The sequence below is a fragment of the Candidatus Bathyarchaeia archaeon genome (assembly GCA_038883335.1).
GTDB lineage: Archaea > Thermoproteota > Bathyarchaeia > Hecatellales > Hecatellaceae > JAVZMI01.
This window is the reverse complement of record JAVZMI010000009.1, coordinates 1-53,627: the sequence shown is the minus strand read 5'-3', so window position 1 is coordinate 53,627 and position 53,627 is coordinate 1. Positions and strand designations below refer to the sequence as shown.

The following is a 53,627-nucleotide window of genomic DNA, read 5'->3' as shown; positions in this document are numbered from 1 at the left end:
TTGCATCACATACGATGACATTTTCATTCATCGAAAACGCCTTCCTATCTCGAATATCTACAGTCGTAACGTGAAAATTTGCGAGCAACCCTATAATCCAATGCCTATAGGACCCGATGTCTAAAATGGTATTTGGTTTCAGTCTGGCGATCCAAGAAGATGCAAATTCGCATTCAAAATCGATATAGCTCTGCGGATGAAAACCTGCCTCATAGATAATTTTCTTAAAAACTCGAAAGCCCCTACTGTTTCTTTCTACTTCCTCCATTTGGCGCCTGTAATTCGCCTCGAACTCCTTTGGAATTCTGATGCGCGTCCTTTCCAGCCGCAAGCCAAAGATAGAAAGTAATTTATTTATTGGATGCATAAGACTCGACTATTTTTCTTAAGCTGGTAACTTGTATTTGAAGTGATATGCTCCGCATTTTAAAGGGTGTAGCCTAACTTCGAACATTGGATAATATTAAAAGTACAGAAGGCATGCATAATCCTCGTAAGGCGAATAAGTTGAGCGGGTCTATAAGACTACGTTACTCTGGTTTGGTCGCCTTTGGCTCAAGGATCGTCAGCATGCTTACTGGGCTGATATTCATTATCATAGTGACGCGAAATCTTTCAGTTGCAGATTTTGGCATATGGCAGTATATAAGCATCATATTGGGCTATGCTGTTTTTCCATCATCGTTCCTACCTTTCTGGATTACGAGGTTTTACGCTAGGGGCTATTCCATAGGTAAAACGGGAGTTGTGAGCAACCTTATAATAGCTTCGGTTGCTTTTCTAATATTCATTTTTATCTCTATTCCTGCCTCTAACATTATTAAAACTGACATCTCTTACTTCTACATAACCGGTACTCAAATTTTTGTGATGTATTTGTATGCAAGTTTACGTGCCTTGGCTCAAGGTCGGTATCCCCACCTAATCGGTTATGCTGAGATGCTTTTCGAGATTGCGAAGATAATTTTCGCCTTCCTACTCTTTTATGTTCTCCGGATGGGTTTAGTCGGCGCAATCATTGCCGTCATATTCGCCTATGCTGTTGGTTGTTTATTTTATCTCTCGCGTTTTATAGGCGAAATTGGAGAAGATATTAATTGGAGCTTGAGTAAGAAGTGGTTTTCACGTATATGGGTGGCCGCCCCAGATCCCTTTGCCGGATTTTTATACAGCCTAGACTTGCTGGTTTTAGCTCTTATTATACACCAACCTGAGCCGCTGGCTCTATATCGAGTTGCCGCTTCTGTGGCAGTAACGACTCACTTTGCGGCAAGTTTGGCTATAGCGTTGTATCCTAGACTCTTAAGTGGAGGTGGGATCAGGGATGTTGAAGAAATTTTGAAGCTATGCTTGATGTTTTCCATTCCTATGGCCGTGGGAACCTTTGTATTAGCAGAGCCGCTTTTGCATCTTTTCAAATCCGATTATGAGACGGCTACACCGCTATTGAAATTGATGTCGGTGTGGGCGCCTATGGTCCCTTTGATCGTAGTTATGGAGAACGTTATTTTTGGAAGTGTAAAGGTGGATTTGGATGTTAATGTCTCATTCAAGAAGTTGATGAGTAGTATGCTCATCGTATGGCCTCTCACCAAATATATACGTGCATTTGTTGCTCTCCCACTTATCTATTTATTTGTAAAAATATCTCTAGAATATTTCCCACAACAGCCTTATTTGTACGCAACGATTGGCTGCTTTTTAGCCAATTTCATAGCCGACATACTTCTATTCTTATTAGCCTATCAGATATCTAGGAAGGCATTGCAGTTCAAATTTCCCATCAAGAACCTGACCCGGTATTTGGGGGCCGCTACTGTTATGGGTCTGCTCGTATGGATTATTCACCCTGCTAGAAGTTATGAGACTGTTCTGACCGTGGCGGTTGGCAGTTTTGTCTACTTCGCTGTATTGTCGTTGATTGATTCGGAAAGCCGAAAACTCTTCAAAGACGTTTGGGCATATCTTCAATCTTCCAGGAAAGAAACGACAATACCTTAACAAATATGGTTACGGCATTTGCCGTCATGACGAAATCCTTTATAAAAATAAAAATAGATCAAGACTGCTTTGACCTGATGTAACAGCAGATTCTGTTAATATGGCATTTAGTATCTTTAAAGACTTTTGTTTGATATTTTAATAAAGAAGAGTTACCTAGACTTATCGGCGTATTTTCTACTAGAAAACAATCGGGTTGTATCAACAAAGAGAAAAAAAAGTTGGATTCAAAAGCGTAGCGGTGACCTTGAGCACACATTCCTTTGTGCCCTACGTAATCTTACCGCGACGTGTACCCATCGCTTGCCTATAAAATGGGTAATCCTATCCCGTGCCTTGTAATTTGAAAGTCAAAGATAGTAAAAGCTACCGCCACTCTTTGGAGTGAAGCCCTATTGGGGCTGCACCTTATAAAGTATACTTGTCAATTCATCTGCCATTGAAGCCATTAAATATGTTCAGCTATACCATTAGAAGGATTTAATCATCTGAGGGTATTTGCGTGCGCGAGCGGTAGTGTGTCGTATGAGCAACTCTCTGAACGGGCAAAGCTTTAATTCTAAATTTGAGAAAGCTCTCAAGGTATTAATAGTTGGTTACCCGTCTTTTTATGGAGAGAGCGCCTGTTTAGAGAGAGCCTTCTATGGATTGTGCAATGCTCAACTGGTTAATCCGCATCATGGCTATTACTTATCAGATCTGATTAAACATCCTAGTTTCAAAATGTTTCGAAGGATGCTGGGAAGACGTTTTGATAACGCTATTAAGCTCCCTGGGAATACATTCGATTCTCCTGACATGATACTCGTGGTCGACCCAGTGAGGGTAAATTTTGACTTTAGTTGTCACAGTAACGCGAGGAAAGCATACTACGCCATTGACACAATCATGGGTGGATTTGAGGTGCATAAAGAAAGGGTAAAGATCAGTAAGTATGATTATGTGTTCATAGCCCATTATGACTACATAGATAAGTATCGTGACGCTGGTTGTAGGCATGTCTTCTTTCTGCCATTAGCCTGCGATCCAATTGTTCACAAAAGGTTAGATGTGCCTGAAATTTACGATTTTGCATTTGTGGGAAGGTTAGATGGCAAGTATTACGAGCAACGCCGTGTTTTCATGGAGGAGCTAACGAAATTTTTCCCGAAAAGTTTTATCGGTCAAGGCTATCTTCACCATGACTATGTTAAGTTGTATAATATGGCTAAGATTATTGTAAACTTTCACGTATTTCCTGGATTAAACAGGCGAATATTTGAAGCTATGGCATGTGGCCGTCTATTGTTAACGAATGATTTCTCCGGCAGAAATCTGCTTTTTGAAGACGGTAAACACCTGGTAATCTATAAAGACTTGCCTGATGCTGTTGAAAAAATAAAATACTACCTTAAACACGAAGAGGAGAGAGAAACCATAGCGAGAAACGGTCAAAATGAGGTCTATTCTAAGCATACATGGCTACACCGAGCAAAGTATATTTTATCAGTAATGTTGGGAGAGTAGAATCGACTAGAAGCTCATTAAAAAATGCGGCGAACCCATAAAACTAGGGACCACCTGATAGGCTAGAGCCGAGGACGGTTGTTAGTAACTCTGTTATTCGATGTTTGTATGTGTGCTTATCTATCACGATGTTATAACCTTGAACTGCAATACGCTTCCTCTCCTCCTCATGCGATAGATAATAATCGACCCTCTCCTCAAGCTCCTCCAGTTCCCCGTAGAGCACGATATCTCTTCCATCTACGAATAGATCGTTGAGGCCGTTGTCTATCTTGTCAGCCACCACCAACCTGTTACACGCCATACCCTCAAAGACCCTAGCCCCAAGCGTCCCCCTATTTGAGACTTGGAGCACAATCCTAGACATCGAATAAGCGATCGAAGCGTCATGCATGTAACATGCGCCCTTGCCATGCCCGACAGTTAATAGTTTAAATCTACTTCCCAACCTCTCTAACACTGTTCGCCTATCAGGGGTTAGACTCCCCAGAAAGGCGACATCATACTTGACTCCCACATCTTCTAACTTCCTGAAGATGGAGGGGTCAACAGCGTAGGGAAGCCAATGTACCCTACTACAACCCAGCTCCTCCAGCATTGGAATATAATCTTTCTGGCCGCAGAACACATAATCATACCCCCAGACCCCACACCGCGCATATGCCTCTCTAGCCTTGGGGGAGTGAGGGTCAAGAGCGTAGAATACTTTAACCGAGTCCTTAAAACGGTCAAGCTCCAAGCGGGTCTTCACGTAAGGTTCAACAACTAGCACAACATCAGGCTCCCTAGGCAGAGGTCCAAGATGCCTAAGCCTAGTTTTGAAAAGTTTATAGAGTAGCCTAGGCAACCCGAACCTCTTCAAGAACCACTCATGGACATCAAGGTAAACCGTAACCAGATTAACACATTCGTAAAGCGCGTGCTCGAAATACCTTACGATAGAAAAGGGGTTCGAGTCGCAAATCAATAAAACCAGAGGAAAACCTAGCCTATCTTCTGCGGCGGGTAGGGACTCTTTTGCGGCATTCTCCCCTGAAGGGTTCACGCTGGATTTAGGGGCAATAGAACGACGCAACTCAAAGCTCAAAGCTCCTTCACCCGACCCTCTCCCTCGTAAGCTTACGACATTACCCTTATTGAACTTTCGACAGATGGGAAAAAAGAATTGTATAAAACACGCCAGAAGATGTTATAGAATAGCAAGCTGAATTAGAGATATAAAAATTCAGCAAAGAATAGGTTAAGGATCCTAGGGAGCATGTAGTAGATGCATCATAATCTCCCGCTAACCTTCACTGATGAAAGTGATTCACCATTATTAACGGTGGCTATGCCGTTAAAGAACAGTGCATGGTGTATAAAGGATACACTGGACTCCTTAGAGAGTCAAACCTACCCGAAGAGACGTATCCAGCTAATATTCGTTGATGGTTACTCTACAGATGAAACCTACAGCAAGATTCTAGCCTGGGCTGACGAGCACAGACACGAATATTATGAGATAACAGTCCTGAGGGAGAAGAGTAACATCCCCCAAGCGAGAAACATCTGCCTCCGCAACTCTAAGGGCAACTACATACTCTTCTGGGACAGCGACGTCAAGGCGCCCCACGAGGGGATCAACACCCTCCTCACCCACCTCAAAGACCCCACCACAGGAATGGCTGGGCTACCCTACGACATAGACAAACCAAGCCTCTTCGACCGCGTCTACAGAGCCCGAGAGCCCCCCCACACATCCCCAGTTGAAGGGTTGACCATGGGCTTCACCATGATCAGGCGAGAGACCGTTGAGAAGACAGGACTCTTCAATGAGAAGATGACCGGATACGAAGACAGAGAGTACTGCCTCAGAGTCAAGAAGAACGGATACAAACTGATCTTCGACCCCACAGTTAGATGCATACACTTGAAACCTGAAACCTTCCTATCAGGCAGATACCTAGAGAGAAAAGGAATTTTCGACTACAAACGGTTCCTTTGGTATAATCTCACCAAAGCCCCAACCAACATAATAGAAATAGCCAAGAGGAACCCAAAGACACATGCCGCCAAGACAGCCTACTACCTCTTATACCCACTTGTACTCGTAGCCGCAATCCTTTCACTATTTACCTCAAACCTGATAACCACAGCCCTATGCCTACTATACGTCGGGCTACCTGCAGCCTTCCACCTCCGCAAGACGAGGAGGGTGTCATACGGGTTGGCAGCAGCCGCCATATTTACCACTGGAGGGATCGCCCTAGCTTACGGTATGACCAGCCTAGCATTGAAGCGAACCCTCACACAAATTTACGCCAAACTGAAAAAGGCACAACACAACCCAACAGTCACATAAGCCGAACTTATGCTACGGGCTCAGCCTTAACCGGCTCCTACCCCCAACCATCTTAGGATCTATGTAATCGCTCATCTTAGCCAGCTGCTCAATGGAGAAGGTGGTGTGCGGGGTCTTAGCTTCTAAGAGTCCAGCGTTAATTATCATCCTAGAGCAGAGACGACAAGGTGTAAGATAATTCTCAGATAGTATTAGCCTTGTCTTAGCATCCACACCCGAAATATAAATTGTGCCCCTCAGAACGCTGACTCCAGCCCTAGCAGCGTTGATGATCGCATTCTGCTCCGCATGGACACCCCTACACAGCTCGTAGCGTTCGCCTGGGGGAATTTTGTTGAGTTCACGGATACAGTATCCCAGATCTGCACAGTTAGGCGTACCTCTTGGTGAGCCATTGTAGCCGGTGCTGACTATCTGGTCGTCCCTGACTATTATGGCGCCATAGCTTCGCCTGAGGCAAGTGCTCCTAGCAGCTACCTCCAACGCAATGTTAAGGTAGTACTGATCTTTCGAAGGCCTCACACTCAACCGCTGCCGCTCCTCTAATCAGCTAATAGTGTAGCTAAATGAAATAAAAAATGAGTGGCTGGCGAAAGTAATCGGCGATCCCTGACAATATACTACCTACAGGCTCTTAAAAAAAACCACGTATACATGGGTCACGCTACGGCCAGTGTTACGCGATACTACCCAGCACACCCCACACCGGTTTGAAGCAAACCTATATACCTCAAACTCTGCCACGTTTAGATGAATCCGCTGGACTGTTGGACGGCGATAGAAGGAATCCAGATGGGCGTTGGAAGTTATGAGGAATGCCCTGCCTGTAGGTCTGAGAAGGCTATGATCTCTCAGTCTGAGGAGGAGATACCATACATTGGGCCGGTCGTCCTGCTGGCAGTAAAATGCTCCCGGTGTGGATTCAAATATAATGATATAATTTATCTGGCGACCAAGGAGCCTAGTTTCTATAGCATTAAGGTAACCGGCGTTGAAGACCTCAAGACACGTGTAGTTAGATCTGCTACAGCTCATATCAAAATCCCAGAGTTGAAGGTGGATGTCACTCCTGGGCCTCAGGCTGAGAGTTACATCTCCAATATTGAAGGTATACTCCTACGTGTTGAGGACGCTGTCAAAGCTTTAATAACCTTAACCCAAAATCCTCGGCAGAGGAGGAGACAGCTTGAGTATCTCGATAAGATTAGGATGGCCAGAGAAGGGAAGATCCCTTTCACGTTAATCATAAGAGACCCGCAAGGACTCAGCGCCCTAATCCCTCAGAATGACAAGAAGGTTAAAAAACGGAGGCTCACCATGAGAGAAATCGAGTTACTCACGAGACCAAAAACCCTCCAAACTTCACTCCTATAGCCAAGAGACACTTTCTTGAAAGCGGATTTGGAGGGCTCAGTTTATTATAAGCGAACTTATCTATTGTAGTTTGAAGGTTTCAAACGAGAATCCCTTGATGAGGAGTAATGAGTGATTCCGGGATCAGCCCTTCAGTGTTTCACTTCCTAGAACGTAACATAGGGAAGCGGGCTTTAGTTATAATAGACAGAGAGTTCGGTTATGAAGGGCTAGTAGAAGCTGTGTCTCACATCCCGCCGGGAATATGGTTGACGGACGCTGAAGCGGTAGTTTTGCGGACGACATTGGCAAACCCTCTCCCGCGCATAGTATCAAGAGAGAAAAAGAGCGAGCTATTCTTACACCTTAACTCGGTTCTACGAGTGGAGATTCTCCCCAGCAAGGTTACGGGAAGAGGAAAGGAGCCAACGCCACAATAACTGCCAGCGCCACTGCTGCTACAACCACTACCTCCGGTCGGATCTTAACCCCGAATGATTCCTCCTCATAGAAGCGGAGAAGCCCAGCGGCTGTAGAAGGCATAGGCGCCCCTTCACGCTTCTTTCTAACTCGGCTCATATAACACACCGAATTTTTATCGGCTTCCACGCCGATTTAATTCTGTCCAGTTATTTTTAACTTGGCAGCATATAAGTTTGAGGTTTAGGATGTGATCGAAGAATGGAGGTATACTCGATAGGCCATAGTAGCCGAACTCTTGAGGATTTCCTAAACCTCCTTGAGGAGTTCCAAATTCGGCTTCTTGTCGACATACGCAGGTTTCCTAGGTCTAGGTGGCCTTGGTTCCGTGGGGATGAGCTAAGAGGCGCCTTAGCGAGGCGGTCTATAAGGTACGAATACCTGGGACATTTGCTGGGTGGATTCCGTAAAGGAGGCTATAGGAGCTACATGGCAACTGAGGATTTTAGGAGAGGAGTCGAGAGGCTTCTAGAGCTCGCAAGGGGGCAACGCACCGTGGTGATGTGCACGGAACGAATTGTGTTTCGCTGCCATAGACGCTACCTCAGCAACTATCTGCAGCAACTTGGAGTTCGCGTGATCCACATAATTAGCCACGGCGAGAGCCTAGAATTAAATTATATTCCAGAACCTAGGAGAAAGTAGAAATTTAAAATAAAAATAGTGACGGTTGTCAGAGCGGATAATTCGCACAGCTCTGACGACTCAAGTTTTAAAGCTGTTGATCAAAACCTTGAAAAATGCAGAATGGTGAATACCATTCTATTTCTAGGTGGTGGGGCGAGGACGTTTAGAGTTGAGGTAGGGTGGGACAACGGTGTAGTGGTAATGAGTAGAGACTCGGCCATCTGCTTTGACCCAAGCAGTATAAATACCCAATACAGACACATCTTCATCTCACATGCCCACAGTGATCACACAGCCGGATTTATGGCGGGGCGCTCGGAGAAGTACTCGACTCCCGCCACTGCAGCCATATTTGAAGCTATGACAGGCCGAACCGTTGGTAGGCTCAAGACATTGAATTATGGGGAGAAGGTGAAGGTGGGCGACTTCGAAATAACCGCACATAATGCTGGGCATATACTTGGCTCGGCGCTTTACATGGTGGACACGGGAGAAGAGACGGTTCTTTACACTGGCGATATTAACTGTGTGGATACAGTTGTCACCAGAGCCGCAGAGGAAGTCCACTGCGATGTCCTAGTGTTAGAGTCCACCTACGGCAGCCCAGACTTTCTCTTCCCCCCACGAGAGGAGATCTACAAGGATCTTGTGGAGTGGGTGGTCTCTGAGGCTTGGAGTGACGCCCCCCCAGCTTTCTACGTCTACCCGGTTGGGAAGTCTCAGGAGATAATCAAACTGGTAAATCACTTCACAGAGATTCCAGTTGTAGTCGACCCGCGGATCGCGAGGGTGAACGAAGTTTACTCGAGTTTTGGGGTAAAGCTCAACGCGGCTATAGATGATGGAAGCTCTAACAAGTCTAAACGTGGCTGCTTGGTAGTCAAACCGCGTCGACTCTTTGACCCTTCAAGACCCGAGCCAGGTGTGACCCCGGCCATGGCTACTGGATGGGCTTTGCGGTTTAGGCGCGCAAATAGAAGCTTCCCGCTCAGCAGCCACGCGGACTTCTACCAACTCCTAAGCTATGTGAGACATGTTAAACCCAAAATCGTCTACACAAGCCTAGGCATGAACGGCGAATTAGCCAGCCAAATCCGTAAAAAAATAGGTGTTGAGGCTCAGCCTTTGAAAAATTTAACCAAACAATGCCTTCATAGCAACAGTTTCGGGTGAAGAGGACTTGCATATTCACGAATTTCAGAATATGATGCGTAGGATATATTATAGTAAAGATTCTAAACGGGGCGTTAACGGGACTTACGTTTGGTTGATTGAGGAGGTAGCTGAACTCGGTAAGGCTCTGCAAGGAGAGAGTAAAGTGGCGTTAGAGGACGAATTCGCGGATGTGTTAGCGTGGCTTTCTTCACTTGCAAACTTGGCGGGTTGCGATCTCGAGGCTGCGGCCCTTCGGAAATACGACGGAAAGTGCCCCCGATGCCGCCGTGAACCTTGCCATTGCAATCAAACCTAAAGTATAGGCTGCTGGCCTAGGCCAGTCTGCTCCCAGACGAATCTGCGCTTAGCTACATGCCTTCTTTGGACGAGTTTTCTGCTTTCGAGAAGCTTTAGGTGGTAGAGTAAGGTTGAGGGCGCTAAATTTATTTGCTCACTTAAATCCCTTAGAGAGAGATCTCTTTCTTCTAAGGCTTTGAGGATTAGGCTCCTCGCGCGCAGTCCAGCCTTCCTATTTTTCAAATTAGGTATGAAGGCGTTAGGATGTTGGATCTCCCAAGGCAGCCTTAACACCCTAGTCTACATAACCTTACACTTTTGTGAGGCGAACGGCTGTGCCGTAGACTACAACTTCTCCGATATTATGATGCCCGCCTATCTCGGGTGAGAACATTTTTACACCGATAACGGCATCTGCACCAAGCTTGCTGGCTTCAACCTTTAGCCGCTCCAGTGCTTCGTTTGTAGCATTCCGCATTAGCTCCTCATATCTCCCGACTCTGCCGCCGATGAGGTCTTTGAAGCCTGCGATCAGGTCTGCGCCAAACCATCTAGCCATAGCTACAGGGGCGGATACCACGCCTAAAACCTCGCTCACATCGTATCCGGGAATTTTCTCGGTCGTCGCGATTACAACTTTTGAGGACAATCCACATCCCTCAATCCATAGGAGGCTTCTAAAAGCCACTAATAAAGCTTGAGGGATTACATAAAGTCCGTCAACTCAGTTGCCTTTACCTTCTCCTTAGTTTCTTCCTCCCCTCCCGCAAAAACTGAAGCGATCTCGTCAGAGATCAAGGCTACTCTTTGGTTATAGTAATCCTCTAGACCATAAGTCTTAGCGATCCACTCCGCCACTTTAAGATACTTCTCCACAGTACCTTTGAATACTGTGAGAGATAGCTGGCCTCCGCAACGGAGGCAACGCCCCTTTAAGGGTATACGACGATACCTCGAGTTACATCTCTTACACCTGAAGGATTGAGATGCGAAGACTCTGAGATTCCCTGCGATGTCCCGCATAAAGTGAACCCCAAGAACTCTTCTCGCCACATCCTTTGCATCTACACCTTCGAGGATGTCCATAAGCGCCATCTGGCTTTGAAGCTTATCCATCATCGTCCCCAACCGCTTGTACCTGTTCTCACGGACGCCAATGTTGATGTCGGTGACATCGTGTATAAAGCTGTAACCCTCATACTGCGCCGGTCTCCCAAGCCTGCAACCTACTGTGTCTAAAAACTTTAACGCATATTTGGAGTCCACACACACAAGCGAGTTGTAATAAAACTCTAAGGGGTAAAGATCATTCAACTCAAGAGTCCACACCTGATCGTCTACTTCTTGAGGGGCTATTATCGGAGTTAGGAGCAATGGAGCATCCATCAACCCGCCGATCTGTGCTGGCAGAAATTCCCTAGAGAAGTTCAGAAACACGTCTAGAGCGAGGATTAAGGCGTCTTCATCTCCGTCACAATCACGCCTCTTGGCTGAGATCCAAAGTGGGTGCGAATAACACACATTAAGCTTTGAGAAACCTATGATTCTCCCCAGAACACCTGCGGAGGTATGGGGTGAGAGGCCTACCACCAGATGCCCTAGCAACCCGTATCTATCTTCAGCCTTATAAAATGCATCTAAACCATAAAAGCGTGCCAGTAGCTCATCTATGAAGTTGGCCACCCTAGCTAGATAGTCGCCGCATCGCTCAGGAATTATTAGATCTTGAACCTTTAATTCACAGGTCTGATCTGAACTTTCCAGCGGATTACCATGCCTGTCTATTGTGTAGCCGAGCCGTTTCAGCCTATCGATGGAGACACCTATTTCCGACGGCCTGAAATGTGTGAGGGGAGCATTAGTTAGATCATACCTCACCGTGCCGTCTTTGAAGACGTAGAGATCATACTTAGCTCGAAGGATGCCTTTCTCAAGGGGCTCAGGAATCTTATTGGCGCTCATCAACCCCTTCACACCCTTCAACACCTTGGGCAAATTGACACCCAACCGGCGGCATGCCTCCATCAACCGCTCCCTCATGTCAGGGATCACTTGAACACTATAGAATCGCCCCTCGGCGTTACAGCGGCTACACTTCCGATCTGCCAACGTTCTGGAACAGACAGGGCACACCGCCTGTGGCACTGTCTCATACCCACAAACTTGGCATCTAGCTTCATAGGTGACGACTCCACAAGCCTTACAAAACTTCCGCGCTATTTCCACCTCTACACTCCCATCTACTTCCGAAATGTTCCGTTGCGCCCCCCCGCTCAGACCAATTGGGAAGAGAACATGAACTGGGGGCTTCATCTTCCTCTCGTCCGCCTTCTCCGGCCGCCCCATACGAACCCCGACGAAAGAGGGGTACTTATCTCTCACCTCAAACCCAGCCAGCTCTGACACAACCCGTAAAATTTCCGGAGTCTCTGCTATCTCTAGGCTCTTCTCAGGTATGCCGAGGCACCTCGCCAGAGTTGGCGCATCCTCGTCCACGATGATCTTTCCATCTGAAACTTTGTGAGGGAGGAGGAGCTTTTCCATTATAGTTTTTATTCTCACGTCGAGGTTCAAGGTGATCTTTCTAACCACCTTGTTTTCAACCTCGAGATCAGAGCCTAGGATGCGGCTTCTCAAAGCCTTTAACTCCTCCACGCTTATATTCCGCCAAAAGTAACAGTATCGGGGATGGAGCGGAATTTTTATGGCTGTCGAGATCTTGACGGCCTCATCCGCGCTAGGCTTAACCTTTAGATAATTCGTTAACAGCTCTCTGAGTCGCACCGCCGGGATTCCTACCACCTTACTGATATTTTCAATGGCTTCGTCGCCTTCAGGCTCCATGGCCTTCTTGACCTCGCACGCCCACCACTCCTCCACGAAGCCTGAGGGCATCAGCGGCTTGCCGTTCTCTAGGAACTCAGCCACGGCAATCAAGAGGTCGCCCAAGAATAGAACCTTCTCAACTTTGCCTTTCACTTCGTCTCTCTTTTCGGATGTCTCAACCCTGGCGACGGAGCCGTCCTTCAACTTGACTATTGGAGGTTCTATGGTGTCCACGCTGCTAACGACCCCTGCCTTACCCGGCATCTCGAGGCGTAGTTGCGTTCCAACAGCTATGAAATCATTAAGTATCGACATGGTTATCGGATGAACCCCCACGCAGGCGAGGCCCGTATTCCTAGAGCGCCCGTAACGTAACCTGAACCCACACCCACGTCCGAGAAGGAAGGGAAATGAGAAGACTGGACGGCCGGCTATTATATCTTGGAGGTATGTGGGTTCTGCGTCCTCAGACTTATCCCGCTTAACCTCCCCGATGCTCTTCAGCCAATCCCAACCCGTCAGGTTTATCTCATTTATCACCTTCCAGACTTTGAGAGCTCTCCCTGCTATGCCATCGTTAATAACTCTTAAAGCACCTCCTCGAACACAGTTGGTTTCAACTGAAGGGAGATTCCTGTACGAAGAGACTTCAACCGGATCTGTCTTTATCCCTGTGACCTCTACAGGAAGGTGGCTTAGAATATTCTCGATAACCTCGTCGGTGACGTGAAACTGGAACCGACCCACTTCACGCTCATAAAGCCGGAGTTCTTCGCAGAAGCGGCCTATCTCATCTCTTTGTGCTTTATAAGCGTCGAGACCAAGGAGACGCCTTACATAGTCCCCCAAAACAGTGACCAAGGCGAGCTCAGTCCCACCCGCAGACCTCATAGGCCCAGCAAAGTATAATGAGAGGTAGCGGGAAGGCGTAGACCGCCCCAGCTCATCCCAGCGCTGCTTGATAGCAACCTTCACGATCCCCTGCAGAGGGGCTACTGTTACCCCCTCGTTCAGTATAGCCGCGCCTGTCTTCACCGCTTGTTCCGCCGCGGCCTCCGCCGTATATACCCCGAACCCACCATAGACTATCTCTTCAGCTATCTTGAAGGCGAGCTGAGTTCTGGGGAGGTGGTGTAATTCTTGGATACGTTTTCCGACACCGTGAGGGCCAATCATGTACTCGACGCGGTCGGCAAGATCTCTTGATATACGGATCTCATCCTCGACTCTGCGTTTGACATCTAACCCTCTAGCCTTGGCTTTATTGGCGATCTCAAGTATACGTCCCAGTTCAGCCTCCAAGTTTGCGAAGTACTTCGCGTAATTTTCGCTACATATGATGTTCAATGCCTCATACCCAACGGCTTAGGTGGGTTTTTGGTAGAACATGTCGGTGAATTTGCAGTATATGTCTACCTCTTGGCTGCCGGGGGTTACAGGTATCTGGTTTTTGATCCCGCACAGGCTACAGGTAATATCAGCAGTATAAGTGTCCTTATGCATTGTAACTTTTATCGACTGCCCTCCACACTTGGGGCAGACGAATACGTTAGGGAGCCTCCTCTTAACAGGCTTTACTACCTTCCTCTTCCGCCTTCTACCCACTCTCACAACCCCTGAATAGGAAACTCCCTCATGATTAATATCCTTACCTATTCAGCTTAGCCCTTACCAGCCGCCCATATGAGCTCACAGTAAACACTCAAGACAACCTTCACAACAATTACTAAAAACTAACGATCAACTAGAGATGAACCTAAACCCAGCCTAGCTCTATTCACTATAAATTAGAAAGACTTGTTTCCATACGGCTTTGGAGATGACAAAAAATGATCCACTGGTTAGCTACGCATGTCTCCTTTGGGCTTCCTCGAACCGGCCCATATCTCCGCCTGTCTTTTTGATTAGGAGGGTCAATTTCTTGAGGGCTCTACCACTCTCTATAGACTCGCGGGCAAGATCTATTCCCTCTTGAATATTATCTGCTCTTCCACAGGCGACGATCCCAGCCGCCGAATTCAACACTGCCATGTCAGCTTTTTGATCTTTCGCGCCATTGAGGATCCTGATGCAATGCCCTATATTCTCCTCCAAGTCTCCGCCAAGAAGCTCCTCAATTCTCGATGCTTCTTTGAGTCCGAACATGGACGGCTTGATGTGGTAAGTGGCAATTGCGCCTTGATTTAACTCGGTGACCCTAGTTTCTCCAATTATCGAGATCTCATCAACCCCGATGAGACCGTGGGTTACCAATGCACGCTCAACACCAAGTCTGCTTAATACTTCAGCGAGCTTCTCTGTAAGATCAGCACTATAAACGCCTAACAGTTGAGCCTTAACAGGGGCTGGATTTGTAAGGGGGCCTAAAACATTGAAGACTGTCTTTATTCCCATTTCCTTTCTCACCTTAGCAACATTCTTCATTGCAGGATGGAAGAGCGGAGCAAATATGAAGCCAATCCCTAACTCCTCTATACACTCTTCAACAATCTTAGGTGAAGCCTGAATATTCACTCCAAACCCTTCCATCAAATCAGCGCTACCGCACCTGCCGGTTACAGACCTATTACCATGCTTCGCAACATATCCGCCAGCCCCAGACACTACAAGAGCAACCAGAGTACTGACGTTAAATGTCTTAATCTTATCCCCGCCAGTCCCACAAGTGTCAACAAGTATGCCATTAACTTTAGGGCGGACTGGAACACAAGATTCACGCATTACCTTGGCGAAAGATTCCAGTTCATCTACTGTTTCGCCTTTAAACTTTAAAGCTGTCAAAAAGGCGGCTATCTGGGCTTCTGTAACCCCGCCAGCCATTATTAGCCGCATCACGTCCTCCGCTACTTTAGGACTGAGGTCTTTCCCTTCGGCTAAAGTTGCGATTATTTCTTTAATTTCCAAACCGACCCCTCGAAGCGGCTACCCTTCCAACGCCTAGCGCGCATGCCTGATAGACAGCGTCGTAAATTCCAGCTGCGAAAGATATACCTCGAATAATTATGTACCTGTTATAGGAACTTTAAAATTGCCTTTAGACTGGGCACTATCACCCCAGCGACCATTCGAAGTTTCACATTTGAGCCGATGGCTACACCCAACCCTGCATGCTTCAAAAAGTTTCCATCGAACATGCCATCACCCACCGCTACACACTCGCTCAAAGTTAACCCCCACTCTTTAGCGATATGTTTCAGTACTAAATGTTTATTTATAGGGTCAACTCGGAGGATACCCTCACCAGTGAGATAGCCGTCCGAGTCTGCTGCGAGACCGTTTGCGACGGTCTTACTTATAGATAACCTTTCTGCCACTTGGCTGGCTAGAATGTCTATCCCACCTGATATGATTGCAACCTTATAGCCTCTCCTCTCAAGTTCCCTCACAACCAACTCTGCTCCGGGTGCAAGGGTATAGTTCGTTAGAGCTTTCTGGACTGTGGAGATGTGGAGGGGTTTAGGCCAGGGGGCTATGTCCCGTCGCATGAACTCGGCATAATCAATCTCTCCATGCTCATAGGCTGAGAGGTCCCCCTCAACTGCTGCCTCAGTCCCAAAGTACCGGTGGAGAGTCCCCCAACTGCTGACTTGTTCAACTAATGTACCATCTAGATCGAAGGCTACAAGTTTGTAAGGAGGCCGCACACCACTCCGCCCCCTCGTATACCGATATGGGCTCAGATTTATAAGCATAGACTTCATTAGTTAGGTTGATACGCCACCACCTCGGTGGGCTGTACGTAGGCTTCACTGAGGCTGGTAGCAAAGGAGTGGTGAGTGAATATTGAAGGTCAGCGACCTACAGGTCGGGTCTCGCGGTGTGGAAATGGATCTGAGGGTTTCGAAGAAGTTCGAGGAACGGCAGATAACCTCTAGAGCGGATGGCTCGAACCACAGGGTGGCGGAGGCGCTGGTGGGAGACGACTCAGGGTGCATACTATTAACGTTGTGGGATGACCTTATAGATCAGGTTCAGCCCGACGATAAACTGAAGTTGGAGAACGGCTTTGTGTCACTGTTTCGAGGGTCTATGCGGTTGAATGTTGGAAGATACGGTAAACTTACGAAAATAGATGCAGAACTGCCGGAAGTGAACACGCAGAACAACCTCTCCGAACGTGTATACCAACGCGAGTTTGGCGGTGGTGAACGTGGAGGTTTCAGGAGGGGTAGGTTCGGAGAGAGACGCGAGCGCCGATATTGAAATGTGATGTTAATAGAAGCAGCTTACTAAAAAATTATCATAAAAATCTAACCTTCTACCGGAGACTTTTTTTAATTTTTTCCGTTTTCAAATCTTTGTTTGATGACTTTTACCTTGATATGCAACCTCGGAAACCCAATAGGAGGACCCACTACTTAATATTTCCTTCTTGAAGATCGGGACTTCGCCTTTCAACCTCTCGACGACTTCGGACAACGCTGGGAACACATCCCCCCTCGACCTTCCAGCCACAACGACGTAAAGTATCTCTTCACCGACTTTGAGCGAGTCCACTATGTGGTGAATGTGAACATCCAATATGCCTTCTCTATGGCAGATCTCAGACTGAATTCTATCCATCGCTAGAATAGCCTCCTCCTCGTATGCCTCATATTGTAATTCCTCAACCCGACTCCCATCCGGACTATAGCCCCTAACAATGCCCACGAAACAGGCTATTGCTCCAGCCATCTCAAGTGAAGGATTTCGACGAATCTCCTCAAGAATTGACTCGAGTGAAATCTCACCCTTCTTGTGAATCCCAACTTTGCCAACCAAGGCTCCACAACCACCTCTCCAGTTTTATTTATTCGAAGACTTCCATGATAAGGCTGCCGTAAACTAGGAAAGTGCGACAGGTCTTCGGAAGCAGGCTATGAAATAACCAGACCCATGAACATGCGGATGAAATCTCTGAGCGAGAGACGCCTCAGACGTCACCCACTCCAACCCTGGGGAGCCAAGGAAAGGCTCTTGCTCTTCAACCTTGAGGCCACAGCTCTCAACCGCGAACTTTACAGCTTTCTCACACTCATCTAGGGTTAATGTGCACACGCTATAGACTATCCGTCCTCCAGGCTTAACTGTCTTAGCCGCCACCCTGATAAATTGTCTCTGATAATTTGCGAGCGCATCGATCTCAGCCTCGGTCGTGTGAGCGTAGAGCTTAGGCATAAGTCCTAAGGCGCTACATGGTGGGTCGATTAGACAACGGTCGACTTTTATTGAGGGATAATCTATATCGAGATAACGGCTGTCAGCTACTATAAGCCGTACATTACTAAAGCATCCTAGACGACTCAAAGTTTGCCGGGTTGCCTCTATCTTTTTTGCTCTGCAATCCACACCGATAACGAGACCCTTAGATCCCATAAGCTGGCTGATATGGGAGAGTTTCCCCCCAGGAGCACAGTTGAGGTCGAGGATTGTCTCCCCCGGTTGAGGATCTAGGACTCGGCTGGTGAGCGAGGCTGGGAGAGATTGTGGGTAGATGTAGCCGTCTTCGAACTCTTTACTCTCCCTTAAGCTCGGCACTCTATACTTGGGGTGGGTTATCTCCACGGCTAAGCCCCTCCTCAACCTTAGTATCTCGCTCTCGCTCATCTTAGCAACACCCCCACCAACCACTTGGAAGTATCTATCCATCACTGAAACCTCATCTCCTTTTTTGAGCCCTCTACACTCCTTAACGCCGGGAGCGTACACATGAGAGCCCATAAGAACCGCCTCAGCCGCATACTTATCAACGACCACCCTACCTGGAAGGCTGGGGACTGGGAAGGGGCCCTCTACATGTATCAAAATTATCTCCTTCAAGACTGAATGGAGCCTAGCTTTAAGCCCTCTTCCAACAAACTTTGCACAAACTTCTTCCGGGTTGGCTTTAAGTGTGTTAACTCTTATACTGTACTCCAAACCGGGGGTCTTAAGCGCCTTTACAACCTCTGCAACATCATCCCCATAAACAGCATGGAGGTGTTTTATAACGTCCTTAGAGAAAAAAAAATCTCTCCGCAAGATCGAGACTCTCTTCAAAGCTGCACATGGAGCATAAGGTGGTGTAAGCGTTTTTCGATGGGCTATCTCTTAAATGGGATGAGGCTAACTAGCGCCTTGACCGGTACACCCTCTATGTCCCCACCCCCCCGCTTGTCCACGAAGGCAACCATGGCTACAGGTGTAGCTTGAAGCTCTTTCAGAGACCTTATCACATCCCTCAAAATTATGCCAGTGCTTATTACGTCCGTAACCAGCAGAACCCTCTTGCCCTCAACTGATGAGAAGTTCATGCTGATCGTCCCAGTTAGATACCGTGAGCCCTCAGCTGTTCCTGTGGGTTTAGCTGCTCTTGCAGCGGCGAAGGGTTTCTCCAAGTCGTCGGCCACCATCAAACCGAGAGGCAGCCCTGATAACTCTATCCCGACGACCACATCAAAGTCTTCGAATTCGTTGTTGGCGCGGCTCTCTCTCACGATATCAGCCATAGCCCAGCCAATCTGACTCAGCCTCCTAGTGCTACAACCTATGGCAGACCAGTTTACAGCATAGTCCATAGGTGGAGGAGCTCTCGCCCGTTCCTTCTCGTGGAGAAGAAGCCAGTCTACTGTGTCTACTTGAAGATTTAATTCATCGGCTATCTCTCTGACGCTGAGGCCTTTCTTCTTTAATTCTAGGGCTTTGTTCAATAGCGCCTCGCAACCAGACATTGCAACTCAAACCTCTCGATCTTTATTATGAGCCTAACAATAATATATAATATAAACATAGGATTAGGTGGCAAGTTTATACTATTCATATCTAATTATGTTGGTTTGCCGTCTTGATTTTTACCTTTTGTAGGATCGCAGTAAGTCCTATAGGCGGCCTTCCTTCTAACATCACCGCCACATACAGGACAGACAGCGCCGGCGAAGTTTGAAGGAAAGATTCTCCTGCAGTCTGCACAGCGGAGCACCCACCTGATCTTGAACCTTATCCCTCCTGAGGAGACACTTTGATACTTGATACCCATATACTCGGCGATATTCTGAACCGAATAGTCGTCGCTCACAATGGCAACATCCATATCCTGAGCCTTGAGCTCGAATGCCAGAGCTAGAATGCTCAGGTCTGCCTTAGAGAGGCTCTTTATGTCCCCTAGAGCTGAAGAAATCCTCTCCACGGCATTTATTGACGACTGGGCGGGATTAAGTATCTTTAGCTTCTTCAACTGGGTTGCTATCGAGCACCGCAAATGCGAAGAAATACCCCTCAACTCTTTTACAACCCTAGGGGTTGTATAAGTCTCCACATTGAGAGATGAAGGACTTAACCCCGCGATGAAAGCTGAGGTATCTAGAACCAGTTTTCCAGCTTTAACCATGAGATACCCAATAGGCATAAACTTCGAGAGACATTAAAGGATTATGCCAGAACCGAGTAACAAAACATTTACTAAAGATGCCACACTCAATTAACGGGTCTCAAGTTCCTCAGCCTTCTTTGCCGCGGCTATCACGGCGGCTGAAAGAACTTCCTTAAACTGCCCTTTCTCAAGCTCACGTAGCCCTTCGGCCGTGGTTCCACCCGGGGTCACAACCCTACCTATTAGACTACTGGGTGGTTCGCTAAACTCTAACAACATCCTGCCAGTGCCCAATATCGTCTGGGATGCCAAAAGCTCAGCGTCTTCCCTTGAGAGACCAAGTTTAACCCCTGCATCGGCTAATGCCTCCGCTACCAAAGCAACATATGCTGGCCCGCTCCCACTAAGGCCTGTCACTGCACTCAAGTATTTCTCCTCAAGTATGAGCGGCCTACCGACGAGGTTAAGATAGCTCTGCACAACCTTAAGGCTCTCTTGCGAGGTGCCACGGGAAGGTGAGATCGCTATCATACCATCTCCCACGGCGCAAGCTATATTGGGCATAGCCCTAATGACCGGAACTCCTAGAGGGAAATGCTGTGAGATATACTTTGTAGTAAGTCCAGCTACCACGGAGACGACGGTCTTATTAGGTGTAATCTTACTCCCCAGACACTCCAAAACCGTTTTGGCGTCTTTAGGTTTTACGGATATTATGACGATGTCGCTGACTTCAGCTATAGTTTCACAGTCTGAGCAACATTCAAGATTATACTTCTGAGTGATGTACGCCAACCGTTCCATGGAGGTATCGTATATTATGATCTCAGCTGGTTTGACGGCGCCCGATCTCAGGAAGCCTGAGATCAAAGCCTCACCCATCCTCCCAGCGCCAATGACGCCTATCTTCATACCAGCCATTAGACTACAGCTCCTAGGCAGCTTGCTCCAACCCTAACTCGAGGAGTTTCTCCTTAGTTGGCACGCCATCATCACTCCAGCCCCGTAGCCTATAGTAGCTTTTGACCATGCGCCCGAAGGCATCACGATTCAAGCTTGCCCCCTTGAGAGAGCCTGAGGGTATAGGGTCGTCGAAGACCCTGTCAGGTAGCCAGTCATCTTTTGGTGTAAGGCCCTGTCTCAGGTTTATGAGACGTGTCAGGTTCCAGCTAATCTCAGACCTCTTCAAGAGTTCCTGAAGGGTTGTCTCGATGCCTGTGGCTGCTGAGTAGAACTGCGCGTAGAAGTCCAGCTCTAACCCTAGCTCAACCCATGGAAATCTGCAGACACCTAATGCGTCAAACATAGGCCTCACATGCTGGAGGTAGATAACCCACTGAACTTTGTCATCCCCATAGGAGCATCTATCGGTCTTCATATCATACGTTATCGCCCAAGCTCGGTTATGGTGGGCACCTATGTCGGCTGTGGCGTAGGCTAAGGCCATTGCTTGAGCCGCCCTCACATCGTAGCCGCTTATCTCTAACCCCTTCACATGCATAGCGAACCGTTCAGAGCCTTTTCCTACTTTACGGCTAGCATACCTAACACCTTCTGCTAATATCTCACCTATCCCCTTCCGATACGCTATGCGCTCGAAGAGTGTGTAAAGGGCGTCGGCGTTTCCAAACCTAAGCTCGATCCCCTCCGTGTCTTCAATATTTATCAATCCCCTCTCAAAGCACTCAATAGCGAAGGCTGCGGTATTCCCTGCGGAGATTGTGTCCAGGCCAAGCTGGTCACATATGTAGTTAGCGTAAATTAGATCTTCAACCCGAGTTAGGGCGCAGTTGCTACCAATCATTGCCGCAGTTTCATACTCTGGCCCCTCAACCCTAACACCCTTAACCTCGTTAATCTGCCCACACCCTATTGGGCAAAGGTAACATGACTTGTTATGGATACGTGTGGTAGATTCCATCGCCTTCCCGCCAATCCTATCCGCATACTCGAATTGAGCTTCCCTGAAGTTCCTAGTCGGCAGGCAGCTTGCCTCGTTCGCCCATTCTACTAGCTGTAGTGTGCCTTCCCTATGCCACAACTTCAGCGACGGATGTTTAACTAGGTGTTCGACGGCTTCCTCATAGACACGCTGAAGTTTTGAGGAGTCTGCAACTGGGATACTCCTATCACCTCTAACGGCTATAGCTTTGAGCTTCTTCCAACCCATCAGCGTCCCAATTCCACAACGGGCGGCCTGCCGACCTTGGCGAGAGGTTATAGCGGCAAACTTGACCAGATTCTCTCCTGCAGGTCCTATCACAGCGATCTGGTAGTCCCTACCTAGCTCTCTCTTTAAGGCGTCCTCAGCGTCGAGAGACAGCATACCCCAGAGACTGCCAGCATCTCTAAACTCAACCGAGCCGCCATCAATGACGAGGTATGTCTCCTTCTCCGCCTTTCCTTCAATTATTAGAGCGTCAAGGCCGCTCTTTTTTAGGGCTACCGAGAATTCGCCACCTAAGTTACTGTCGCCGTAGAGCCCGGTAGCAGGTGAGATCGCGCTGAAGCTTATCTTTGCGGAGCCGGGTACGAGAAGACCTGATAGGGGGCCGCTGGCTACGACTATCTTGTTCTGGGGGTCGAAGCCCCCTATCTTACTTTTAATCTCATCATAGAGGATCCTTGCCCCCCAACCTCTCCCACCAGTATATTTAACTGCAAACTGATCTTCTACATGCTCTAACTTCGCCCTCTTCCATTCAAGATTCACTCTAGCTATCCTTTGAACGTATCCACCCTTTATCATTTAGGAGGACCTCGAAATGTTAGAGGAGTTCATATCTTTCTAGCCTCTATTAAGGTTTAAGGGCTTAAACTACTCAAACGCGCACATATCGGGATTAAGCAGATTCTTGAATTGTCTTATAGGGTGAACCAGCAATATTGATTGGCGCGGTACTCATAAACGTGATAATATGGATGGGCGTTGCTCTCAACGGGGCTTTAGGCGAAGTGTGGGAGAGTAAGATGCAGACGGCTGAGTGTGGCTAAGTGGGATGCAAGGGTTTAGAGCCACATTAACATGTTAGGGAAGGCAGTGCCGCTATGGGGAAGCTCGTAGTATTAGACGTAGACCCTGGAATCGATGATGCGTTAGCCTTGATAATGGCTTTGAGGTCTGAAGAGTTAGAGGTCTCTGCCATAACAACGGTCTTCGGAAACCTCAGTCTGAAGAAGACGACCCTTAACGTGCTAAAGGTGCTGGAGCTTCTAAAAGCTGAGGTCACCGTTGCTAGGGGTATGGCCAGACCGTTAAAGGGCAGGCGTATCGATGCGCAGTCCATCCATGGAAAGGATGGGCTAGGAGGAGCAACCCTACCCGTTGGAAGAATGAAGCCTGGGAAGATCCGCGCCCCAGACCTCATCATAGAGCAGGCTCTATCGACTGGGAGGAGGAGTTTAACTATTATCTCTACGGCGCCTCTCACCAACATTGCCTCAGCTCTTATGAAAGAGCCTGAAGTGGCCAAGAAGGTGGATAGACTGATATCGATGGGCGGCGCCTTCGGGCTCACACGTTACGGTTATGGGAACCAAACGCCAGTTGCAGAGTTCAACATCTACTCCGACCCTGAGGCAGCAAATATTGTATATCATTCTGGCATAAGTATCACGGCGGTCGGCCTCGATGTGACGATGAACCCTGAAGCCTGTCTCAGGAAGGAGCATTATGCAGAGATGCAGAGGGCGGATACTGAGACGGCTAGATTTGCAGTTGAGGCTACTAGGAGTTTAATGGAGAGATTCGGGTATGTAGCCCTCCATGACCCCCTAACAGTCGCCGTGGCGGTGGATCTGACTCTCGTAAGGACTAAACCGTTTTATGTCGACATCGAGACCAAAGGTGAGTTGACTAGGGGGCAGACAGTCGTAGAGCGGAGGAGTTGGATTATGCCCCGGAAGAAGCCGAATGTCGATATCTGCGTTAGTGTTGAAGGCAAAAGGTTCCTAGACCTTTTCATGGATAGGGTAATCCGCAAATGAAACAAGAGGGATTTAAACGTTCGGAGACTTCGGAGTGAGGATGGTATAACTTTTAGTTGGAGGTCCTACTCGTCACTTTTGCTTAAAGCATCCCTTCTAAGCCTGACATAGTTCTGCTGTCCGATCTGTTCCACGGAGACAAGCCCCCTCTCCTCAAGTCCTTTAACTATCCTCCACGCGGAAGATTTGGGAAGACCAACTGCGTTCCTGATATGAGCTTCAAGTGCGGAGCCGCCCGAGACTGCTAGGAAATTTATAACTGCCTGCTCATCAGGGCGAAGGTCGGGGTACTTCTTTAGTAGGCGTTTCACGTAAGCGTCCCACCTAGGCTCCCTCCGACGTTTAAGTAGGATTAATGCGAACCCCCCAATTACACCTACACACACAACCCCTACGAGGATCAGATATTGCGACAGGACGGTTTTCTCTGGCCCCTCCGGCAACACGCCCAGGATATAAACGACTTCCTGAACTCCGGGTGGCATGAGTAGGACTGAGTGTCCATCTCCTGCTCGAATCTCTAGAGGAACAGAAGTAAGGTCGATTATAGTTGAGCCCTCGGGCAGTTCAACTGTGAACTCGACGGGGGCGTCGATCGAGAAAAACCATAGACCCCCCTCCTTCGTGGTAAGAAATTGGGTGTCATACTCGATGCTCACCTTAGAGACACCCAAAGTGTAAATCTCCACAAAGTCTTCATATACTCTATAGTCTAATACCACGCCATCTTGGTCAACTGCCGTAAAACCTTCAAACCCTCCACCAAAGAGGGATACGTCTATCGCCGGCCATGTGGCATTTACGGTTAGAGTATACTTAACGTGAGCTACACCGTCTCTATATAGTGTGAAGGTCAGGCTCTCCGGAGTGTAGGTTTCATTCTGGGCTATAACAACGTTTGGGAGAGCTGCTAGGGAAAAAAGTATGGCAAAGGATAGGGGAATCTTCCAGTAGGCGATGACTCCCCCTGTATAGCTCATCCTTTGACTATGGAGGTAGGTCGTTGAATGGCGTTTGGACTGAGTGAGGTGTCTTCCAAGAGTGATGCCCATGTGTGCCTCCGCCTTTCTGCTTCCCTTGTGCGTTTAGGTCCTTAAAGGCTTCATTAATTTCTTTCCTTGCCTCTTTCACCTTTGCTATGGCTTCGTCGACATCTCCCTGCTCAATCAGACTCTGAGCTTCTTCTATAGCTTCTCTCGCCTCTTCTAAGTTTGAAGTCGCGCTGGCAGTGTCCAAGTTGAGTTGTTCAGCTTTCCCGATAAGCTTCTCGAGGTTACGCAGAAGACCACCCTGGCGATCGGTGAAGTTGACGATCCTCTTATAATTGTGCTCCCTCGCGAGGTGTTGTATGTCATCGACAACGCCAGCGAAGCTGGACTGGATTCTGCCAAGTTCCTTTGCGGAGGTGTTAACGTAGCCCTGAGCGAGTAGAGCCCTGGTGTTGTTTAGATGTTCCACAGCCACAGCTAACCTCTCCTCGATGCTAGTGGTGTTCAACCCGGCAGCTCTGGCTCGCTCTAATATGGATTGCACTCTAAAGAGGAACTGTTCACGCCGTCTTATCGCCTCTTGCATGCGCAGTTGACTTTGTAAAGTAAGTTCACCCTCTTCCAGCAAGACTGCTAGAGGGGTTAAGGCCAGCCTGTATTGGTGCATCGCAGTGAACGCCAACTCTCTAGTCTGAGTGTAGTTGCCCGCGGCGTAGGCTGTTTGGGCCTTTGCAAATAACGCATCTCCCTCATCTCTAGCTATTATACTGCTCTCCGGTATAGTCAAGTTCATTTGGTTTGCACGTTCAAAAACTCTGTCAACTATCTCCCCAACCTTCTCCGCGGTCTCCAGCATCCGTTCAGCCTTTTGGATCTCGGTATTCGCGGCATTAGCACCAGTTGGCAATATAGCTGAAGCCACGACTAATACAGAGACCAGAAACAGAATACCAAACCTTTCCACATAGTTCACCCGCCCAAAGTTATCCTCCGAGTTTGTATATATGGAACTCTAATGGAACGACCGTTCCATGCTCCTAGCACGAGAATGCACGTATACCTTGCGGACCATAGAAGATTAAATGTGGCTCGACTGCTGGGTTTTCATTTATGGTGGGGTAGGGAGGAGGAAAAAATTTTCGATGACTGGGCATGTATCGAGTAAACGGTTTGAGGTAGTAAAAACTTTTTAAATAATAAAAGTGAGCCTATAAGGTCTATGTAAGCGTAAGAAGGTGGGTTAGTTAGGATGGCAAAACTTGTAAAGATTATGGCTAAGCTTGCCCGTAATTCCATGTTTTGGAACTCGTTTTTTACTGCTAGCATTGCTGGTTTAGATTCGGTTGGTGGTGTGGATGAGTAGGCCTGTTGACATCGGCTCGTTAAAGCCAGGGCAATACATTCTGATAGAGGGTGAACCTTGTAAGATCGTGGAGTATGAGAAGTCTAAACCTGGAAAACACGGTTCAGCTAAAGCTCGGATAGTAGCCATCGGCCTATTCGACAATGTAAAGAGGAGTATAGTGAGCCCTGTGGACGGTAAGGTTGAGGTACCTACAATTGAAAAGAGAACCTCCCAAGTCATATCTCTCTCGGAAAATTCGGTGCAGTTGATGGATCTCGAAACTTATGAGATCTTCGAGGCGCCGATGCCAACCGAGGACGAGATAAAATCGAAGCTAAGTAGCGGCGTCGAGGTCGAGCATTGGAGGATTATGGGCAGAACTAAACTGATACGGGTTAAAGGCTGAAGACAGCAGTAAGCCTGCCAATTTTATAGCAAGGGGAGTCTCTTGGAATATGTTAAACAGATGAAGATATGCCCTGACGCTCGAGCCTCAGAGATCATAGCCGCCATGCGATCTAGTGGCGTTTTAGGTGGAGGAAGACTGGCGAAGGCAGCTGAGCTCGTAAAGGAGTTCTTTGAGGATCCTGACTTCACCATCTTCCTAGCGATGGCAGGCCCAGTTGTCCCCGGGGGGTTGGGGGCAATAGTATCCGAACTCGTCAGGAAGGGGCATATTGACGCTCTGGTAAGCAACGGCGCCAACCTGACCCATGACATCATAGAAGGTCTGGGATTCAGGCATATAAGAGGGGATGCACGGGCGGATGATTCAGCACTGAGGAGGAGGGGTATAGGACGGATCGGCGACATCTACACGGATCAGGCAGCCTTCAAGCAGCTGGAGAGATGGGTCCATAGGACACTTGAAACCTTGGCCGCAGGCAAGGAGGGGGGAGTTGGCAAGGTGCCAGTCTCCACCATCCTCGAAGCCTTCGGCCGGGGTTTGAAAGCTGAAACTTCAATCTTAGCCAGTGCCGCTGAGAGAGGTGTACCAATATTTTCGCCTGGAATCTTCGACTCGATGTTGGGCCTCCACCTCTGGACTTATGGTCAGCTGAATGCACTCCAAGTAGATCTCCAATCTGATATGAGCCGGATGGCTGACCTGGTCTATGGAGCTAAGAAGATTGGGGCTATCATACTGGGGGGCGGAGTTCCCAAACACTTCACTTTAGGAGCCTGTATGTTGAGGGGCGGCGCAGACGCAGCCGTGCAGATAATCATGGATAGGCCTGAGGGCGGCAGTCTCTCAGGCGCCTCCTTAGAGGAGGCGATCTCATGGGGGAAGGCAAAAGAGGAAGGAAACCTCGTCACAGTCGTCGCAGACTTCACAATAGCCTTCCCTTTGATTATAGCATACGCCACATCAGGCAGAGTGTGAACACTGCGAGAAAGCCGCACAGATCTCGGAGAAGCTAAGAACCAGCTTGTAAATGTTGCAGGAACCTTTTACGATATTCCTTTAGAGGCTGTAGCGTAGAGATGAGGCCCATTAAATTAAACATGAAAGATGTAGAGCGATTTATTGAATTTTTTGGTGGCGATGAAAGTATGCTAAGGTATTTCCATAAGAAATCTTGCATTCAAAATCTAGTATAGGAAGTAAGGTCTAAATCAAGTCTCCGTCTGTCAGCTTCAACCGCATCAGTCACACTCTTTTTATTCCTTAATTGAAAGGAGACAAGACCGTAAATAACGCTATGCCATATACTTCAAACACTTAACAAAAGAGAAGCTCCCAAACCTCAAAACCATAATTCCAACTCTCATGGAAAACCCTAACAACACAAACCTAAAATCTCAAATATAACACCCGAAGATGATCCTAATTCAAACAGCTCTGCCTAAAATATGGCATGCGGGGGGAGGGATTTGAACCCTCGAACCCCTACGGGACAGGGTCCTAAGCCCTGCGCCTTTGACCAGACTTGGCGACCCCCGCCGTTACTTAAGAGCGGTAATATTTTTAGCACTGATAGTTATTAAGAGCTTTACGACTGGTAGCTGAGGAGTATGAAGCCAGACATCAATGTCCTTAAGCGAATTGCATCCCGTGTCCGAAGCGAAGTCACCCCCCTAGCCGGCACTCTTAAGGCTGGAGAAGTTGTTGGTAGGGGGGCTGGGGGCGACGCCACCAAACTTATCGATAAAGTTGCGGAGGATGTGGTCTTTGCAGAGCTAGAACGGAGCTCCGTGGACTGTGTAGCGGTGAGCGAAGAGTGCGGTAGGAGGATTATTGGCGACAGACTCAAGGCTGAAGAAGCCTACGTTATCGTTGACAGCGTAGACGGTACCAACAATGCAGTCCGGGGTATACCTTTTTATGCCCTCTCTATAGCAGCCGCCGAGGGCTCAGATCTCTCCTCAATCCAGATCGCCCTTGTAGCGGATCTTCACCAAGGAGTCTCCTATTGGGCTGTTAAGGGGGCTGGCGCAGCTTCAGACAGCACACCTTCTTTGAGAACCTCCACCACCTCAAACCTGAAGGAGGCATTGGTGAGCATCGACCTCAGCGCCATAACGGACGAAATAACCCTCCAGAAGCTAATGAAGTTGATCCTTAGAACCTCTCACAGCCGCCACTTCGGCGCTAATGCGCTCGAGCTCTGCTACCTAGCAACCGGTAAGCTGGATGTCTTCGTGGATTTGAGAGGTAGATTGAGAATTACAGACATGGCTGCTGCCTACCTAATAGTCAAGGAGGCGGGAGGGTTGATTGTTGACATTAATGGGCGAGACCTCAATGCACCCATAATGGATCCAACAGAGAAGGTGTCTTTTATAGCCTCAGCCAATAGGGCTCTCCTAGGGCAAGTTCTGGGACTTGTTAGGGGCTAGCCCCATGAAGGTGGCAGTCGGTTAATCTTTTATGGTTTCTAGGATGCTAAGTATATTCCAGATACGAGTTCTAGTGTAGGGTGGCATATTCGGATCCTGAGAGATCTCGTCAAGAATCGAGATAGTGTTGGCCGACCTCACTGCTTGAGTAAGGCTTGTATTCATTAACATATCGATAGAGTTCTTGGCCGCCCTTCTAATATTTCTAGGAGTCGTTGTATCCTCCGAGATTGCCTTCAAAACCTCGAGCACACTTTTTATGCGTTGTTCATACTCCTCTAGCTTCTGCTTCTTCCTAGACATAAACCTCCCCTCCCCCAAGATGGGGCAGAGCACCTGCTCCGGTCTAAGTTTAATTGTTACCTCTAATTCTTAGACTCGTAAGATATAAAATTACTTAGACTCACGCTCTCTAGTTTATCTAGATGCAATAAACTTTCACAAGAGGTTTATGTGTAATATTTTCTTACATTTTTCCTACAACAAACCTGAACTCAACAGATTAATATTTATCAATGATTTAATGTAACCAAACTCTATACGGTTACGTTGCCCCACCTGATGCAGTAACTCTCTCTTCGACTAGGAAAACTGAACGGGAAAAAAATCAGTTGATGCTGGCCAACACACTTTGTGACAGCGTTTGCTCTGTATGATTACTTCGCGATAAAAGAGAAATACTAAAGCAGGCAGGTTAAGAAAAGAGGCAATACCCTCTCATGGTGGTTGGGATATATTTTCCATCCATGACCGCCCCTAAAAACTGCGTTTCGGCGCTACTTGGTTTGTGGTTGTCTTTGCGAGCGCACCTTTCAAGATTGATTTTCAGGGCTGTCTAGTCTATCACCGTTGTTTTTCAGCAGCTGCCTAAGTTTGGGGTCAATTTTAGCCTCTTTTGTATCTGCCTGGTACTCGACTAGTTCATATTTGCCTAGGGTCTCTAGGATTTTTTGGCAGGTGTCTTGTTGAATTTTAAGTTCTTTCGATAGTTCAGCTAATGTATGCAGCTTCCCATCGAGCAATAGTTCAAGGAGGGAGTCTATTATGCCTTGTGCGTCGTTCAATGTAGAGTTACAGCGCATATTACGGTCAAATATCGGATAGTTTTTATTATATATAAAACTAGTGTAACGATATCTAGTCACCTAGGAGTTATAGTCCTACAAAAATATATTAAACGGGTGCCCGTTTAAATCGTTTCTTATCCAATTATGTGAAACGCGGTATATTAAAATATATTGGGAGGGCATTTGGCCATTCTTAGGAAGAGAGGAAAATCACGGTAAACAATGGACTTTACCGGTATAGATTACTAATGGGGTGTATCGAATCTTTCACTTACGCCCGTGCTCTTATTTAGCTCTGCTTATGTTTATGAGAGCATTTCCAAAAACTCACAACCATACGCTCAACAGCTACCCATCTACCGTACGATCCACTACCTAACTCGCTACGGTGACTATGAGGAGACATGAACTGCCAACTGGGTTGTAATGCTCCATATAGGCCACATCTCTATCAAACCTTTCATGACTAGCGGAAACGTTGGTAAAGCTACAGCTACACATTATTGGCTCACCTTCTCCCTTTTCTCGCCTAATTCGTGGCTGTCTCAGGGTGCAAAAGCAAGGTTTTCTAGGAGCACTCGAATTTTCTCTATGGCTGTCTTTACAATGATCGACGCCCATCCGATCTTTGGCACGATATAAGTTACTTTACCTAGGATTTGATCTGGTTTTACAGGTTCACGGTCTGGGCTGTTATTGTTGTCCCCTTTTGTTATAAACGTTTTCGTGGCGCCCTGCTGGACAGCCACAACCCTGTGGACAATGTTCTCTCTCTCGCCTTTAAACTGAATTATGTCTCCTGGTTTGATTTTTTCCGGAGATATCTTCGTGACGATGACCAAGTCTCCCACATCTATTGTTGGCTGCATGCTCCCGCTGATAATCGCTGTTGGATAGAAGCCCAACTGACCTGTTGAAGCCCAGACAGCCAAGACGAAGATGATGGATATGGCTGTCCAGTGTGGCGTGTGGAGTTTTTCGGGTTTTGTGGTTTGAGTTGGAGTGGTGTGAAAGTTGTGAATTATCAGGAAACCTATTGTGGGTGCTATTACGCCGAGTAGAGCTTTGATGGACCATGAGGGGTCTGGTAGTATCGGAGAGAGCCATTGGAAAGTTAGAATTGTTCCCATATAGCTTATCGACGCTATTGGTCCACCCAATAATGCCAGGTAGGATGCGAGAAGATTTTCTGCTACGCTAGGCAGATATTTCTCACTTAGAAACTTTGTTAACTCGAAAGGGCTACTCAGAGTTATTACAGGCAAGAATGATGCTGACAGTTGAGCGAAGAGCAGGGCTGTAACGCCTATTGCCAGAGTTGCCTTACGTTCCCAGGATTTGATTAGGTAGGCTCTTGGTAGTTCGAGCCCGAATAGCATAGATATGAAGTAGGCTAGGTTGGTTGTTATAATCTGAGGTTCGGATGAAAATGGGCTCCTGCCGAAGCTGGTGAACAGCCCTACAATCACTGAGGCTGATATTTGAAACGTGGCTACTGTTACAGCCATTACAACGAGCGGCTTATCGAGGTGCCACCTATATTTTTTCTGCTTTTTGAATCTTGTTAATGTTATAAAGATTAAGATCCCCCACAAGAGTGGGTTTGTGTAGTAAGATAGCGTCCCGCTTATGGGTGGTAGGATTTGAGTTGCTAGAATGTAGACGGTCAGTGTCAAGGCTAAGATGGGAAGCCATCCAGTCCAAGCGGAGAGGTGAGGTGTTGGGTTTCTATTCATAACTACTCTTTCTGCTCTTAGAGAGAACCTATAAACCGTATGAATGATAAGATCGTACGAGAAGATCGTACCGAAGATATTCCATCTACACTGGTCTTGCAGGTCAACGATACTGACTAGCTTGGGAGAGGGCACATGCCTGTTCACGTCTGTGGAGTACCCTACAGCCTTTAGGGGTAATAAGCCAGAGGATTGCCCACCGAGGCATTTTAGACCCGTTTGCTTCTATGGTGGCTTTCACGGCTATGAGGCGTAGTGCCAGCAGCTCATTGAGGTGACTGGATAGGGCGCGACTGGAGATCGATATCCCTCGGTCGTTTAGAATTCTTTTCAGGTGTCGCTTCTGGAGTCCTTCCTTATGCCGGCTGAGGTATTGCATTATTATGGTGCATTGCTCGCTCAGCCGCCGATGATTGTTCTGAGATCTTTGAGCTAAGGTGTAATGTTGAATTTTGAACTCATATCCGCAGCTAGGGCATATGACTTTATGTGATCTCATTAACCTTTGTTGGACGGTGGAGAGCTCTTGATGGTCTGTCCGATGTTTCAGCCGTCCCATCCTCAGTTCTCAGCTGGGAATATTATCTTTCCGATTAGGTGTAGAGTTTTCTTGAGCGCCTTGGGGATCCAAAGGTAGACCATGCGTCGAGACGCCTAAACTTCTAGGCGGTGGGGGCAGCTCTCTTTGAGGCTTTCGTGTGGTGAGTATCAGATCTGTTAAAAGTATGGCTAAGATTGATAGGAATGTCGTGGCAAAGGGCCACCTTAGAAGGTGTGGCATGATGAACATTTGAATGGTGAATAGGTATAGGGTATTCAAGGATCCTACCGTCAATAACCATTTATTGTGAGGTGAAGCAGTGTTGCTATTTCTCCTCACGAATCTCCAGGCATAGTACCAGATGAAAGCAGTAACCATGCTTAGGGTGATGTAGGGCAGGATGGGGTAGGTTAACTCTGGGAAGGTAAACACATAGCAGAGGTATCCGCCCAATTGTTGGTGGTGTCCGGGTCCGGATCCGAACAGGTCGTGAACTTCCCACCAGTAGAAGATGGGGTGAAGAGCTGGAACGTTCATAAATGTAGGGCTGAAGGAGATTAAAAAGATAGTATAGGCAACTGTGACCGCGATCTTGGCGTATTTGAGGTTGCGCCCCCCGCCCACCAGTTTCCCGAGAGGCTTCAGATGTCGGTGGAGCCAACTTCGGAAGCCAGTTTTAAGAGGCATGCTTTCCACCTCGGGTTTGTCAGATGGCTAGTTCATCTCTTATTGTTATGTTTATTTGGGCAGTATCGAGTGGTTCTGTTCCCTTGTAGGAGATCTTTATCCATATGACTACGTGTTGCGTAGGGTCGGCTGCGATTGGGGGATTCTTCCAGTCAGTGGTGAATGGGGGTTTATTTAGGTCGTTTACTTTCACTTTGCCCCATACAACTTTGAAGCCAGCTTTGTCGTATGGGCCATAAAAACGTGTTTCTTCGACAGTGAAATCGTTACCGCCTGGTATGAACTTGATTAAGGGTCGAATTATATTTACCGGCAGGGTTCCGTCGTTTTTGACAAGCAACCCGACCCATATATACCAGAGTTCAGTTTCAGTTACATTGAAGATTTCAGTGGCTGTGATTTGAAGGGTACGCCTGTCGGGTGTAAGTTGGGTTGTCTCATCGTAAGGGGGATACCCTACTGGTGTGATAACTTTCCACGAGTCTATTATGGTGGCCCTGTGGCCTATTTTTACTGTTCCGCTTACGCTGTCGGTGTCGTTCCAGTGGCCACCGGTGAAGCTAGTTATAGCTGTAACTATTAGTATGCAAATAAACATTACTGTAACTTTGTATGTCGTCATTACCACCTTTAGCCGTATACTTACGGCTTGGTTTTGAGACTAAAAAAGTGGGGGGAGGTTTAGGGTTGTTTTTGTTTGTTAGGCCTTATTCCACTGGATTGCGGTTATCTCTATTTCGAACTGGTAGGTGTGGCATTCTTCAGCGGGTTGTTTGAAGTCTATGTCAACCTCACCCTTGGTGGAGTCGCATGGTTCAAGTTGGGTGCATATGAAGTTTACTATGGTTATGTTCATTATCTCCTCGCCTGGATCATATGCACCGTTGCCGTTGAAATCCTTCCAGAAGAAGCCTGTGGTTTCATGTGCTGGAGGTGGAGTAGTCCATTGCCAGTTGAGCACGCCGGTGGGGTCCCGTATGTCAAGCCCTATGAAGTGGACTGGTATAGTCCCGATATTAGCTATCCTGACCGTGGTGAAGTGGACCTCGTATTGTGGGTAGGCGTTGTGGATCACGAACTCTAGCTTCTTGTAGCCGTCCTTATTGGAGTGAGGATCCACTATGTAGCTTTCCGGCTGATAATATATTTCTGCCCAGCCTATGTCTTTAGGAGGCACGTTTTGCTGTTCATTATCCACGTAGCTTAGAATTTCTTTTGGATGAAACGCTATAGTGCAGGTGCCCATCGCTACTGTGCCACTCACACTGAACGTGTCGCTCCAGTGTGCGGCTGCAACCCCAGTAACTGACAGCGCCATCATAAGAACCAGCGGCAGAACCAAAGCCTTACCGTGCAGCGTATTCATCTTTTATAGCCCTCCCATTAAGCAACCTCGCCTACCTTGTTCCACTGGATGGCCTCAAACTCTATGTCGAATGTGTAGGTGTGGCACTCCTGAGTTCCATCCTGCTTTACGTCAATGTACACGTCTACTGCTTCATCATCGCATGGATCGATCTGGTTGCATACAAGCGATAAGCCTGTTTCTTGTTTGGTTACATACACGTTAAGCACAGGACCACCAGTTTCCGCATTATCCAGCTCCCAGCCAATAACCCTGCCATTAACGTCGTAGAACGTCTCACCTATTACCAGCCCGGCTCCTGGTGTTATAGTAGCACTAATTATGTGGGCAGGTATGGTTCCAGCGCTCGTCAAGGTGGCTTTGCACCAAGCTTCATATTGTGGGTAGACGTTTGTGAGATTAACACTTAGCTTATGGTAGACATACTTCCCTGTATGTGTGCTACGCTCCTCATCGCTTAGACTGCAGGATACATCCCCTACATCTTTAGGAGGTGAATTTTCGTTCTCGTTATCCCAGCAGTCTATGATTTCATCCCATCCAACGATCAGGTCACCCATATAGACGGTGCCGTTTATCTTGACTGTGTCGCTCCAGTGTGCGGCTGCAACCCCAGTAACTGACAGCGCCATCATAAGAACCAGCGGCAGAACCAAAGCCTTACTATACGCCATCACATATCACTCCTCTGTTCTTTTTTTGGGTATTACGACCCTCTAGGGGTCATCGGTTCATAGGCCCCTCTCTCGGCTTCCCCAACTCAACCTCCAGTGGGCATATTTATAAAGAACGAGAACTGGTAAACCGAACTCTAAGACTGAGCCGTAAATCCGAAGAAGAAGCATCAACAAAGTCAGACTGCCCTATAAATCCTTAAAATCAAGATTATCCATGAATTTCGACTTGTTTATCTAGTTTCGAGTAGGCACAGCCCACATTATACGAACCCTTTAGACCTAAGCTACGACAGCTTCTTCTCGAGTGCTATTTTAAAATGAACCATTGAGACAAAAATTAGGACCGCAACTCACGGCCAGAAAATTACGTGAGGCAACGTAACTGTTAGCCGAAAGCGGGCTGGTTATTTGTAGATTACTGAAACAATATGACCGAACCAGTGATACGGAAAGCTTTAATTATCTTCCGTACCTAAAGTTCTAAATTAGAAGTCCGTGAGGAATTGCTTAAAGGCGTGTTTCTGATGGATTCTAGCGGAGAGGGGAGATTAGCTCTGTCACGTGAACACTTCGTAGGAGTAATCTCAAGGAGGTCACAGGTGGATATAATTCAAGCGATTATTAAGGTGGCAACTAGAGGAGCCAAAAAAACGGAGATAGTATACAAGTCGAACCTTACATTTACACGGACTACAAGATACCTGCAATATTTAGAGGAGCAAGGTTTACTCAGAAGAGATGGAGACCGTTGGTTTACCACGGAGAAAGGCTACCAATTCCTAGAAGACTTGGAGAGACTAAACAAATACTTGACCTGAGCCCTGCTATACCTGCATCACCAGGTCAAGCAGCGTCCCTCACCTTACCACCATCATCTTTTTCTCCAACTTCACCCTCAGCCAAATAAACCTTCTTTAACACGAACTTCTTAACCAGAATGGCAACAGCTAAGAAGATGCCACTAATCACGGCGATATTAAGGTACAAGCCCGTATAGTCAACAGCCCACTCCGCGGTGATAACTCTCGGTCTACTCATAAAAATCTGGCCACTAGGCGAAGTGCCAGCATAGTCCCCAGACCAATGAGTGAAAATATATTTTATGCCCCAACCCCCACTAATAGAAGGCGAGGCGGAGAAGAACGCGTTGGAATCCTTATCATACCAACCCGAGCCGGTAACTCCACCGTAAGCAGAGTTAATCTTAAGATAGTACTGTTTCTTCCATTCAGCCTGCAATGTTTTAGGCCCATCAACCAAGACCTCCAAGCTGGATTCGGTTGAATTTAAAGACCCCGTCCAACCGGTGAAGACATATCTACTCTCCCCCTCCACAACATTCCAAGGGTTAGTGACAGAGACAACTTGCCTCGAGTTTGCGGGATAGTAACCGCCTCCCTGAGGATCACCAAAAGCACTAGCCACATCAATATACCAGTTCTCAACGAACTCGGCTTTAATGGAATAGAAGTTGTCAATATCCAAAGTTGTAACTGGATCCGTAGGGCTTCTTATATAGGCGAGATTTTCTCCAACATTGACCCATTTATCGAAAACATACTTGCGCCTATTCTTCTCAACCTCTAACTCGTCGAGTGTAGAGATGGTGGCTTTGAAACCTCTATCATACCACCCAGAACCGCTAGTAGGAATGCCTTTAACGGCTGAACTGATCTCTAACCAGTACTGCTTGACCCAGTCAGCCATGACAGTCGTAGGGCCTGACATATATATAGAATTCTCCGAAGTCCACGGCGAAAGGCCCACATTCCACCTATTAAAAACATACCGAACCTTACCTTCTACCACATAGTAAACAGGGTCTACGGCAAAATTAGCCAGAGAATCTTTGTCATACCAGCCCTGCCCCCTAGGGTTACCGTAGGGCGACAAGACTGTGAGAAAATACTGAGTTTTGTAGATAGCTACATAGGTGAAGTCGGATGTAACCTTCAAGCTTCTAGATGACGCCACGTAGCCGTCATTCCACCCCTCAAACACATATCTAACTCCCGCCGAACCATAAACGGTACCTGAAGCGATAGACACACTGTGAACCGAATTTTTAGCCCATTTGAAGTTAAGAGGCAAATTTGTCGGGAGATACGTTAAACCATCAACAATAAACGAGACAGGAGTAGGGTAACTATTGAGGGTTACAGTGTACTCTTCCTGAGCCTGGGCACCAAAGCCCACCGAACCGCAAAACGAAGAAATAAGAAGAAGAGACAAAACCAAACAGAGTTTTGAGTGAAGCCTCAAACAGCAACTCCCGTGAACTAGCCGCATCATCGCCAGCCTCTCAGCCTCTCCTCTTCCTCACGACCACGTAAAGTCCAGCAGCCAGAGCTGAAGCCGAAACAGCTAATACGGCGAGTAGCGTAGGGTCATATGGTACCGCCAGAATTCTCGGCTCTCCCACAGTGAACGTCAACTCTTTCGCATCAGTCATCTTACCTTCGTAGACCGCGTGAGCGACCACCCTATATTCGCCAGGCTGCCTTATGTCGATGTAGGATTTAAGTAGAACCTGACGACCAGCAGGCACAATAAGCTCATCAGTGTTGAACGTCTCAACCAGAGCGCCGTCCCGATATACTTCCCCAACGAGCTTCGCCCTTGTCTCAATCTTACCTATATTCTCAAACACTCCAGTGATCCCTAAGATTGGACCGGAGAGAGACTGCCCACCGTAGGTTAACTCAGTCAAAATACCCTCTCTGGTTAATGTGCCTAATGGAAGCACCTTGAAAGGTAAGTTAACCTTGGTCAGCATATCACCATCTAGCGATACAGCTACAGTAGCATTGTAGTCTCCAACCTCTACGCCTGTAGCGTTCCATCTTGCCTGAATGATAGTGACCGGACCTGGCTTTATACCCTCAGCTATATAGCTAAAGCTGTCTATGGGTGTTCCATACCTAGTTATAGTTGTATCGATCCGCGGATTTGCAACCACGTTCCCGGTATTTCGGAATGCAACATTTATTATGAGTGGGTAATTTACCTCAGTATCAGTCAGAGTAACGTAATCTACTGCGCCGGCTAGAATCTGGTCGCCGGAGACTTCGATGATCACGAGCGATGATGCCTGAATAACTGTGCCTACTCCTACCTCAACCTCTTCTCCAATCCCAGACGAGGTCTCAGCATATATGGTGGCGTTATAGACGCCATTAGCAGCATCTTGCGGTATCTTGATTTTAACCAGCACGGTAGAACGCTGCTCGCCTGCGATAGACAACTCCTCCAACGGCGTAGTCAAGTCGTCTAGTTTGTAAAGAGTAATCCACCCGCTAGCGACACCCTCAGTCCTCAAGGCAAATACACCGGCATCTGTACTAGGGTTAAAAACCGTCACTGTTCTATCATACTCCATACCCCGCAAAGCATTCGTTATCCTCAACTCGCTCGGCCCAATACCGACGCCAACGGCTCCAGCAGGCTGGGAGAAAAGAGGAGAGAACATCAAAACAACCAACCCGAGGATTAGAAATTTCTTGGCTACGCCAGTCAAGATTTACACTCTCAGGGTTTCTCTAAGACTACTTTTTAAAATAATAGTTTGGAACTTAAGGTTCGGACTTATGTTCCTATTTTTACTCTCTTAGAATCTAACTTCCAGAACCCTGATCAAACCCTTTTGAGAGTTAAAGTAATGGAGAAAAAATGTATGCCTTAACGGCATACGTTTCAGGTGGTTTTTAACTTATGCTGGCTTCTTAGGCAGGAACGCAGCTGAGCCACATCTTACCTGTATGCTCGCCTGTGCCCTTTATCACGTGGATTGAGAAGTCAAGCTCTTCAGTGTTGCAGTTTGGCAGAGGGTTGGGCAGTATGACTTCTTGCTCTGGGTTATAATATACTCCGTTGGCGGGGTCACTGCCCAGCCTAGCATCAAACTTTACATTCCAAGTGCCGGTCACGTCTTTACCGAAGCCCATGTCATTCTGTTTGATCTTTATCTTGCAAGCTATGTTCCCAACATTTCTAACAGTTGGGAAGTTAGCAGTTCCAAAGTCCTTATCGCCAGCAACCCACTTCTCCTTACAGACGCTTACAGAACCATAGTTGACTGTGCAGAAGTCAAACTCACAGACGGCAACAGGTACGTAGAGGAATGTGTTAACGAGTTCAGGCGATAAGTTATCATTGTGATCCATCGCGATAACTTTCACAGTGTAGTCCCCAGCTGGCTGGTGATAGTCAAGATCGGCTTGTCCTCTCCAAAGATCGGCGACACATTTCTCAAGCTGGAAGCGAACGGAATTATAGTCCTCTCCAGGACCATAGTGCACTAGGCCTGCCGCTGCAGCCGCATCAAATAGTGCCAGAACAGGCTCTACCGGTGGTTTAGCTATCCTGCTCATCGGCACTTCGTACTTGAAGCTACCGTCGGGGTGATAAACATCAGCCCAAACCAGCTTCACAGCACCGTTGTCTTCAGCGTCGGTCACTACCGCAAAATATTGAATAGTCTTCTTGCCTTGGTATACACCAGGTGGGAGGAACTGGCTTCCTGAGATTGCATGTGTAGGATCACCGTCTTCCAAGCTTGGAGTCAAGTCTTGCTCCCATTTGCACTTAACCTTCGGCGCGGTGCCCCCTCCAGCGGCTATGGTAACCTGGGTGTCAATCTCTTGGGCGAACACAGGCACCATGACTACCGCAGATAAAGTCAGAACCAAGATCGTGGCGATAGCAACAGCAACAGTCAAACCTCTCTCCGCGGGCATTAAGAACCTCATTTTTTTCTTCCTCCAATTTTTGGGCTATCATCGGATTGAGCGTGCAGACGCCAATCCTTTAACGGAGGCTCCCAGTTAGTCCTCCGGGTAGTTCACCGATGGCGTCTTCAGTGAAATTCTAATAAAGCAGTTGTGAACCTAAGAGTCGTTCCTTAGGTCAGAACTAGCAAAAACGCAAAAATATGAGCAGATCTCCCAGTTGCAAGGCATACAAAGACTTTTTACATTAAGATTTAATTTCAGACAGTTCAACCGAAACTGTTCTCTACAGGCTGAATAGTCACCTTTCCGTTATAGTCCCCTGCGGGCATCGACGGAGGAGCATCCAGGTAAAAGCAGTATGACCCAGAGGCACCACTACTCAAAGTGTCAATCTTCTGAGGCACCGCAGATAGGTAGATGACACCACCAGAACCACCCTCAACCCTTATATTTGATACCGGTATCTTTGCATCAAGAAACTCGTGACTAAGGTCAGTACCATAAATGAAGATGTCTATCTTCATCCCAACATTATCGGGATCCATGTTCGTAACGATAAAGGGGTTTTGGGCAGCAGACACATTTTCATTACCCGCAACAACAGACCCGAAGCTTAGAGACGGAGAGCTTACACTCTCCATAACACGTGGATTCAAGAATATCCCCCCTACCTTAACGCCACAGTTATCTGCAGGTGTCAGGTCGCTGTCGAACGCGACTATGAATATGTTAAACAACCCATAATCTGCTGGTACACTCCATTCACCTTCAAAATTGCCGCAGGTCGCGTCAACGATCTCGGATAGGTTGAGAGCTAAAGCAAAATCGTCTAGGCTTATTACCTCATCAGACGATAAGATTACTTTGGCAGCCCCATCAAAGTCTATGTCGGAGATGCCATCCTCATCTGTAATATTAACCTTAAACTTGACTGTTTCACCATAAAACGTGTAGGGCATCTTAGCCTCCGACCTCAGACATCTCAACCCTCCAGCATAAGTCTCCATACTGAATGTATTCTCTTCTATGTGGGGCGCCTTATCAGATGGCCCCGGATTTGGGTCAGATCTCGGGTTCGGCTGGGGGTCAGGGTCAACTTCTGAGTACTTGTTCCACTGTACAGGAACCACCTCAACCTCGAACGCATAAGTGTGGCATTGCTCCGCGCCTTGCTTTGCGTGTATACTTATTCTAGTCTTGAAAGAGTCGCAAGGGTCAATTTGCTGACCTACAGGGTCAGGGTCAACAACCACATCTAATATCTCGTTGCCACTAGCATCCAAAAAACACCGTTTTACAGCGTCATATGTAAGAGCTCCTGTAAGCTCGGTGAAGGTAATCTTCTTCGTTACCACCGGTATTGTCCCAGCATTATCGACCGTTAGCTCGCACCACGCCTCATAAGACGGGTAGACATTGCCGATAACTAGATCAAGTTTCTTATAGACAGTCTTACCAGTGTGCGTGTCAGTCTCAGGAACTGTCAGTTTACATTCCACACTCCCCACATCTTTTGGGGGCATGTTTAGGTCTTCATTATCTCCACAACCCAGAATATCCGTAAACCCAGTTGTGAGGCTTCCCATCTCGACTATGTCACGGATCTCGACCCTATCGCTCCAGTGTGCTACGCTCACCGTTGAGAACATAAGAATACCTATAATAAGCAGAAATAGCGAAAATAGCGACTTCGGACGGTTTATATTAGTCAAAGTGGTACTCTATGAGGGTTTGTGCCGAAGTCTTTTAAGAGGATTTAGAACCAATAGACCGAACATTAAGTATACGCACAAACTTTGAAATCCTACCCAAGCCGACGAAACCATATAAGACCGAACAATTGGTTCCAAACCGTTATACATTTGCGAATAAAACCTTGGATGACCAATGTTGAGAAGATCGAAGCTCGGTGTCTTTTACGACATCTTAATGATAGCGAAAGATGGGGCGAAAAAGACCGAGATAGTCTACGAGGGGAACTTAACTTTCACAAGAGCTAACCAATACTTACAAATTTTAGAGGACCAGAACCTGATAGAGAGGAATGGCGACCGATGGGTAACAACGAAGAAGGGCCTCAACTTCATAAAGAACTTCCAAAGAATCAAAAAACACGTCCCAACAAACCAAGACGACGAGTAACAGCCTGAGACAACAAAACGGGCAACAGAGGAAAAAAAACTATTCCCGCTCCATAGTGGAGATTTTGAGGCAGTTAATTTCAAGCTTTAAATGCGCCAAGTATCGGCTAGATTTTATGCAAGCTCAAGTCTGGGACACAAAAAGATGTGGAAAAGTTTTTTGAAACACACGATGGAGCGTACATTAATGAGGGTTACCGGTGAGGACCGCAGATAAGCCTCTCAACATTTCAATTGGAAAATGCCGCCATTGGAGAATACACCCCCACTGGACTAAGGCTGGCTATTGCGGGCATTGCAGAACCATAATTCTATCCGACCATAAAGACCTACTCAGAAATTTGACTCATGAAAGCATCCACGCCACACTTCACTCGCTCAGAGTTAGAGACCGCTACGACAAGCTACCTGAACACGTTCACTACCTCATCGAGACAAACAGCCCACAATGGAAAGTTTACCTCTACAGGATACTCTGTACACTTGTAGAACTATGGTGAACACCAACGATAAAGGAACATGTAACATGCCAGCCAATTTTTGCGGAAAAGTTTACATCCAAAAAAGACGAAAACCTCTTAACAAGGCTTAACAACATGCTAAGGCACGTCGGGAATTATACATGGTTGGATGTGGCTCTTAGCAGGCCAACTAATTAGACATGTAACCTCTCTGAGGAGGCTTTCCTCGATTGTGGTAGGATAGATGAGCGGTATTATCGTAAAACCTCGAGAAAAATTTGGAGATGAAGGAGATGCAGCTAGAGTTGTCGAGATAACGAGAGTATTCGTCCCTTTTTGAAAGCTATGTGGACTGTAAGCTTCGACGCTAAACCCAATGCGGTGGGCTTGGCTTGTAGCGTTGAGTGGTGAGCTGTGTGCGCCCTCAGAAGATTCTTGAATGGTCATCGGGCCCTCGCCTTGCGCCTTCAGAAAACCGTAAGCTCCATTTGGCATCTCGCTCACCGAGTTTATTTAATACTTAAAGGGTTATTCTAGATTATCTGGAGTGTTACTCGAGTTTAGTAGAGTGATGATATACAAAGAGATAAGGTGTTGAACTTGCCTCACGTTATATGGGCGGAAGCTAAATTGCCTGATTACGAGTATGCGGTGAAGAGTAGGAATAGGTGGAGAGTCCTTGAAGCCATCGCCAGTAAAGGCGGGGTCGCTAACTTTAAGGATATCGAGAGAGCCTCCGGTGTTAAGGGGTCTACTTTAACACATCACCTTGACGTATTACAATCCCTTAACATAGTGGATCGTGAAGTTAAGGGAACATATCGCCTAAAATATAAGACACCCCTCTGCTACCTCTTCGGCCGTGAGAGTGAGGTTCCATTCGCTTATTATGGGCTTCTGGGAAGGAAGGACGATATCTGTGACCCTGAACCGGAGGTGGCTCTAAAACTCCTCGAGAAAGAAGGGGTAACCCCTAAACTGGTCTACGTAACTACCTCCCATGAGGCGTTGAGTGACTGGAAGGACCTCAAGCTTCAGTACCAATGGATACTCTGCTATGAAGATCAGATACTCGATATTGATGCTGTGAAGAGGAATGTGATTTCGTGGCTGGAGAGTTCTCTGAAAGAGTATGTAGCCATCCTTGACTGCACATCAGCTACCAAACCTGCGACGCTTGCCTATTATGAGCTGGCTCAGATGTTTTATACGCCTCTCATCTACGTATACGAGCCAACTAGAACCTTAAAGTGGCTGGTCTCTAAGGAAACTATAAAGAGGAGGCTCGGAATACCGAAGGGTGAGGAATGATTCCAGATGGGGAAAGCTTTAGTGATCTCCGTGGGAACTGGAACCAGACCAGGCGATGAGGCTATAAACAGCTTAGCGGGCGCTATAGCTTTCAGCATAAAAAACAATCACCCTGACAAAGTGTTCTTCGTTGCTAGTAAGGATAGTGTTGAAAAGACCTTACCCAGAATCCTTCAGAGAGTAGCATTACCGGATTACGAGATAATAGATGTGGAGGATCCTGACAATATTCGTAAGATCTATGAGGATCTGAGAAGGAAATTCGTGGAAATAAGAAGCAGATATCCCTCGGTGGTTGTTGACTACACTTCTGGGACTAAGGCTATGACAGGGGCGCTTGTAATTTTAGGATCTCTGTTTGAGGTGGACACTTTAAGCTATGTTAGCGGGAAAAGAACTGATGGCGTTGTCATTAAGGGCGCGGAGGAGCTTCAAAGTGTTAGACCATACTTCGTGATCTGCGATAAAAAGATCATGGAAGCTAAAAGGTTTTTTAATGAATGCCGATTTGACACAGCATCAGCCATCATCGAGGAGGTTGAGAGGATTGTAGCTGACAAAGAAGTCCATAGCCGAATAGCCCCAATAAAAAATGCAGCCTCAGCCTATTCAGCTTGGGACAAATTTAAACATGCCGAAGCATTCAAGCATCTTGAGGCTTTGGAAGGTAGAGAATTTGATGGCAATAAAAGCTTCCTAGGCAGACTACTGCACAGCGACGAGAAGGAACCATACCTAATTGCTGACTTGATAAATAACGCAAAGCGGCGGGGCGACATCGAAAAGAAATATGACGACGCAGTAGGGCGTTTATACCGCGTTGTGGAGTTGGTGGCGCAATACCGTTTAAGGAAAAATTATGGAATAAATTCAAGTGACATCGACTTGGAGAAGATACCTCCAACCCTTAAGGAGAGGTGGAAGATACCTGCACAGGGTGAAAAGATTAAGCTGGGACTTGAGAGAGATTATGAGCTGCTAGCAGCAAAAGGTGATGAAATAGGAGAAATGTTTCTGAGAGATGAGAAGCTTAGAGACTTACTGTCAAAGAGAAACTTTTCCATCCTAGCACATGGATCAACTCCAGTGAATAGAGAGGTCTATGAGAGACTTCTCGAGAAAGCTATTAGTTATGGGTCAGCTGTCGTGGAAAGTCTTCAAAGTCTTCTTCGAGACTCGGAGTTTGCAAAGTTCACCGCCAATTGAATTCGCTCTATAGAGGACTCGGTCTTTCGCACCGCACATAACCTTTTTTTAAAAAAATCAGTCGATCTGATCATTGAATTGTACCCTTGCCTTGTGTAAGCTCGGGGATGAATGTGAGATTTACACAGCAATCTGGTTAGTTCCTAGTGGCTAGAGACTAGATTACATACATTGACCATTTTTAGCCTAAAAATTGGATACCTCTCTGTGGGTGGCTTGGAAGGTAACCAAGTCGAATATGCGGGAAAGGCTAATGAATGTTGGCGTCCCATCTTCGGATTCAAGTCAAAGAATTATACTGACTCTTCGCCTAGATGACGGCGACATAGAGACCCGTGTAGCTTAAGGGTTTAAAGTCTCTCACCCCGGGTCGGACTTGCCATTAACCTCATATCGCACAAAAACTGAGCCACTTAATGTAAGTTTAAGCTTCTCAGCTCAAAAAGGAGATTTGGGGCTGAAGAGTCCCGAGTAGATCGAAGGTTTAATGTCGATGTAGATTTCTTAAATTTAACAAATAATTTTAGTATGGCTGCTAAACTAGAGTGGGAATTACTGGTGGGATTCGAGGAGGATATTGAATTTCTAATCTCGAGGCTCGTGGAATGCGGGGCTCACACGGCCAAGGGTGAACTAGATGGGGTAAGAGATAAGCTGTTTGAACTTCGCAGGCGTAACTTAGTGAAGATCAATCATTCCGTCATTGAACTCCTATGCGCCAGCTATCTTATTCGGAATGGTTACGAGGTAGATGTTGAACGTCGACTAACCGACATCTTGACGTGTGATGTGTATGGGGTTAAAGGGGACGGAAATGTTATAGTCGAGGTTGAGACGGGGTTTACACCTCCAGAGCATGCACTCGACCCTGGAACCTATAACAAGGTGCGAATTGTGAGTAAGGTAGCTAGGTACAGCAAATTCTCTAACAAGTTCATACTTGGCACCCCTCCCACTAATATACTACAAATTCCACGGCTCTTCTGTAAGCCGCCTAGGTTCAGGATGGCAGAGGAATTGTCAGAGATGAAAGCTCTCTGTGATAGATACTATACGAATCCTCCGATAGAACTTGAGGAGATAAAATTCGGTCGCCTATATGCGGTTTACATATTAGATGTGGACAAGTTGAAAGTTACAGAAGTTGATATAGACGCATATGTTGAGGCTCTCTCAGCGTTTCCCCACCTAGCTGAGAATGCTCGGTAAAGTCGATAAAAAGCTTGCAACTTTTCCAACTAGAAACCGCAAATGTAACTTCTATAGGCTTTTTAATTTGCTGATAACAGTTATTATAGGAGTTCAGGTGGCCCTTTTGGGTGAGAGTCTAAAGAAGATGGCAGAGGTTTTGAAGGCGGGGGCGACGATGCTAGATAAAACTTGCCCCCAATGTTATTCGCCCCTTTTCAAACTGCCTTCTGGTGAGATCTATTGCGCTAAATGTGAACGGAGAGTTGTGGTCGTAAAGAGTGGAGAAGATGCACTCCAAGCGGTTTTGCCTGTGGCACTCTATTCGCTAGAAGAGACAGTATCCAGAAAGCTGAGGGAGTTAGAGGGCCAGATCAACTCGGAGAAGGAACCTCAAGGGCTACAAACCCTTGTAAGTCTGGCCTTAGGATACTTGGAGATCCTGCAGAGAATAAGAAAGTTGAGGGGGCCCAGCTAAAGATCTTAGACGGCAACATAGTTTTACTCCTCCTGCCCTTCAACTCTGTCTGTCTGGTATTTGGCGGTTATGACTCTTCTGATCTTCTCCGCGATCACGTCACCAACACCGTGGATTCTCTGTAGCTCCTCTTTCGTGGCGGTGAAAACGCCCTCGACAGAGCCTAGGGCGGAGAGCAGTCTTCTGGCTAATGTTCGTTCAACATTCGGGAGACCTGCTACGATGTACTCCTGTTGTTCTGTGAGAGTCAACGGTTTCTTTGCCGCTCGAACCGAGATGTGGACTTCTTTCTTCTCTAGCTGTTCACTTTTGGCTGCGGCTATGAGCATGAGTGCGGTCTCGGTGGGGTTCTTAGTTATGAGAACTGGGATCCTGAAGTCGAGCATCAGGCTGAGGATCGCCCCCCTTATTGCCTGAGCTGAGATGCCTCTCGATGTGTAGGGGTCCTCACCTTCAACTATAAAAATGGGCTTAGTATATGAGGATGATAACTCTTTAGCCTGTGTGAACAGCCGCTTATCTATTATGGAATCCGCTAGATCGGAGGAGGTCTTCCTCTCTACGGCGACATCTTCTGAGAGGACATAGTCGCCCACGGGAAGGTTCTTAAGCTCAATTCTCGCACCGAGACGGATAAGTTCCTTGACAACTTGGGAGGAGGAGTCACGGTTATCCACGTAGATTAGCGGCCCCTCCCCTCTCCCTTCGCCTCTAGGCAGCTCAGGCTTTAGGTAGGGCTCTAATTTGGGCTGATCATCCCTATCAGATGAGCTTCTTGGAGGCTGCATCTCACGGATTATGTCCAGCATTAACTTCTCCTTTCTCTTCGCCAGCCAGTAGTAGGCTTCATCCCGTGTATCCTTTGTGACTAGTATGATTAGCCTACCAGGGCTACCCCTCGCGGTTCTCCCACGCCGTTGTATGAACCTGATAGCGCTGGGGACATTATCGTAGAAAATTACAAGGTCTGAGGCAGATATGTCAATCCCCTCTTCAGCTACCTGTGTGGCAACCAACACGTTATACACGCCTCTCCTAAAGCCATCTAACAGTGCAACTTGCTCCTTCTGGGAGAGACCTTCATCCCCAAGCTTGCTACTCTGCCCAACAAACCTCACTGCCTTGACACCTGAAACAGCGCCTAACCGCTCAATCAGCCGACTTGCGGTCTCCCTATAGTTTGTGAAGACTATTATCCGCCGAGCTCCCTTCGAGAGGTTCTCTCTAACCTTCTCTACGAGTTTCTCAAGTTTGGGATGCTCGACCCCTTTCGCTTCGTAGAGCAAAGTTAAGTTTATCGCATCACGGATCTCGCCATCCATGAGAATACTCCTAACAGCTGTTGAGACCCCAGAGCGGCTGCCCATCGCCTCCAATTTTGCGAAGTAACTCTTCAGAGGGGCGAGACCTTGCGTCTCCAGAAGTTCCACAGCGTAGGAACACCGCCTCAATGCTAACAGGTCTGATAGTAAGAGGCGGAGGTGTTGTGGCGGAGTAGAATATTTCGCGATCTCCGACTGTATCCCTCTCATGGCCTTCTTGAAACTTTCAAAGGTGAATTTTCCAGAGGTACCAGTCTCCAAGAAGCCCGCCTCCCTCAACGCCTTGCTCCTCTCTCGGATGAAAGACTCTAGGTGACTTTTGACGCTCTTAAATGCTGGAGGAAGTTCAGTGCTACACCACTCAACCTCCAGCGGTGCCACGTAACCTCTGACATCAGGGCTCATCTCACTCCTAGCCTCAATGAACTGTATGCCCAGATTCCTCCGGATCTCCTCAATTTTCTCCCTGGAAGACCCTGGGGAAGCTGTTAAACCCATTATCAGCGGATGCTCACTCGTCTTCAAGTATTGCTCCGCAATGAACACGTAGGCGTAGTTGCCAACCGCCCTATGGGCTTCATCAAAGACTAACAAGACTACATCGCGCAGGGAAACCCGACCGGCCAGAATGTCATTCTCCAAGATTTGCGGCGTCATGAATACCAGCCTGCCAGTCGAGCCAGCCCTCTTGCCTGGAGGGGTCTCACCCGTGAATATACAGAAATCTTCATCCCTGAGTTCAAGGAGAGACCTAAAGGTCTTAGCGTGCTGAAGAATCAAAGGTCGGGTTGGAGCCAGAATGAAGCACCGCCCCCCCGGATGTCGGTAAAGCCGCTCTGCAGCGACCCTAGCAGCGATCACAGTCTTACCCAAGCCTGTAGGGATTGTGACAAGGGTATTACCCTTAGAGCAGGTTTCAACTATGCGATCTTGGTAGGGCCGCCGCTCGACCACCCCAGCCTTGATCATAGGGTGATCAACGAACTCCGGCATACAGCTGTGCCTCTCAAAGACAGAACCGCCGCTCACCTTAATATATCCATCTTATGCGTAGGTGTTCTACGGAGACGACTCCATGTATGGAAAATTCGATAATTTCCCGGAAACAGTACAGACATGGGCTCTCATCGCGTATAGCTCTAAAATTCACCAAGTACAATCAATACTGATCGAAACTTTATGGAAACTGAATAGCAACAGCGAAGAGGCTGTTGAGCACATCTCAAAAAGTTCAGGGCCTGTGTGGTGCAGATATGAAGTTGGAGTGGCAGATGGCATGTGTTTTAATTTCATAGACGAGGAAGAAGTTTTGAAATTAAGAGAAAAGCTTGAAGGTGAGTCATATAAAATTTTGGATACCTTAATCTGCACTTCATATTATTACGCGACGAAAGATGGAAAGAAAACCAAGCTGAGGTCAGATCTTCAATATTTAAGGTTCACGTTCGAAGCACTGGACTACTTCGAGGTGTACGTCCATCATTTCAGAGGCCCTAGGTGGATGCCGCTGGATGAGCTGATCAGGAGAATCTTCAATAGGTTAAATGATGAGGCTAAGAGGAGGAGGCTACCTCTACTGAGCATTGTGAGGCTTGAGGGACATTAGCCTCTCAGCCTCTTTCAAGACGATTTCTAGTATCTCCCCATGTATCTCCTCGATACTCCTATCGGCTTTGACTATCTTGAAGCCATCAGTCTTGGCGAGGTCGAGATATATCTTACGCACCTTAGACTGGTACTCCAAATCCTCGAAGACAGACCGCTCACCAGTCTTCCTTTTCAAACTCTCACTAGGGGGCAGATCTAGGTAGACCGTCAAGTGGGGTTTTGGGGCGAAGAAGTTTATTTCCCGCAACCATTTCAAATCGCGTCCTGCGGCTCCTTGGTATGCGAGAGAGGAGTAGAGGTAACGGTCAGATACTACGACTATGCCTTGCCTGAGTTTGGGCTGGATTGTCATCCTTACATGCTCATACCTGTCAGCCGCAAATAGTAACGCCTCATGAACTGGCGCTCTGCCCTTTGCTCTAGAGACATGTAACCGGATGATTTCTCCTATGCGGCCGTGAGTCGGTTCGGTTGTATACTCTGCTTTATAGCCAAGCCTCCTTAAACCTTCAACTAGTAGATAAGCCTGGGTTGTCTTACCAGAGCCGTCAATCCCTTCGATGGCTATGAGCATTCCTTTACCTCCCGCGGTAGCCTTAACCATAACGACCACTAAACTGAACTACAGCGAGTCTCTTGAGACTAGTTATAGGGCTTATATTAATAATTGAATGATAATATATTCTGGTCGGTTACATGTTACAATTGTCGAGTAGGCTGTTAAGTATAGACGCAGAAAAAACAGCAATCCGGATTACATGTATTTTGAAGTTTTACGTAGAGAATGTTCAAGCCTCCGGTGTGGTTGTGGGGATGAGTGGCGGCCTTGATTCCTCCGTTGTCACCGCTCTCTCAGCAAGGGCGCTGGGTGAAAGGCGTGTCACTGGTATCTGCCTCCCGGAGGCGGAAACATTCAACCAGAAGGATGTAGATGACGCCTCAAGGCTTGCGAGTGACCTTAAAATAAACTTTCACATAGTGGATATCTCGGAGGCTTTGGAGGCTTTAACCAGAGTCCTCCCTATATTCGACCCTCAGAGCCTACTTGAGAAGGGTAATCTAAAAGCACGTATAAGGATGACTGTCCTCTACTATTTTGCTAACAAACTTAACTCTCTCGTAGTAGGCACCAGCAACAAGAGTGAGATATTAACCGGCTACTTCACAAAGTATGGTGACGGTGCCTCTGATCTTCTTCCCATTGGGGGGCTGTATAAGACTCAGGTATACCAGCTGGCCCACTACCTTAAAATTCCTGAGGACATCATAAATAAGCCTCCAACAGCGGGTCTATGGCCAAGGCAGTTAGACGAGGAGGAGCTTGGCGTTAAATATGAGACCCTAGACCTGATACTTCAGGGGTTTGAATTTGGGCTTTCCACAGATGAGATCGCAAAGCAACTGGAATTACCAAAGAGCCTCGTCGAGAGTATAAGAACCAGAAAACTTCGGAGTGAACATAAGAGGCTAGGTCCACTCACCATCACTTAAGCTCAATGCCATATTCCTAGGTCTCCAAGAAAATAGACGCCACATAATATACTAGCCAGTTGCACCCTACCAGCAAATTAGAATTTATCAGACAAAATAGAGCCATGCCTCCTAGTAATAATATTATTTACTGATGACGAGCTTAAGCTACATGTACACCTTTTCTCTCGGAGCAGAATAACTAGGTCTTCTTGACCCATAATTAATAAGCTACCTGAACCTATACAACTCTAGCTGCAATACACATGTTCCTCTCTCTGAGAGAAGCTGTTTAATTTAGGCGGCTTGTAGACTTGTTGTATTTATAATTTTAAATGATGCCAAACCAAAAATAACGACCGCCGTTAAAATGGCGACCGCCCCTGAAAATAGGAAGACAGTCTCAAGGTCTGAAAGTAGAAGCACCATACCCAGCAATACTGGGCCTAAGGTCTGACCGATTCTTAGCGTAGTATTGAATAAGGATACTACAACTGCACGCTGTTCTACAGGAGCTATCTCTGTAGCTATGAGGTTTAATGCGGGGAGGTTCAAGCCGTGCCCAGCCCCAAAGATGGCGATGGGTAAGAGTAGGTTTGGTAACGATGTGGTAAATGGTATCATTATAAAGCTAAAGCCGTATGCCAAGAAGCCTATTATGATGAGCTTCGGTTTCGCAATTCTTCCAGCCAACCTTCCGGTTTGCGAAGCGAAGACCGCGGTAAAAAGGGACATAATAGAGAGAAAGACACCTATAACAAAGGAAGTTACCCCAAAAGTCTCCCCCAGGAGTATAGTAAAGAAGGTAATAATGCCGCCGTAAAGTAGCATAAATGCTGAAATCCCGGCGAAGAAAGCCGCTAATGCCTTCGGCGACCGCATATACGTGAATGTGCCCCTGAGATATAGACTAATCCCAAGTTCACGTGTAACGGCAGGGTTTTCTAGGAAGAGATATGCCAGAGCTGCAATTGGAAAGGCAACAACGAACAGGAGGAAAGGAAGATTCCACGCCAGAAGCCCTAAAGCCCCGCCTATTATGGGAAAAGAAGCAGTACCTATGCTTATTATGCTTGCATTAGCGCCCATAGCTTTTATCCGAGTTGAGCCGTGAAATAAATCGCCAATTAAAGTAACCGCTAAGGAAGCCAACCCTGCACCACCAATCCCCTGTATGAACCTCAAAGCTAATATAAGTTGGAAGTCGGCAGCAAGGTAGAGAGCTATTCCAGCGAAGCCGAATAGGAGTATGCAGGGGATAAGTGTCTCCTTTCTTCCGAGCCTGTCAGCGAGCATCCCTATTAAGGGGGCGAGGAGTACCCCTGGGAGCGTATAGAATGCTATTATTAATCCTATACTCTCTGCTGGCACATTCAGAACTGATGCCATTTTTGGAAGTGCTGGAGATATGGCGCTTACACCCATAATGTTCATAAGTGTCACTCCGAAGATGACCTGCAAGTTACGGTTCCTATAGATACTCATACCATAAACCCCAGCAGTAAGTGTAAAAATATTTGACAATCGAGTAGACTTTTAATAAGCCACCCTCATCGGTAACTACTCCTCTGATCATGCCGGCTTTGACCCAACAAACTCGACTGTTGCGTTAAAGAAGCTTGAACGAAAGGGCTTAAACAAGCTGCGAGTCAAGAGCAAGTAGGGTGGTGGGACCGGCCGGATTTGAACCGACGACTTTCGCCGGCAGGCACACGCCGCCTACGGGTCTCTCCCCGCTCCAGCTCCCCATCATCCCTGAGCGGTCAATATCAGCTTAATCGAGCTGGAGCCCCTAACTGTCAAGAAGATTCACTTACTCGACAGTCGTCCTACCGGGCTAGACTACGGTCCCTAATAGATCTAGCACCTTCGAGGTTAAAAATTAAGTTTTCCATCCTGACTCTCCAGCGCCAAATAAGGATTGTTTAGAGAGACGCAATCACCGAAGAGAGTTTGGGAGACGAGAATTATCGGTTATAGGTTACCTATTTCCGCTAATGTTAAATAGAGGACATCGTGTAGTGTTACTATGCCTATAGCCACAGTTTTCAGGTATTTAAAGCCGGAAGCTTCTCCGAGAGATGATCCGGGAAAATTTGTGGACGGTGCTAGAGACTTCATCCGGAAACATGTAAGGCCTGAGGATAAGGTGGAGGTAATGGTTTCAGGCGGAGCTGACTCCACCGTTACAGCTGCACTCTTCCATTTGGAAGTGGGAGATAGGCTCTATGTTACCCATGTAGATACTGGCTTCATGAGGTTATTAAGGGGGAGAGAGGAATCTGAGACGATCGCGGAGAGATTCTCAGAGTTCAAGAATTTTAAACTTGTAGATGGTAGACGATTATTCTATGAGAAGGTTATGGGAATTTTAGACGCTGAGGAGAAGCGTCTAGGTTTTAGAAAGGCTTACGAAATTGCCACAGACCAGCAGATGGTGGAGTCTGGGTGTAACGTTATGACGCAGGGGACAATTCTACCTGACATCATCGAAACTGAGGGAGGCGTGAAGAGCCAGCATAACGTATTCCTAAAGTTCAGCGGGGTAGAGAAAGTTGTTGAG

The 53,627-nt window shown here is 47.2% G+C and carries 58 protein-coding genes and 2 tRNA genes; 24 read left to right on the top strand and 36 right to left on the bottom strand.

Features of this window, described 5'->3' with window-relative positions:
• A partial coding sequence (locus tag QXJ75_05510; protein MEM3737521.1) for a hypothetical protein occupies positions 1-367 on the bottom strand: 367 nt, incomplete at its 3' end.
• Positions 368-507: 140 nt separating this feature from the next.
• Here QXJ75_05510 and QXJ75_05505 point away from each other — a divergent pair.
• Together QXJ75_05505 and QXJ75_05500 are read left to right on the top strand one after the other, a co-directional pair.
• Entirely contained in the window at positions 508-2,001 is a 1,494-nt protein-coding gene (locus tag QXJ75_05505; GenBank protein ID MEM3737520.1) for a polysaccharide biosynthesis C-terminal domain-containing protein, read from the top strand.
• Positions 2,002-2,526: 525 nt separating this feature from the next.
• On the top strand, positions 2,527-3,507 hold the full coding sequence (locus tag QXJ75_05500) for a glycosyltransferase (GenBank protein ID MEM3737519.1): 981 nt from the start codon (positions 2,527-2,529) through the stop codon (positions 3,505-3,507).
• A gap of 43 nt (positions 3,508-3,550) precedes the next feature.
• Here QXJ75_05500 and QXJ75_05495 read toward each other — a convergent pair whose 3' ends face one another.
• Entirely contained in the window at positions 3,551-4,594 is a 1,044-nt protein-coding gene (locus QXJ75_05495) for a glycosyltransferase (GenBank protein MEM3737518.1), read from the bottom strand.
• A gap of 243 nt (positions 4,595-4,837) precedes the next feature.
• Here QXJ75_05495 and QXJ75_05490 point away from each other — a divergent pair, with 243 nt between their 5' ends.
• The gene (locus QXJ75_05490) at positions 4,838-5,848 is read left to right on the top strand and encodes a glycosyltransferase (GenBank protein ID MEM3737517.1); all 1,011 of its coding nucleotides are present in this window, start codon (positions 4,838-4,840) and stop codon (positions 5,846-5,848) included.
• A gap of 12 nt (positions 5,849-5,860) precedes the next feature.
• Here QXJ75_05490 and QXJ75_05485 read toward each other — a convergent pair whose 3' ends face one another.
• Complete coding sequence (locus QXJ75_05485) at positions 5,861-6,370, bottom strand: dCMP deaminase family protein (GenBank protein MEM3737516.1); 510 nt, start codon at positions 6,368-6,370, stop codon at positions 5,861-5,863.
• 228 nt (positions 6,371-6,598) lie between these two features.
• On the opposite strand from QXJ75_05485, the gene QXJ75_05480 reads away from it, so the two are divergent.
• Together QXJ75_05480 and QXJ75_05475 are read left to right on the top strand one after the other, a co-directional pair.
• Entirely contained in the window at positions 6,599-7,222 is a 624-nt protein-coding gene (locus tag QXJ75_05480) for a ZPR1 zinc finger domain-containing protein (GenBank protein MEM3737515.1), read from the top strand.
• Between the two features lie 107 nt (positions 7,223-7,329).
• Entirely contained in the window at positions 7,330-7,641 is a 312-nt protein-coding gene (locus QXJ75_05475; protein ID MEM3737514.1) for a hypothetical protein, read from the top strand.
• On the opposite strand, the gene QXJ75_05470 is transcribed toward QXJ75_05475, so the two are convergent.
• Complete coding sequence (locus QXJ75_05470) at positions 7,607-7,780, bottom strand: preprotein translocase subunit Sec61beta (protein MEM3737513.1); 174 nt, start codon at positions 7,778-7,780, stop codon at positions 7,607-7,609. The two genes, QXJ75_05475 and QXJ75_05470, sit on opposite strands and share 35 nt — an antisense overlap.
• Before the next feature lie 102 nt (positions 7,781-7,882).
• Here QXJ75_05470 and QXJ75_05465 point away from each other — a divergent pair, with 102 nt between their 5' ends.
• The 3 genes from QXJ75_05465 to QXJ75_05455 are packed head-to-tail and all read left to right on the top strand — an operon-like array spanning position 7,883 to position 9,779.
• A complete protein-coding gene (locus tag QXJ75_05465; protein ID MEM3737512.1) occupies positions 7,883-8,326 on the top strand; it encodes a DUF488 domain-containing protein in 444 nt (147 codons plus the stop codon).
• Positions 8,327-8,344: 18 nt separating this feature from the next.
• Entirely contained in the window at positions 8,345-9,481 is a 1,137-nt protein-coding gene (locus QXJ75_05460) for an MBL fold metallo-hydrolase (protein ID MEM3737511.1), read from the top strand.
• A 7-nt stretch (positions 9,482-9,488) separates the two neighbouring features.
• Positions 9,489-9,779 carry a MazG nucleotide pyrophosphohydrolase domain-containing protein gene (locus QXJ75_05455; GenBank protein ID MEM3737510.1) on the top strand — a complete coding sequence of 97 codons (291 nt, stop codon included), beginning with the start codon at positions 9,489-9,491 and terminating at the stop codon, positions 9,777-9,779.
• Here the strand turns inward: QXJ75_05455 and QXJ75_05450 are convergent.
• The 6 genes from QXJ75_05450 to QXJ75_05425 form a co-directional block, all read right to left on the bottom strand.
• A complete protein-coding gene (locus tag QXJ75_05450) occupies positions 9,776-10,054 on the bottom strand; it encodes a winged helix-turn-helix domain-containing protein (GenBank protein ID MEM3737509.1) in 279 nt (92 codons plus the stop codon). The genes QXJ75_05455 and QXJ75_05450 overlap by 4 nt on opposite strands.
• A gap of 16 nt (positions 10,055-10,070) precedes the next feature.
• On the bottom strand, positions 10,071-10,409 hold the full coding sequence (locus QXJ75_05445; protein ID MEM3737508.1) for a YbjQ family protein: 339 nt from the start codon (positions 10,407-10,409) through the stop codon (positions 10,071-10,073).
• Positions 10,410-10,465: 56 nt separating this feature from the next.
• Entirely contained in the window at positions 10,466-13,933 is a 3,468-nt protein-coding gene (locus QXJ75_05440; protein MEM3737507.1) for a DNA polymerase II large subunit, read from the bottom strand.
• Positions 13,934-13,951: 18 nt separating this feature from the next.
• Positions 13,952-14,197, bottom strand: a complete 246-nt coding sequence (locus QXJ75_05435; GenBank protein ID MEM3737506.1) for a hypothetical protein — start codon at positions 14,195-14,197, stop codon at positions 13,952-13,954.
• A gap of 234 nt (positions 14,198-14,431) precedes the next feature.
• Positions 14,432-15,490 carry an anthranilate phosphoribosyltransferase gene (trpD, locus tag QXJ75_05430; protein ID MEM3737505.1) on the bottom strand — a complete coding sequence of 353 codons (1,059 nt, stop codon included), beginning with the start codon at positions 15,488-15,490 and terminating at the stop codon, positions 14,432-14,434.
• 107 nt (positions 15,491-15,597) lie between these two features.
• Positions 15,598-16,278: an HAD-IB family phosphatase gene (locus tag QXJ75_05425; GenBank protein ID MEM3737504.1), complete on the bottom strand. Its 681-nt coding sequence runs from the start codon at positions 16,276-16,278 to the stop codon at positions 15,598-15,600.
• Between the two features lie 91 nt (positions 16,279-16,369).
• Between QXJ75_05425 and QXJ75_05420 the strand changes: the two genes are divergently transcribed.
• Positions 16,370-16,789: a hypothetical protein gene (locus tag QXJ75_05420; protein ID MEM3737503.1), complete on the top strand. Its 420-nt coding sequence runs from the start codon at positions 16,370-16,372 to the stop codon at positions 16,787-16,789.
• Between the two features lie 87 nt (positions 16,790-16,876).
• Here QXJ75_05420 and QXJ75_05415 read toward each other — a convergent pair whose 3' ends face one another.
• From QXJ75_05415 to QXJ75_05390, 6 genes are all read right to left on the bottom strand, one after another.
• Positions 16,877-17,347, bottom strand: a complete 471-nt coding sequence (locus QXJ75_05415; GenBank protein MEM3737502.1) for a molybdenum cofactor biosynthesis protein MoaE — start codon at positions 17,345-17,347, stop codon at positions 16,877-16,879.
• A 63-nt stretch (positions 17,348-17,410) separates the two neighbouring features.
• Positions 17,411-18,586: an RsmB/NOP family class I SAM-dependent RNA methyltransferase gene (locus QXJ75_05410; GenBank protein ID MEM3737501.1), complete on the bottom strand. Its 1,176-nt coding sequence runs from the start codon at positions 18,584-18,586 to the stop codon at positions 17,411-17,413.
• 62 nt (positions 18,587-18,648) lie between these two features.
• Positions 18,649-19,275 (bottom strand): orotate phosphoribosyltransferase-like protein, encoded by a 627-nt coding sequence (locus QXJ75_05405; protein MEM3737500.1) that lies wholly within the window; start codon positions 19,273-19,275, stop codon positions 18,649-18,651.
• Between the two features lie 95 nt (positions 19,276-19,370).
• Positions 19,371-19,931 (bottom strand): NOB1 family endonuclease, encoded by a 561-nt coding sequence (locus QXJ75_05400; GenBank protein ID MEM3737499.1) that lies wholly within the window; start codon positions 19,929-19,931, stop codon positions 19,371-19,373.
• A gap of 90 nt (positions 19,932-20,021) precedes the next feature.
• The gene (proC, locus tag QXJ75_05395) at positions 20,022-20,834 is read right to left on the bottom strand and encodes a pyrroline-5-carboxylate reductase (protein MEM3737498.1); all 813 of its coding nucleotides are present in this window, start codon (positions 20,832-20,834) and stop codon (positions 20,022-20,024) included.
• 13 nt (positions 20,835-20,847) lie between these two features.
• Complete coding sequence (locus QXJ75_05390) at positions 20,848-22,662, bottom strand: aldehyde ferredoxin oxidoreductase family protein (protein ID MEM3737497.1); 1,815 nt, start codon at positions 22,660-22,662, stop codon at positions 20,848-20,850.
• A gap of 299 nt (positions 22,663-22,961) precedes the next feature.
• On the opposite strand from QXJ75_05390, the gene QXJ75_05385 reads away from it, so the two are divergent.
• The gene (locus QXJ75_05385) at positions 22,962-23,900 is read left to right on the top strand and encodes a nucleoside hydrolase (protein ID MEM3737496.1); all 939 of its coding nucleotides are present in this window, start codon (positions 22,962-22,964) and stop codon (positions 23,898-23,900) included.
• A gap of 65 nt (positions 23,901-23,965) precedes the next feature.
• Here the strand turns inward: QXJ75_05385 and QXJ75_05380 are convergent, their stop codons facing one another.
• Both QXJ75_05380 and QXJ75_05375 read right to left on the bottom strand, forming a co-directional pair.
• Positions 23,966-24,952: a hypothetical protein gene (locus QXJ75_05380; GenBank protein MEM3737495.1), complete on the bottom strand. Its 987-nt coding sequence runs from the start codon at positions 24,950-24,952 to the stop codon at positions 23,966-23,968.
• Entirely contained in the window at positions 24,888-25,862 is a 975-nt protein-coding gene (locus QXJ75_05375) for a hypothetical protein (protein ID MEM3737494.1), read from the bottom strand. The genes QXJ75_05380 and QXJ75_05375 overlap by 65 nt, the downstream gene beginning before the upstream one ends.
• A gap of 382 nt (positions 25,863-26,244) precedes the next feature.
• On the opposite strand from QXJ75_05375, the gene QXJ75_05370 reads away from it, so the two are divergent.
• Both QXJ75_05370 and QXJ75_05365 read left to right on the top strand, forming a co-directional pair.
• Complete coding sequence (locus tag QXJ75_05370) at positions 26,245-26,640, top strand: translation initiation factor IF-5A (GenBank protein ID MEM3737493.1); 396 nt, start codon at positions 26,245-26,247, stop codon at positions 26,638-26,640.
• Positions 26,641-26,682: 42 nt separating this feature from the next.
• Entirely contained in the window at positions 26,683-27,618 is a 936-nt protein-coding gene (locus QXJ75_05365) for a deoxyhypusine synthase (GenBank protein ID MEM3737492.1), read from the top strand.
• A 476-nt stretch (positions 27,619-28,094) separates the two neighbouring features.
• On the opposite strand, the gene QXJ75_05360 is transcribed toward QXJ75_05365, so the two are convergent.
• Positions 28,095-28,179: transfer RNA gene (locus tag QXJ75_05360), tRNA-Leu, on the bottom strand.
• A 71-nt stretch (positions 28,180-28,250) separates the two neighbouring features.
• Between QXJ75_05360 and QXJ75_05355 the strand changes: the two genes are divergently transcribed.
• Complete coding sequence (locus QXJ75_05355; GenBank protein ID MEM3737491.1) at positions 28,251-29,075, top strand: inositol monophosphatase family protein; 825 nt, start codon at positions 28,251-28,253, stop codon at positions 29,073-29,075.
• 21 nt (positions 29,076-29,096) lie between these two features.
• On the opposite strand, the gene QXJ75_05350 is transcribed toward QXJ75_05355, so the two are convergent.
• From QXJ75_05350 to QXJ75_05315, 8 genes are all read right to left on the bottom strand, one after another.
• Positions 29,097-29,378, bottom strand: coding sequence for a UPF0147 family protein (locus QXJ75_05350; GenBank protein ID MEM3737490.1), 282 nt, complete (start codon positions 29,376-29,378; stop codon positions 29,097-29,099).
• A 509-nt stretch (positions 29,379-29,887) separates the two neighbouring features.
• The gene (locus tag QXJ75_05345; GenBank protein MEM3737489.1) at positions 29,888-30,157 is read right to left on the bottom strand and encodes a hypothetical protein; all 270 of its coding nucleotides are present in this window, start codon (positions 30,155-30,157) and stop codon (positions 29,888-29,890) included.
• Between the two features lie 530 nt (positions 30,158-30,687).
• Complete coding sequence (locus tag QXJ75_05340; protein MEM3737488.1) at positions 30,688-32,013, bottom strand: signal peptidase I; 1,326 nt, start codon at positions 32,011-32,013, stop codon at positions 30,688-30,690.
• Entirely contained in the window at positions 31,982-32,377 is a 396-nt protein-coding gene (locus tag QXJ75_05335) for a hypothetical protein (GenBank protein ID MEM3737487.1), read from the bottom strand. The genes QXJ75_05340 and QXJ75_05335 overlap by 32 nt, the downstream gene beginning before the upstream one ends.
• A gap of 69 nt (positions 32,378-32,446) precedes the next feature.
• A complete protein-coding gene (locus tag QXJ75_05330) occupies positions 32,447-33,106 on the bottom strand; it encodes a hypothetical protein (protein ID MEM3737486.1) in 660 nt (219 codons plus the stop codon).
• A 19-nt stretch (positions 33,107-33,125) separates the two neighbouring features.
• The gene (locus tag QXJ75_05325) at positions 33,126-33,728 is read right to left on the bottom strand and encodes a hypothetical protein (protein ID MEM3737485.1); all 603 of its coding nucleotides are present in this window, start codon (positions 33,726-33,728) and stop codon (positions 33,126-33,128) included.
• A gap of 78 nt (positions 33,729-33,806) precedes the next feature.
• Entirely contained in the window at positions 33,807-34,472 is a 666-nt protein-coding gene (locus tag QXJ75_05320; protein ID MEM3737484.1) for a hypothetical protein, read from the bottom strand.
• A 17-nt stretch (positions 34,473-34,489) separates the two neighbouring features.
• Positions 34,490-35,146 (bottom strand): hypothetical protein, encoded by a 657-nt coding sequence (locus tag QXJ75_05315; GenBank protein MEM3737483.1) that lies wholly within the window; start codon positions 35,144-35,146, stop codon positions 34,490-34,492.
• A gap of 527 nt (positions 35,147-35,673) precedes the next feature.
• Between QXJ75_05315 and QXJ75_05310 the strand changes: the two genes are divergently transcribed.
• On the top strand, positions 35,674-35,967 hold the full coding sequence (locus tag QXJ75_05310; GenBank protein MEM3737482.1) for a winged helix-turn-helix domain-containing protein: 294 nt from the start codon (positions 35,674-35,676) through the stop codon (positions 35,965-35,967).
• A gap of 25 nt (positions 35,968-35,992) precedes the next feature.
• Here the strand turns inward: QXJ75_05310 and QXJ75_05305 are convergent, their stop codons facing one another.
• From QXJ75_05305 to QXJ75_05290, 4 genes are all read right to left on the bottom strand, one after another.
• Positions 35,993-37,198 carry a hypothetical protein gene (locus QXJ75_05305; GenBank protein ID MEM3737481.1) on the bottom strand — a complete coding sequence of 402 codons (1,206 nt, stop codon included), beginning with the start codon at positions 37,196-37,198 and terminating at the stop codon, positions 35,993-35,995.
• 253 nt (positions 37,199-37,451) lie between these two features.
• Positions 37,452-38,666 (bottom strand): hypothetical protein, encoded by a 1,215-nt coding sequence (locus QXJ75_05300; protein MEM3737480.1) that lies wholly within the window; start codon positions 38,664-38,666, stop codon positions 37,452-37,454.
• Between the two features lie 205 nt (positions 38,667-38,871).
• Positions 38,872-39,897: a hypothetical protein gene (locus QXJ75_05295; protein ID MEM3737479.1), complete on the bottom strand. Its 1,026-nt coding sequence runs from the start codon at positions 39,895-39,897 to the stop codon at positions 38,872-38,874.
• A gap of 248 nt (positions 39,898-40,145) precedes the next feature.
• The gene (locus QXJ75_05290; GenBank protein MEM3737478.1) at positions 40,146-41,528 is read right to left on the bottom strand and encodes a hypothetical protein; all 1,383 of its coding nucleotides are present in this window, start codon (positions 41,526-41,528) and stop codon (positions 40,146-40,148) included.
• Between the two features lie 238 nt (positions 41,529-41,766).
• Between QXJ75_05290 and QXJ75_05285 the strand changes: the two genes are divergently transcribed.
• On the top strand, positions 41,767-42,021 hold the full coding sequence (locus QXJ75_05285; GenBank protein ID MEM3737477.1) for a winged helix-turn-helix domain-containing protein: 255 nt from the start codon (positions 41,767-41,769) through the stop codon (positions 42,019-42,021).
• A gap of 199 nt (positions 42,022-42,220) precedes the next feature.
• Positions 42,221-42,520, top strand: a complete 300-nt coding sequence (locus QXJ75_05280; protein ID MEM3737476.1) for a hypothetical protein — start codon at positions 42,221-42,223, stop codon at positions 42,518-42,520.
• A 99-nt stretch (positions 42,521-42,619) separates the two neighbouring features.
• Here the strand turns inward: QXJ75_05280 and QXJ75_05275 are convergent, their stop codons facing one another.
• Positions 42,620-42,985 carry a hypothetical protein gene (locus QXJ75_05275; protein MEM3737475.1) on the bottom strand — a complete coding sequence of 122 codons (366 nt, stop codon included), beginning with the start codon at positions 42,983-42,985 and terminating at the stop codon, positions 42,620-42,622.
• A gap of 96 nt (positions 42,986-43,081) precedes the next feature.
• Here QXJ75_05275 and QXJ75_05270 point away from each other — a divergent pair, with 96 nt between their 5' ends.
• The 5 genes from QXJ75_05270 (at position 43,082) to QXJ75_05250 (ending at position 46,664) form a co-directional block, all read left to right on the top strand.
• Positions 43,082-43,792: a helix-turn-helix domain-containing protein gene (locus tag QXJ75_05270; GenBank protein MEM3737474.1), complete on the top strand. Its 711-nt coding sequence runs from the start codon at positions 43,082-43,084 to the stop codon at positions 43,790-43,792.
• A gap of 6 nt (positions 43,793-43,798) precedes the next feature.
• Positions 43,799-44,998, top strand: coding sequence for a TIGR02710 family CRISPR-associated CARF protein (locus tag QXJ75_05265; GenBank protein MEM3737473.1), 1,200 nt, complete (start codon positions 43,799-43,801; stop codon positions 44,996-44,998).
• A 211-nt stretch (positions 44,999-45,209) separates the two neighbouring features.
• Complete coding sequence (locus QXJ75_05260) at positions 45,210-45,344, top strand: hypothetical protein (protein ID MEM3737472.1); 135 nt, start codon at positions 45,210-45,212, stop codon at positions 45,342-45,344.
• A gap of 182 nt (positions 45,345-45,526) precedes the next feature.
• A complete protein-coding gene (locus QXJ75_05255; GenBank protein MEM3737471.1) occupies positions 45,527-46,207 on the top strand; it encodes a hypothetical protein in 681 nt (226 codons plus the stop codon).
• 106 nt (positions 46,208-46,313) lie between these two features.
• Positions 46,314-46,664: an Sjogren's syndrome/scleroderma autoantigen 1 family protein gene (locus QXJ75_05250; protein ID MEM3737470.1), complete on the top strand. Its 351-nt coding sequence runs from the start codon at positions 46,314-46,316 to the stop codon at positions 46,662-46,664.
• Positions 46,665-46,687: 23 nt separating this feature from the next.
• Here QXJ75_05250 and QXJ75_05245 read toward each other — a convergent pair whose 3' ends face one another.
• On the bottom strand, positions 46,688-48,979 hold the full coding sequence (locus QXJ75_05245; GenBank protein MEM3737469.1) for a DEAD/DEAH box helicase: 2,292 nt from the start codon (positions 48,977-48,979) through the stop codon (positions 46,688-46,690).
• 61 nt (positions 48,980-49,040) lie between these two features.
• Between QXJ75_05245 and QXJ75_05240 the strand changes: the two genes are divergently transcribed.
• Positions 49,041-49,592: a hypothetical protein gene (locus QXJ75_05240; GenBank protein ID MEM3737468.1), complete on the top strand. Its 552-nt coding sequence runs from the start codon at positions 49,041-49,043 to the stop codon at positions 49,590-49,592.
• Here the strand turns inward: QXJ75_05240 and tmk are convergent.
• A complete protein-coding gene (gene tmk / locus QXJ75_05235; protein ID MEM3737467.1) occupies positions 49,560-50,198 on the bottom strand; it encodes a dTMP kinase in 639 nt (212 codons plus the stop codon). The genes QXJ75_05240 and tmk overlap by 33 nt on opposite strands.
• A 92-nt stretch (positions 50,199-50,290) precedes the next feature.
• On the opposite strand from tmk, the gene QXJ75_05230 reads away from it, so the two are divergent.
• Positions 50,291-51,085, top strand: a complete 795-nt coding sequence (locus QXJ75_05230) for an NAD+ synthase (GenBank protein ID MEM3737466.1) — start codon at positions 50,291-50,293, stop codon at positions 51,083-51,085.
• 276 nt (positions 51,086-51,361) lie between these two features.
• On the opposite strand, the gene QXJ75_05225 is transcribed toward QXJ75_05230, so the two are convergent.
• Together QXJ75_05225 and QXJ75_05220 are read right to left on the bottom strand one after the other, a co-directional pair.
• Positions 51,362-52,549 carry an MFS transporter gene (locus tag QXJ75_05225; GenBank protein ID MEM3737465.1) on the bottom strand — a complete coding sequence of 396 codons (1,188 nt, stop codon included), beginning with the start codon at positions 52,547-52,549 and terminating at the stop codon, positions 51,362-51,364.
• A gap of 180 nt (positions 52,550-52,729) precedes the next feature.
• Positions 52,730-52,916, bottom strand: a tRNA-Trp gene (locus tag QXJ75_05220).
• A 177-nt stretch (positions 52,917-53,093) separates the two neighbouring features.
• Between QXJ75_05220 and QXJ75_05215 the strand changes: the two genes are divergently transcribed.
• A partial coding sequence (locus tag QXJ75_05215) for a hypothetical protein (GenBank protein ID MEM3737464.1) occupies positions 53,094-53,627 on the top strand: 534 nt, incomplete at its 3' end.

Bases quoted from the DNA above. Each gene is read 5' to 3' on its own strand.
- QXJ75_05380 (MEM3737495.1), bottom strand. From the start codon at position 24,952: ATGGGCATCACTCTTGGAAGACACCTCACTCAGTCCAAACGCCATTCA.
- QXJ75_05320 (MEM3737484.1), bottom strand. From the start codon at position 34,472: ATGAATACGCTGCACGGTAAGGCTTTGGTTCTGCCGCTGGTTCTTATG.
- QXJ75_05265 (MEM3737473.1), top strand. From the start codon at position 43,799: ATGGGGAAAGCTTTAGTGATCTCCGTGGGAACTGGAACCAGACCAGGC.
- QXJ75_05400 (MEM3737499.1), bottom strand. From the start codon at position 19,931: ATGGTTAAAGCTGGAAAACTGGTTCTAGATACCTCAGCTTTCATCGCG.
- QXJ75_05355 (MEM3737491.1), top strand. From the start codon at position 28,251: ATGAAGCCAGACATCAATGTCCTTAAGCGAATTGCATCCCGTGTCCGA.
- QXJ75_05245 (MEM3737469.1), bottom strand. From the start codon at position 48,979: ATGCCGGAGTTCGTTGATCACCCTATGATCAAGGCTGGGGTGGTCGAG.
- QXJ75_05315 (MEM3737483.1), bottom strand. From the start codon at position 35,146: ATGGCGTATAGTAAGGCTTTGGTTCTGCCGCTGGTTCTTATGATGGCG.
- tmk (MEM3737467.1), bottom strand. From the start codon at position 50,198: ATGGTTAAGGCTACCGCGGGAGGTAAAGGAATGCTCATAGCCATCGAA.
- QXJ75_05500 (MEM3737519.1), top strand. From the start codon at position 2,527: ATGAGCAACTCTCTGAACGGGCAAAGCTTTAATTCTAAATTTGAGAAA.
- proC (MEM3737498.1), bottom strand. From the start codon at position 20,834: ATGGCTGGTATGAAGATAGGCGTCATTGGCGCTGGGAGGATGGGTGAG.
- QXJ75_05390 (MEM3737497.1), bottom strand. From the start codon at position 22,662: ATGATAAAGGGTGGATACGTTCAAAGGATAGCTAGAGTGAATCTTGAA.
- QXJ75_05470 (MEM3737513.1), bottom strand. From the start codon at position 7,780: ATGAGCCGAGTTAGAAAGAAGCGTGAAGGGGCGCCTATGCCTTCTACA.
- QXJ75_05385 (MEM3737496.1), top strand. From the start codon at position 22,962: ATGGGGAAGCTCGTAGTATTAGACGTAGACCCTGGAATCGATGATGCG.
- QXJ75_05295 (MEM3737479.1), bottom strand. From the start codon at position 39,897: ATGAGGTTCTTAATGCCCGCGGAGAGAGGTTTGACTGTTGCTGTTGCT.
- QXJ75_05425 (MEM3737504.1), bottom strand. From the start codon at position 16,278: ATGCTTATAAATCTGAGCCCATATCGGTATACGAGGGGGCGGAGTGGT.
- QXJ75_05330 (MEM3737486.1), bottom strand. From the start codon at position 33,106: ATGCCTCTTAAAACTGGCTTCCGAAGTTGGCTCCACCGACATCTGAAG.
- QXJ75_05230 (MEM3737466.1), top strand. From the start codon at position 50,291: ATGTTACAATTGTCGAGTAGGCTGTTAAGTATAGACGCAGAAAAAACA.
- QXJ75_05345 (MEM3737489.1), bottom strand. From the start codon at position 30,157: ATGCGCTGTAACTCTACATTGAACGACGCACAAGGCATAATAGACTCC.
- QXJ75_05490 (MEM3737517.1), top strand. From the start codon at position 4,838: ATGCCGTTAAAGAACAGTGCATGGTGTATAAAGGATACACTGGACTCC.
- QXJ75_05325 (MEM3737485.1), bottom strand. From the start codon at position 33,728: ATGACGACATACAAAGTTACAGTAATGTTTATTTGCATACTAATAGTT.
- QXJ75_05350 (MEM3737490.1), bottom strand. From the start codon at position 29,378: ATGTCTAGGAAGAAGCAGAAGCTAGAGGAGTATGAACAACGCATAAAA.
- QXJ75_05285 (MEM3737477.1), top strand. From the start codon at position 41,767: ATGTTGAGAAGATCGAAGCTCGGTGTCTTTTACGACATCTTAATGATA.
- QXJ75_05370 (MEM3737493.1), top strand. From the start codon at position 26,245: ATGAGTAGGCCTGTTGACATCGGCTCGTTAAAGCCAGGGCAATACATT.
- QXJ75_05310 (MEM3737482.1), top strand. From the start codon at position 35,674: ATGGATTCTAGCGGAGAGGGGAGATTAGCTCTGTCACGTGAACACTTC.
- QXJ75_05475 (MEM3737514.1), top strand. From the start codon at position 7,330: ATGAGTGATTCCGGGATCAGCCCTTCAGTGTTTCACTTCCTAGAACGT.
- QXJ75_05480 (MEM3737515.1), top strand. From the start codon at position 6,599: ATGAATCCGCTGGACTGTTGGACGGCGATAGAAGGAATCCAGATGGGC.
- QXJ75_05225 (MEM3737465.1), bottom strand. From the start codon at position 52,549: ATGAGTATCTATAGGAACCGTAACTTGCAGGTCATCTTCGGAGTGACA.
- QXJ75_05465 (MEM3737512.1), top strand. From the start codon at position 7,883: ATGGAGGTATACTCGATAGGCCATAGTAGCCGAACTCTTGAGGATTTC.
- QXJ75_05405 (MEM3737500.1), bottom strand. From the start codon at position 19,275: ATGTCTGGTTGCGAGGCGCTATTGAACAAAGCCCTAGAATTAAAGAAG.
- QXJ75_05335 (MEM3737487.1), bottom strand. From the start codon at position 32,377: ATGAGATCACATAAAGTCATATGCCCTAGCTGCGGATATGAGTTCAAA.
- QXJ75_05290 (MEM3737478.1), bottom strand. From the start codon at position 41,528: ATGTTCTCAACGGTGAGCGTAGCACACTGGAGCGATAGGGTCGAGATC.
- QXJ75_05255 (MEM3737471.1), top strand. From the start codon at position 45,527: ATGGCTGCTAAACTAGAGTGGGAATTACTGGTGGGATTCGAGGAGGAT.